49 protein-coding genes and 1 other RNA gene (2 of these 50 only partly in view) are annotated in these 56959 nt (G+C 73.2%); 28 read left to right on the plus strand and 22 right to left on the minus strand.

The features are described 5' to 3' along the window. From B073_RS0116120 to B073_RS40110, 5 genes are all read left to right on the plus strand, one after another. A protein-coding gene (locus tag B073_RS0116120; RefSeq protein ID WP_018539121.1) for an AbfB domain-containing protein crosses the window boundary here: on the plus strand, nt 1-5 show its 3' end. Its footprint begins 1585 nt before the window's first position; the window shows 5 of its 1590 coding nt (coding positions 1586-1590); the start codon falls outside the window, past its left edge; the stop codon is at nt 3-5. 59 nt (nt 6-64) lie between these two features. Further along, nucleotides 65-619, plus strand: a complete 555-nt coding sequence (locus B073_RS0116125; protein WP_018539122.1) for an RICIN domain-containing protein — start codon at nt 65-67, stop codon at nt 617-619. Nucleotides 620-737: 118 nt separating this feature from the next. Next, a complete protein-coding gene (locus B073_RS40105) occupies nt 738-1418 on the plus strand; it encodes an RICIN domain-containing protein (RefSeq protein WP_018539123.1) in 681 nt (226 codons plus the stop codon). A 46-nt stretch (nt 1419-1464) separates the two neighbouring features. Further along, nucleotides 1465-2568 (plus strand): hypothetical protein, encoded by a 1104-nt coding sequence (locus B073_RS0116135; protein WP_026247435.1) that lies wholly within the window; start codon nt 1465-1467, stop codon nt 2566-2568. Between the two features lie 195 nt (nt 2569-2763). Then, complete coding sequence (locus B073_RS40110; RefSeq protein WP_018539125.1) at nt 2764-6750, plus strand: hypothetical protein; 3987 nt, start codon at nt 2764-2766, stop codon at nt 6748-6750. Nucleotides 6751-7246: 496 nt separating this feature from the next. On the opposite strand, the gene B073_RS0116145 is transcribed toward B073_RS40110, so the two are convergent. Both B073_RS0116145 and rnpB read right to left on the minus strand, forming a co-directional pair. Then, nucleotides 7247-7471, minus strand: a complete 225-nt coding sequence (locus B073_RS0116145) for a hypothetical protein (RefSeq protein ID WP_018539126.1) — start codon at nt 7469-7471, stop codon at nt 7247-7249. A 464-nt stretch (nt 7472-7935) separates the two neighbouring features. Continuing rightward, nucleotides 7936-8336, minus strand: an RNA gene (gene rnpB, locus B073_RS42790) — RNase P RNA component class A. Nucleotides 8337-8426: 90 nt separating this feature from the next. Between rnpB and B073_RS0116150 the strand changes: the two genes are divergently transcribed. Together B073_RS0116150 and B073_RS0116155 are read left to right on the plus strand one after the other, a co-directional pair. Further along, nucleotides 8427-9233: a MerR family transcriptional regulator gene (locus B073_RS0116150; protein WP_018539127.1), complete on the plus strand. Its 807-nt coding sequence runs from the start codon at nt 8427-8429 to the stop codon at nt 9231-9233. Between the two features lie 14 nt (nt 9234-9247). After that, on the plus strand, nt 9248-9991 hold the full coding sequence (locus tag B073_RS0116155; protein WP_018539128.1) for a hypothetical protein: 744 nt from the start codon (nt 9248-9250) through the stop codon (nt 9989-9991). Here the strand turns inward: B073_RS0116155 and B073_RS0116160 are convergent. Then, the gene (locus tag B073_RS0116160) at nt 9978-11462 is read right to left on the minus strand and encodes an RNB domain-containing ribonuclease (RefSeq protein WP_026247436.1); all 1485 of its coding nucleotides are present in this window, start codon (nt 11460-11462) and stop codon (nt 9978-9980) included. The genes B073_RS0116155 and B073_RS0116160 overlap by 14 nt on opposite strands. Before the next feature lie 138 nt (nt 11463-11600). Here B073_RS0116160 and yaaA point away from each other — a divergent pair, with 138 nt between their 5' ends. Together yaaA and eda are read left to right on the plus strand one after the other, a co-directional pair. Then, nucleotides 11601-12425, plus strand: a complete 825-nt coding sequence (yaaA, locus tag B073_RS0116165) for a peroxide stress protein YaaA (protein WP_018539130.1) — start codon at nt 11601-11603, stop codon at nt 12423-12425. An 80-nt stretch (nt 12426-12505) separates the two neighbouring features. Next, the gene (gene eda / locus B073_RS0116170; RefSeq protein WP_018539131.1) at nt 12506-13174 is read left to right on the plus strand and encodes a bifunctional 4-hydroxy-2-oxoglutarate aldolase/2-dehydro-3-deoxy-phosphogluconate aldolase; all 669 of its coding nucleotides are present in this window, start codon (nt 12506-12508) and stop codon (nt 13172-13174) included. 35 nt (nt 13175-13209) lie between these two features. On the opposite strand, the gene B073_RS0116175 is transcribed toward eda, so the two are convergent. The 4 genes from B073_RS0116175 to B073_RS0116195 form a co-directional block, all read right to left on the minus strand. Continuing rightward, nucleotides 13210-14418: a bifunctional RNase H/acid phosphatase gene (locus B073_RS0116175; RefSeq protein WP_018539132.1), complete on the minus strand. Its 1209-nt coding sequence runs from the start codon at nt 14416-14418 to the stop codon at nt 13210-13212. Between the two features lie 3 nt (nt 14419-14421). After that, nucleotides 14422-15165, minus strand: coding sequence for a zinc ribbon domain-containing protein (locus B073_RS0116180; RefSeq protein ID WP_078508039.1), 744 nt, complete (start codon nt 15163-15165; stop codon nt 14422-14424). Then, nucleotides 15162-16049, minus strand: a complete 888-nt coding sequence (locus tag B073_RS0116190) for a Nif3-like dinuclear metal center hexameric protein (protein ID WP_018539134.1) — start codon at nt 16047-16049, stop codon at nt 15162-15164. The genes B073_RS0116180 and B073_RS0116190 overlap by 4 nt, the downstream gene beginning before the upstream one ends. 200 nt (nt 16050-16249) lie before the next feature. Beyond that, on the minus strand, nt 16250-17278 hold the full coding sequence (locus tag B073_RS0116195; protein ID WP_018539135.1) for an ABC transporter substrate-binding protein: 1029 nt from the start codon (nt 17276-17278) through the stop codon (nt 16250-16252). A gap of 233 nt (nt 17279-17511) precedes the next feature. Between B073_RS0116195 and B073_RS40115 the strand changes: the two genes are divergently transcribed. Both B073_RS40115 and B073_RS47155 read left to right on the plus strand, forming a co-directional pair. After that, nucleotides 17512-18963 (plus strand): hypothetical protein, encoded by a 1452-nt coding sequence (locus tag B073_RS40115; RefSeq protein WP_018539136.1) that lies wholly within the window; start codon nt 17512-17514, stop codon nt 18961-18963. Between the two features lie 8 nt (nt 18964-18971). Further along, the gene (locus B073_RS47155) at nt 18972-19139 is read left to right on the plus strand and encodes a hypothetical protein (protein WP_018539137.1); all 168 of its coding nucleotides are present in this window, start codon (nt 18972-18974) and stop codon (nt 19137-19139) included. Between the two features lie 94 nt (nt 19140-19233). Here the strand turns inward: B073_RS47155 and B073_RS0116210 are convergent, their stop codons facing one another. The 3 genes from B073_RS0116210 to B073_RS0116220 form a co-directional block, all read right to left on the minus strand. Continuing rightward, nucleotides 19234-20175, minus strand: coding sequence for a 3-oxoacyl-ACP reductase (locus tag B073_RS0116210; protein WP_018539138.1), 942 nt, complete (start codon nt 20173-20175; stop codon nt 19234-19236). Between the two features lie 21 nt (nt 20176-20196). After that, complete coding sequence (locus tag B073_RS0116215) at nt 20197-21273, minus strand: Zn-dependent alcohol dehydrogenase (protein WP_018539139.1); 1077 nt, start codon at nt 21271-21273, stop codon at nt 20197-20199. A gap of 86 nt (nt 21274-21359) precedes the next feature. Continuing rightward, nucleotides 21360-22274, minus strand: a complete 915-nt coding sequence (locus tag B073_RS0116220; RefSeq protein WP_018539140.1) for a MaoC/PaaZ C-terminal domain-containing protein — start codon at nt 22272-22274, stop codon at nt 21360-21362. Nucleotides 22275-22726: 452 nt separating this feature from the next. Here B073_RS0116220 and B073_RS0116225 point away from each other — a divergent pair, with 452 nt between their 5' ends. From B073_RS0116225 to B073_RS0116240, 4 genes are all read left to right on the plus strand, one after another. Further along, on the plus strand, nt 22727-23635 hold the full coding sequence (locus tag B073_RS0116225) for an ABC transporter ATP-binding protein (RefSeq protein WP_018539141.1): 909 nt from the start codon (nt 22727-22729) through the stop codon (nt 23633-23635). Beyond that, on the plus strand, nt 23635-24363 hold the full coding sequence (locus tag B073_RS0116230; RefSeq protein ID WP_018539142.1) for an ABC transporter permease: 729 nt from the start codon (nt 23635-23637) through the stop codon (nt 24361-24363). Before B073_RS0116225 ends, B073_RS0116230 begins: the two co-directional genes overlap by 1 nt. Before the next feature lie 117 nt (nt 24364-24480). After that, nucleotides 24481-25734 (plus strand): histidine kinase, encoded by a 1254-nt coding sequence (locus tag B073_RS0116235; RefSeq protein ID WP_018539143.1) that lies wholly within the window; start codon nt 24481-24483, stop codon nt 25732-25734. Then, the gene (locus B073_RS0116240; RefSeq protein ID WP_018539144.1) at nt 25731-26336 is read left to right on the plus strand and encodes a response regulator transcription factor; all 606 of its coding nucleotides are present in this window, start codon (nt 25731-25733) and stop codon (nt 26334-26336) included. The genes B073_RS0116235 and B073_RS0116240 overlap by 4 nt, the downstream gene beginning before the upstream one ends. Nucleotides 26337-26353: 17 nt before the next feature. On the opposite strand, the gene B073_RS0116245 is transcribed toward B073_RS0116240, so the two are convergent. From B073_RS0116245 to B073_RS0116255, 3 genes are all read right to left on the minus strand, one after another. After that, complete coding sequence (locus B073_RS0116245) at nt 26354-27799, minus strand: DHA2 family efflux MFS transporter permease subunit (protein WP_018539145.1); 1446 nt, start codon at nt 27797-27799, stop codon at nt 26354-26356. A 123-nt stretch (nt 27800-27922) separates the two neighbouring features. Next, entirely contained in the window at nt 27923-29116 is a 1194-nt protein-coding gene (locus B073_RS0116250; RefSeq protein ID WP_018539146.1) for a thiolase C-terminal domain-containing protein, read from the minus strand. 40 nt (nt 29117-29156) lie between these two features. Then, complete coding sequence (locus tag B073_RS0116255) at nt 29157-31430, minus strand: acyl-CoA dehydrogenase (protein ID WP_018539147.1); 2274 nt, start codon at nt 31428-31430, stop codon at nt 29157-29159. A gap of 408 nt (nt 31431-31838) precedes the next feature. Between B073_RS0116255 and B073_RS0116260 the strand changes: the two genes are divergently transcribed. The 4 genes from B073_RS0116260 (at nt 31839) to B073_RS0116275 (ending at nt 35616) form a co-directional block, all read left to right on the plus strand. Then, on the plus strand, nt 31839-32501 hold the full coding sequence (locus B073_RS0116260) for a class I SAM-dependent methyltransferase (RefSeq protein ID WP_018539148.1): 663 nt from the start codon (nt 31839-31841) through the stop codon (nt 32499-32501). Nucleotides 32502-32520: 19 nt separating this feature from the next. Further along, a complete protein-coding gene (locus tag B073_RS0116265) occupies nt 32521-33444 on the plus strand; it encodes an N-acetylmuramoyl-L-alanine amidase (RefSeq protein ID WP_018539149.1) in 924 nt (307 codons plus the stop codon). Nucleotides 33445-33630: 186 nt separating this feature from the next. Then, complete coding sequence (locus B073_RS0116270) at nt 33631-34434, plus strand: DUF5336 domain-containing protein (protein WP_018539150.1); 804 nt, start codon at nt 33631-33633, stop codon at nt 34432-34434. Between the two features lie 171 nt (nt 34435-34605). Then, entirely contained in the window at nt 34606-35616 is a 1011-nt protein-coding gene (locus B073_RS0116275; protein WP_018539151.1) for an LLM class F420-dependent oxidoreductase, read from the plus strand. Between the two features lie 268 nt (nt 35617-35884). Here the strand turns inward: B073_RS0116275 and B073_RS0116280 are convergent, their stop codons facing one another. From B073_RS0116280 to B073_RS0116300, 5 genes are all read right to left on the minus strand, one after another. Beyond that, nucleotides 35885-36685, minus strand: a complete 801-nt coding sequence (locus tag B073_RS0116280; protein WP_018539152.1) for a maleylpyruvate isomerase family mycothiol-dependent enzyme — start codon at nt 36683-36685, stop codon at nt 35885-35887. 331 nt (nt 36686-37016) lie between these two features. Further along, nucleotides 37017-37589, minus strand: a complete 573-nt coding sequence (locus B073_RS0116285; protein ID WP_018539153.1) for a hypothetical protein — start codon at nt 37587-37589, stop codon at nt 37017-37019. A 108-nt stretch (nt 37590-37697) separates the two neighbouring features. Further along, nucleotides 37698-38768, minus strand: coding sequence for a prenyltransferase (locus B073_RS0116290; protein WP_026247441.1), 1071 nt, complete (start codon nt 38766-38768; stop codon nt 37698-37700). After that, nucleotides 38765-39583, minus strand: coding sequence for a class I SAM-dependent methyltransferase (locus tag B073_RS0116295; protein ID WP_018539155.1), 819 nt, complete (start codon nt 39581-39583; stop codon nt 38765-38767). Before B073_RS0116295 ends, B073_RS0116290 begins: the two co-directional genes overlap by 4 nt. A gap of 77 nt (nt 39584-39660) precedes the next feature. Beyond that, nucleotides 39661-41022 (minus strand): glycosyltransferase family 4 protein, encoded by a 1362-nt coding sequence (locus tag B073_RS0116300; protein WP_026247442.1) that lies wholly within the window; start codon nt 41020-41022, stop codon nt 39661-39663. A gap of 240 nt (nt 41023-41262) precedes the next feature. Here B073_RS0116300 and B073_RS0116305 point away from each other — a divergent pair, with 240 nt between their 5' ends. Both B073_RS0116305 and B073_RS47160 read left to right on the plus strand, forming a co-directional pair. Then, nucleotides 41263-41892 carry a TetR family transcriptional regulator gene (locus tag B073_RS0116305; protein WP_018539157.1) on the plus strand — a complete coding sequence of 210 codons (630 nt, stop codon included), beginning with the start codon at nt 41263-41265 and terminating at the stop codon, nt 41890-41892. 1110 nt (nt 41893-43002) lie between these two features. After that, on the plus strand, nt 43003-44268 hold the full coding sequence (locus B073_RS47160) for a helix-turn-helix domain-containing protein (RefSeq protein ID WP_199788157.1): 1266 nt from the start codon (nt 43003-43005) through the stop codon (nt 44266-44268). 181 nt (nt 44269-44449) lie between these two features. On the opposite strand, the gene B073_RS0116315 is transcribed toward B073_RS47160, so the two are convergent. Both B073_RS0116315 and B073_RS0116320 read right to left on the minus strand, forming a co-directional pair. After that, a complete protein-coding gene (locus tag B073_RS0116315; protein ID WP_018539159.1) occupies nt 44450-44689 on the minus strand; it encodes a ferredoxin in 240 nt (79 codons plus the stop codon). Further along, entirely contained in the window at nt 44689-46140 is a 1452-nt protein-coding gene (locus B073_RS0116320; RefSeq protein ID WP_018539160.1) for an aldehyde dehydrogenase, read from the minus strand. Before B073_RS0116320 ends, B073_RS0116315 begins: the two co-directional genes overlap by 1 nt. A 237-nt stretch (nt 46141-46377) precedes the next feature. Here B073_RS0116320 and B073_RS0116325 point away from each other — a divergent pair, with 237 nt between their 5' ends. The 6 genes from B073_RS0116325 (at nt 46378) to B073_RS0116350 (ending at nt 53739) form a co-directional block, all read left to right on the plus strand. Further along, a complete protein-coding gene (locus tag B073_RS0116325) occupies nt 46378-47475 on the plus strand; it encodes an MBL fold metallo-hydrolase (protein ID WP_018539161.1) in 1098 nt (365 codons plus the stop codon). A 457-nt stretch (nt 47476-47932) separates the two neighbouring features. Further along, nucleotides 47933-49270, plus strand: a complete 1338-nt coding sequence (locus tag B073_RS0116330) for a prenyltransferase/squalene oxidase repeat-containing protein (RefSeq protein ID WP_018539162.1) — start codon at nt 47933-47935, stop codon at nt 49268-49270. Next, on the plus strand, nt 49267-49977 hold the full coding sequence (locus tag B073_RS0116335; protein ID WP_018539163.1) for an SCO2322 family protein: 711 nt from the start codon (nt 49267-49269) through the stop codon (nt 49975-49977). The genes B073_RS0116330 and B073_RS0116335 overlap by 4 nt, the downstream gene beginning before the upstream one ends. Continuing rightward, nucleotides 49974-51242, plus strand: coding sequence for a CbiQ family ECF transporter T component (locus B073_RS40120; protein WP_202487326.1), 1269 nt, complete (start codon nt 49974-49976; stop codon nt 51240-51242). The genes B073_RS0116335 and B073_RS40120 overlap by 4 nt, the downstream gene beginning before the upstream one ends. Beyond that, entirely contained in the window at nt 51239-52903 is a 1665-nt protein-coding gene (locus B073_RS0116345; protein WP_018539165.1) for an ABC transporter ATP-binding protein, read from the plus strand. The genes B073_RS40120 and B073_RS0116345 overlap by 4 nt, the downstream gene beginning before the upstream one ends. Continuing rightward, nucleotides 52852-53739, plus strand: a complete 888-nt coding sequence (locus B073_RS0116350) for an ECF transporter S component (RefSeq protein WP_078508040.1) — start codon at nt 52852-52854, stop codon at nt 53737-53739. Before B073_RS0116345 ends, B073_RS0116350 begins: the two co-directional genes overlap by 52 nt. 336 nt (nt 53740-54075) lie before the next feature. Here the strand turns inward: B073_RS0116350 and B073_RS0116355 are convergent, their stop codons facing one another. Then, nucleotides 54076-55245 (minus strand): steroid 3-ketoacyl-CoA thiolase, encoded by a 1170-nt coding sequence (locus B073_RS0116355; RefSeq protein ID WP_018539167.1) that lies wholly within the window; start codon nt 55243-55245, stop codon nt 54076-54078. Between the two features lie 281 nt (nt 55246-55526). Here B073_RS0116355 and B073_RS0116360 point away from each other — a divergent pair, with 281 nt between their 5' ends. Then, on the plus strand, nt 55527-56759 hold the full coding sequence (locus B073_RS0116360) for a cytochrome P450 (RefSeq protein WP_018539168.1): 1233 nt from the start codon (nt 55527-55529) through the stop codon (nt 56757-56759). Here the strand turns inward: B073_RS0116360 and B073_RS0116365 are convergent. After that, nucleotides 56731-56959, minus strand: partial view of a hypothetical protein gene (locus B073_RS0116365; protein WP_026247444.1) — the 3' portion only. 152 nt of this gene lie beyond the right edge of the window; the window shows 229 of its 381 coding nt (coding positions 153-381); its start codon lies beyond the right edge, outside the window; its stop codon occupies nt 56731-56733. The genes B073_RS0116360 and B073_RS0116365 overlap by 29 nt on opposite strands.

Below are 56959 nucleotides of genomic sequence, written 5' to 3' on the forward strand. Positions count from 1 at the left end.
GCTGACGCACCGCCCGGCGAACCCACTCCTCTCCTCAAGAAGCAAGAAGGACGGAACACCCCCCATGTCTCGGACAACCCGAGCCGCGCTGGCCATCGCCGCCGGCGTCACCGCGCTGGCCGGCAGCGTCACCACGGCACACGCGGACGAGGCCAAGCCCCGCGCCGCCGCCGTCCAGTCGACGGTCGTCCAGCTGCAGGCGGCCCACAGCGGACAGTGCCTCACCATCGCCGACGGCAGCTTCCGCAACGGCGCCAACGCGGTGCAGTCGAAGTGCGCCGACGGGGCGGACAACCAGCTCTTCGAACTGGTCTCCACCGGTTCGGCGACCTTCGAGGTACGGGCCAAGCACAGCGGCAAGTGCCTGGAAGTGGAGAACAGCGGCACCCAGGCCGGCGCCAACGTCCAGCAGTGGTGGTGCGTCGACGGCAGCCAGATGCGCTGGCGTCTGGTGATGGTCGACATCGTCAAGGAGCTCTACGAGCTGCGGCCCACGCACACGGACCTGCGCTGCCTGGACATCAAGGACGCCAGTCTCAAGGAAGGCGCCAACGCGCAGAGCTGGTACTGCAACGGCAGCAACGCCCAGCGCTGGCAGCTCAAGCCCGCCAAGGTCTGACCTCGCCCGCGTCCGCCGAGCCGGTCACCGCCCCTCGTGACCGGCTCGGCACCGCCGGGCAACGCCCCGCGCCCGCCCCTCCGGGCTCCCCACCCATCGAGAAGAAACGGACTTCCAGATGTCTCGGACCATCCGAGCCGCCCTGGCCATCGCCTGCAGCGTTGCCGCACTGACCGCCGGCGCGACCACCGCCTACGCGAGCGGAAGCGATTCCGCCAAGGACAGTGCCAAGGCCGCCCTTGCGGCGGCGTCCAAGGCGGCCGGCAAGGACTCCGCCGCGGACGCCGCCGCCAAGGCCGCCGAGGCCGCCCGCGAGGCCACCAACAGGGCCCGGACCGCCAAGGACGCCGCCTCGGACAAGGGCGACACCGTTCGGCTCCAGCTCCCGCACAGCGGCAAGTGCCTCGGCATCGACTCCGCCAGCAAGGACAACGGCGCGGCCGCACTGCAGTGGACGTGCAACGAAGGCCAGGCACAGCAGTGGCGCGCCATCCCCACCGTCGACTCCTCCTACGTGCTGCGCAACGAGTACAGCGGCAAGTGCCTGGAGGTGGAGAACAGCGGCACCCAGGCCGGTGCCCGTGTCCAGCAGTGGGGCTGCAGCGGCGGCGGTGCCCAGCTGCGCTGGCGGATGGTCCTCGTCGATCCCGTCAACAAGCTCTACCAGCTGCGCCCCATGCACACCCCGGATCGCTGCCTGGACATCGACCACGGCAAGCAGGACGACGGCGCCAAGGCCCAGCAGTGGTACTGCAACCAGACCGAGGCGCAGCTGTGGCGGGTTCTGCCGGTCAAGTGACCTCTCGATCAGCGCAATGGAATCCTCCGATCTCGAAAGGCCAACAGTGAGCCGTAAGTTGTGGGTCGCGCAGGCAGTGACGGCGGGCCTGCTGGCCGGTGGGGCCGCCGTCACGACGGTGACACCCGCCTGGGCCGACGCCCCGGTGCCCGCCGTCGTCTCGGCCGACCAGGCGGCGAAGCAGGACATGTCCGCCAGGGCCGCGGCGGCCGAGGAGGCGCGCAACTACGTCCACCGGCTGGCGATGTCGGGTATGCCTGCCGAGATCCGCGCCTCCGCGTGGAACGCGCTGCTCAACTCCCGTGGGGACGAGGCGATCGCGGAGTGGCTGGCGCCCGGCGGCGGCTACGACTACGCCAAGCAGCGGCTGCGGGACACCCGGGCCCGGAACAAGGCGTTCTGCGCACGGGTCGTCCAGACCCACACCGCCGAGTTCTCCCCGGCGGCACGCGCCGCGGCCGCCCGTGCGTTGAAGGGCACGGACGCGGACCGGGCTGCGTTCGTGCGGACCGGGTACGCCGAGGCGCTGCAGCGCGACCGGGCCAGCCGTGAGGCGGACGGCCAGCGCAAGCTGGAAGTCGCCAACAGGGACCGTGAGTACGTCCGTTCGGTCGCCGAGACCGACTCGGGCGAGCAGGTACGGGTGGCCGCCCAGTGGGCGCTGCGGCCCGGCGCGACCGACGCGGACATCGCGGAATTCTTCGGCTACGGCTGGGTGAACGGGGCGACCCTGGACCTGGAGAGCCGCCGGCTGCGGAACGCGGACGCGGAGCGGGTGCGGCACAACACCCTGTCCCGTCTGATCAAGCAGGCGGAGGAGGCCGAGGCCGCGGTGAACGGCGCGGTCGACGCGGCGAAGGCCAGGGCCGAGGCCGAACGTGCCTGGCAGGCGGTCGGCGAACACGCGGGCGCCGCGCAGAAGGCATGGCTGGCCGAGCAGGCCGCCGCCAAGACCCAGGCGGAGAACTGGAAGCACGTCGCCCAGCGCGCCAAGGAAGCCGCGGACGGGATCTGGAAGAGCATCGCCGACCCGGCCGAGTCCACCGGGGACGCCTGGGCCGAGGAACAGGCACAGGCGGTCGAGACCGCCCGCTTCTGGCAGGACATGTACGACCGCGCCCAGGCATCCGAGAGCCGCGTCAAGGGCTGACCTTCCCAGTCGTTCAGCCGGCGCGCGGCCGTGCGCGCCGGCTGATGCCCCCTGCCCTGCTCCCACATGCAGGCAGGGGATTTTTCTATACATCCAACTCATCCCAATTGGGGGTTTCTTTCCGTGAGGGGAAGATTCCGGCCGCGAGCCGGAAGACCACGCGGCGGCGGTCTCGCCGGGATAGCGCGCAAGACGGTGACCACGACCGTGGTCGTCGCACTGCTCGGCGGTATGACGAGCCAGGCAACGGCCGCGACCGCAGAGCACTTGCAGCGCGCCGAGAACAAGGCCGACTTCACCCAGGCGATGGCGAACCTGGACCGGCTGGCCTCCGCGCTGCCGAAGACGTCGGCCGCACCGGCCGCCGCGCCGCGCTCGGAGCTGGACCGGATCAGCGCGGAACGCGACCGCCAATACGTCGAGGACCTCGCGGAGTTCGGCGAGGAGGAGGAAGTCCGCGAGGCCGCGAAGAAGGCTCTGGAGAGCGACGACCCGAACGCGATCAAGGAGTTCCTGGAGCACGGCGAGGCCGACGCCCGCCAGCGCGCCAAGGACAAGAAGAACGGTACCGACGCCGAGAACCGCAAGAAGATCGAGGCGATGCGCGGCACCGGCGGGCCGACGTTCAACGCCGAGGTCGAACGCGTTCTGGGGCCGAAGGCGACCGCCAAGGACCGTGAGGACTTCCTGGCCTTCGGGGCGGAGATCGCCCGCCAGAAGGACCAGAAGGACGAGAAGAACGCCAAGGAGCGCGCGGCCGAACTCCGCAAGCGCGTGGAACTGCTGGCCGGCGCCGGCGGTCCCGAGGTGAAGAAGGCCGCCCAGGCCGCGCTGGACGCGGGCACCGACAAGGCGATCGAGGAGTTCCTGGAAAAGGGCTACCAGATCGCGGCGAAGAAGGACGCCGACGACCGGGCGGCCCAGGAGAAGGCCCAGAAGGAGGCCCAGGAGGCCGCGGAGAAACTGCGTGAGCTGGCCGAGAAGGCCCGGCGCGCGGCGGAGGCCCGTACCAAGCTGATCGGCTTCCACGGCGATGCGGTCAAGGCCCTCAAGGACGCGTCGAATGCGATGACGTCGGCGGCCCAGGCATCGCGTGAGGCCGACCGGATGCTCTCGGCGGACCGCGCCGGCAAGCGACTGTCCTCCTACGACGACGTCAAGGCCGAGGTCGAACGCCAGGTCGGGTACGCCGCCGAGGCGGCCAGGCGGGCCAAGGTCGCGGCGGGCCAGGCCAAGGTCGAGGCCGACGTCCTGGTGGAGACCGGGCTGACCTACGGCACGCAGTGGTCCGAGGTCGCCTCAGGCATCGCGGCCGCGTCGGACGCGGCGGCCAAGGCAGCCCGGACCGCGCAGCACGCCGTCGACGCCACCGCCGCCGACGCCGCGGCGCTGGACGGCAAGAACGCCGCCGAAGCACACGAGCAGCAGGCCAAGAAGTGGCGCGCCAACGCCGAGGAGCACGCCAAGGCTGCGGCCCAGCTGGCCGCGGCCGCGGACAACCAGGCCAAGGTCGCTGCCGACGCCGCCGCTCGGGCCAAGCAGGCCCGCCTCGACGCCGAGAAGGCCGAGCGGGAAGCCTGGGAGCACGCCAAGAAGACCCGCGAAGCCCGCGTCGAGGCCCAGCGCCAGGCCAAGATCGCCGCCGAGCAGCGCGCGATCGCCGAACGCGAACGCAACCTGGCCGCCCAGGCACGGGCCCGCGCCGAACGCGAACGCGACGCCGCCGCGGCGGCACGGGCGCGTGCGGAGGCCGAGGCCCGTACGGCGGCCGCGGCCCGCGCCGAGGCCCAGTCGGCCGCGGCCAGGGCTGCCTCGGCACGTGCCGGCGCCGCCGAGAAGGAAGGCATCGCCGCCAAGGCGGACGAGAAGGCCCGCGGCGAGGAGACCAACGCCCGCAACGCCCGCAACGCGGCGTTCAAGGCCGAGCAGAACCACCAGGCCAAGGAAGCGCGCGCCAAGGCCACCGAGGCGATGGCCGCTTCGGGCCGCGGCACCGCGGCCGCGGGCGAGGCCAGTGCCGCGGCAGAGGCAGCGCGCGCGGACGCCAACGCCGCGGGCGTGGCGGCCGGTCAGGCCCGCAGCGCCGCCGACACGGCGAGCGGTGCCGCGGTACGTGCCCGTTCCGCGGCCACCGAGGCCGCGGGCGCAGCCGCCCGTGCTCGGGCCGCGGCAGCCGAGGCCGGCGCACACGCCGCGCGTGCCAACGTCGCCGCCAACAACGCCGAAGCCGCCGCCGCGCGTGCCAACGCCGCCGCGAACAAGGCCGAGGCCGAGTACCGGGCAACCCACGCCGCGGCGCTGAAGGCCAACACCAAGGCAGCCGAGGCCACCGCCCAGGAAGCCCGCGCCGGCATCGCCGCACATGAGGCATCCCGCCTGGCCGAACAGGCCGCCGTCCACGCCAACCAGGCATTGCAGGCAGCCAACCGCACCAAGGAAGAAGCCGAAGGCGCGGTCCGCGAAGCGGCCATGGCCAGGCTCCAGTCCACCATCGCCGTCCAGGCATCCGGCGCCGCCCGGAACACCGCGGCCGGGATCGCCGATCCGGCCAACACCGCCATCGAGCTGACGGCCCCCTTCTCCGGCAAGGACGTCGACGCCGACTTCGCCGCCGAGGTCGCCAAGGCCGCCCAGGAGACCGGCCAGGAGCAGGTAGCCGCCGCCGAGGCCAAGGCCGCCGAAGCGGTCAAGGCCGCCGAGGCCGCCGAGGCCGCCGCCAAGCGGGCCAACGCGCAGGTCGCCCCGGCCTTCAAGGCCGCCGCCGAAGCCGCACGCTCCTCGGCCAACGCCGCACGTTCCGCGGCCGCGGCGATGAAGTCCGCGGCCGAAGCCGCCGTCGACGGCGCCAAGGCACGGGCCGCCGCGGCATCCGCCAACAAGGCCGACGCACAGGCCAAGGGCGACGCCGGCCTCGCCCGCCAGGCCGCCAACCAGGCCGCCGCGGACGCGGCAGCCGCACGCAAGGCAGCCAACGAGGCCGAAGCCGAGGCCGCCCGGGCCCGCAAGGCCGCCGCCGAGGCGGACCAGCACGCCGCCGCGGCCAACAGCGCCGCGAACCAGGCCGAACACGAAGCCAGCGTCGCCCAGGGCGCGGCAGCCCAGGCAGAGAAGGACGCCGCCGACGCGGACAAGCTGGCCGACTCCGCCGACAACCACGCCAAGTCCGCAGAGGCAGCGGCCAAGAACGCCAACAAGTACGCCAAGGAAGCGGACGAGGCGGCAAAGAAGGCCGAGGAATACGAGCGGGAACAGGAACGGAAGCGCCGGGCGGAAGCCGCCAAGCTGGATGGCAAGAATGGCGGCGCTCAGCTGGATGGGGCGGAGAAGCAGGACCTTGAAGACGAGGGTATCTCGCCTGAGGAGTACGAGAAGGCCCGCAAGGCCGCAGAAAAGTCGATCAAGGACTTCCTGCTCGAAAATGGCGGCAAAGTCCTTGAAGAGCTCCTCGGTCTCGACGACATCAAGAAGTGCTTCACCGAAGGAAATATCGAAAGCTGCTTCTGGACGCTGATCGGCGCTCTACCGTGGGGCAAAGCCCTCCAGGTAGTCAAGAAGCTTCCAGAAGTCTCCAAGGCTGTCTATCGCATTGCCACAGGCATCGGCAAATTCCTCGAAGAGTCCGCTGCGGCAAAGAAGGTGATCGGCAAGAGTCAGGAGTTCCTTGACAAGATCCGGAAGGGTGCTGGGGCCTGCGTATATAAGGCCAGTAGCTTCACGTCAAAAAAACCGGTTCTCACGACCGGCAACATACGCAAGCCAGTCAAGGGCATCCACGCGTACCATGCACTGGCGGGCCAGACTTCGGTTCTCGCCGTCAACGTCACGACCTGCCCGGTCTCGCCGAGCGGCTTCACCAACCTCGGAGGGGGGAGTTTCCAGTCTCCCGGGGGGCTGGTATACGGCACCGGGTCCGCTCATGGGCACCGCCTGACGCACGTGATGGAGCACGCAAAGCCGGATCCCTCGAAACCCGCGCATAGCGTTTTCAAGAACAACACGCAGAGCGATATCCTCTCACTTCTTGATGAGGGATGGGCTAAGCGAGGCACGCCGGACCCCAATGATCCAGCCAAGTACATCGTAGATATGGGCAAGGTTGTCGGCACGGGAGGCGAGAGGAAACTCCGGATCGTCGTAGCCCCCGGAACGAATAAGATCATCACCGCCTTTCCGCAGGCATAAAGGAAGGAGTTAGCATGACATGCTGTCCGAGATGCGGGCAGGGCTGGGTGGTGCTGTGCCGCCTGCCGGGGCAATCAGACCCTTTCCGCGTATGCGAAGAATGCGACACGGTATGGGCAGAGGGAGAGCCGACCAATGAGCCTCCTTTCATGATCCTCGAAGAATACCTGGCCAAGTTCGGCAAGCCGCCTCTCTGGTCCAATCTCGAGCGTCTAGAGGGTTAGACTTAACTTCCCCAGAATGGCCCGCCAGATCACTGGCGGGCCATTCTTTTCTGCAGAAATGCACTCTCACGACGCAGATATGATTCCCTTGAGGGATACTCACCAGATCTAGAATAATGGTGACCGGATAGCTGGTCAGTTGAGTGCGGGGATCCAGGGGCCACGGCGGCCGAAGAGCTGGGTGAAGGTGTCGAGGGTGTCCTGGCCGTTCTTCTTGGCGGGCTCGGGTAACTGCGCAGGGTGAGGAAGCGGCGGGTGCCGTTGAAGGTGCGTCAGCAGCCGGAGACGTTCAGCTGGATCTTGGCCATGCGGATGGCCTGTTCAGAGGCGTTGTTGTCGAACGGGACGTTCCAGGCGGTGGCGAACGCGGGACTTTGGCCGGAACGCCTGTCCCGCCCGACGAAGACGAACCGCCCCGGTCCGAGTTCGCTCAGACCAACCGTCGTCCTCCCGGACAGCAGCCGAAAACCAACCCCCGCAGGCTTCCAAGCGGCCACCTGCGCGCCATGATGGACCGCGCTGACACCGATTCATTGGTGTCGTGGATCTCAGTCACCCACCACATAGAGATCAGGGCGAACGCGATGGAGCGGGTCCCAGCTGATTCCTCTCCAGTCCGGGGCACCTGATCCGGGTTCGGATGTGCCACTCGCCGAGAACACCCTGAGATCCCGACCCGGTCGCCACCGAGGATGCACTCGCTGGAGAGGACTTCGGCCCTGGCAGGCACGTGTGGCTCCCATACGATCTGGTGGAGGTCCCCATGGGCTCCCACCCCACTGACCAGCTGCTCAGATGCCTCCAGCGGCCACCCACCTCTGGGATTTTTCAGGGACTTTCAGCTCTGGCGGAGGGACTTCCGAGGGACTTTAGGCTGTGTAAGGCGGCAAGCGCTGGAAAAGCCGGAAAGGGCCTCCGACACAGGTCAGAGGCCCTTTCCAGGATGAAGTCCCAGGTGGGGCGGACGAGTCGGCCTGTACGCCGGGTTTTGTCTCCGGGCGACCTTGCGGTCGGCCGGGAGGCGGCCATCCATCTAGGGCTGTCGTTGCCGGCAGCCTCGTGCGGTCTACCCGCGGACTCGGGCGGGCAGCCCTCGATCGTCCGCGCAGGGCCATCAGCCGATGGCCCCTCTTGACCTTGCTCCGGGTGGGGTTTACCTAGCTGCCCAGGTCACCCTGGGCACTGGTGGTCTCTTACACCACCGTTTCACCCTTACCGAGGACCGAGGTCCCCGGCGGTTTGCTTTCTGTGGCACTGTCCCGCGGGTCACCCCGGGTGGGTGTTACCCACCACCCTGCCCTGTGGAGCCCGGACGTTCCTCGGGGGGATCGATGATCCCCACGCGACCGCCCGGCCGGCTCGTCCGCCGTGCCGACCATGCTACCTGGCGGATTCCGTGGATCGATTCCGGCGGGTTGACCTTGCCGTTGCGTCAACGTTTTTACTGGCGGCATGCGCATCGGGGAACTGGCCGGGATGGCCGGTGTCAGCACGCGGACCGTTCGGCACTACCACCACCTGGGGCTGCTTCCGGAGCCGGAGCGGCGGGCGAACGGCTACCGGGAGTACGGGCTGCGCGACGCGGTGGCGCTGGCGCGGGTGCGGCGGCTGACGGAGCTGGGCCTCGGGCTGGAGGAGGTCCGGGACGTGCTGGCCGACGACGCCGGCCGGGAGCTGCGGGAGGTGCTGGCGGAGCTGGACGCGGACCTGGCGCGGCAGGAGGAGGCGCTGCGGGCCCGGCGGGCGCGGCTGGCGGAGCTGCTGCGGCGTACCGAGGAGCCGGGCGGGCTGCCGGAGGAGGGGCCGGTGTCGGAGCAACTGGCGGAGATCTTCGCGGAGATGGCGCGGACGTCGGCGGCGCTGCCCGGGCCAGAGCCGGCGATGGCGGCGCGGGAGCGGGAGATCCTGGCGCTGCTGGAGGCGTCGGGCGACGGGCGGGCGCGGGGGGCGATGGCGGCGGCGCTGCGGGAGATGTTCGCGGAGCCGGGCTCGATGGAGCGGGCGTATGCCGCGTACGGGTTGCTGGACGCGCTGGCGGGGGCGGAGGTGGACGATCCGCGGGTGGCCGAGGCCGCGCGGGCGATGGTGGAGTGCGTGCCCGAGGAGGTGGTGGCGGCGATCGCGGCCGGGGCCGGGGCGGTGGAGGGCTCGGGGCGCGGGGCCGAGGTCTGGGCGGAGCTGCTGGTGATGGAGCTGGCGCCGGCACAGGCGGAGGCGATGCGGAGGGCCATGCGGATGATCGCGGAGGGGGAGCGATGAGGGGACGGGGAGCGATGAGCGGGATACGCGGGCGCGGGTTCGGGGGGCGGGTGCGGCGGCTGCTTCGGCATGAAGGGCGGTGGCTGGCGAGTCTGGTGTGGTGGGTGGCGCGGCGGCGGGTCGGGGTGCCGGTGGGGGCGCGGGCGCTGCCGTATGCGGGCGCGCAGGCGGCGATGCTGTACGGGCTGGCGTTCGTGTTCGTGGTGGAGACGGTCGGGGTGAGCGTGCTGCTGCGGGACACACCGTGGCTGCACGCGGTGATGCTGGTGGTCGACGTCTACACCGTGCTGATGGTGCTGGGGAGCCAGGCCGCGGCGGTGACCCGGCCGCATGTGGTGGGGGCGGACGGGGTGGTGCTGCGCGACGGTGCCCGGATGACGGTGCGGATTCCGTTGGAGCGGATCGCGTCGGTGCGGTACGACCTGCGGTTCGGGCGGAGCGCGCGGGAGGCCGGGGCGAAGGACGGCGGGGCGCGGGACGACGGGACGCTGGAGCTGGCCGTCGGCGGGCAGACGTCGGTGACCTTGGAGCTGGCCGAACCGGTCGTCGCGGTGCGGCTGCTGGGCCGGCGGGAGACGGTGCGGACGGTGCGCTTCCATGCCGATGACGCGCGGGGCGCGGTACGCGCCGTACGGGAGGCCATGGAAGCGGTGAGTGTGGTGGGTGGGGTGGGTGGGGCGGAAGCGGTGACAGGCGTGGCGGGCGCCGATGGGGCAGCCGCACCGGTTACACCGGCCACACCTGTCACACCGGCGTGAAGAGCACCGGTTCGTGGCCCGGGTCGGCGGTGGTGAGGCGGACTCTGAGGTAGCCGCCGAGGGGTAGTGGGGGGCCGGCGGGGGTGGAGCGGACCGGGGCGATGACGGCCGGTTCGCGGAGGTGGACGGTGCCCCGGGTGGGGTCGTCCTGGTGGCGGTCGACGACCACGGCCTCGAAGGTCTCGCCGACGCGGTCGCGCAGCAGGGCCGCCTCGACGAGGTCGACGCAGGCCCGCTCGATCCGGTTGGCGCGCTGGGTGCCGGTCTCCATCTCGTGCGGGAGGGCGGGGAGGGCGGCGCGGACCCAGGCGGGCGGGGTGTGGCCGGCCGCGGCGGCCAGGCACAGCTCGGAGGTGTAGCGGTCGACGAGCCGGCGCAGCGGCGCGGTGGCGTGGGCGTAGGGGGCGGCGACCGCGGCGTGCAGCACGGTGCCGGCCGGTGGGGCGGTGCCGTCGAAGACGGTGTAGCCGGCGCCGCGGAGCAGGGCCGTGCACTCCTGGAGGAACGCGGCGTGGGCGGCGCGGTGCGGGTCGAGGGTGCGGATCAGCGCCGCGTACGAGGTGTGGTGGGGCCAGTCGACGCCGAGGGCCTGGGCGGTGCGGCGGAGCCGGGCGACCGAGCCGTCGGGGGCGGAGGGCAGGGTGCGCAGGATGCCGGTGCCGGCGGCGAGCATCAGCTCGGCCGCGGCCATGCCGGTGAGCAGGGAGATCTGGGCGTTCCAGGAGGCGGCCGGGAGCGGGGCGCGGTAGGCGAGGGTGTAGTGGCCGTCGCGTTCGACGATCTCCTGCTCGGGGACGGTGAGGGAGATCGCGCCGCGGGCCGTCTCCTGTTCCTCGCGCAGCCGCCCGATCTCGCGGAGCAGGGCGAGCGGCTCCTCGGCGGTGCCGTCGTCGAGGACGTGCTGGACGCCCGGGTAGTCCAGGCGGGCGCGGGAGCGGACCAGGGCGCGGTGGACGGTGGTGCCGGTCAGCGCGCCGTCGGCGTCCAGCTCGAACTGCCACAGGACGGCCGGGCGGTCCTGGTCGGGCAGCAGGCTGGCGGCGCCCTCGCTGAGGACGGTGGGGTGCAGCGGGATCCGCTCGTCGGGGAAGTAGAGGGTGGCCACCCGGTGGTGCGCCTCGGCGTCCAGGGCGCCGCCGGGGGTGACGAAGGAGGCGATGTCGGCGATGGCGTAGTGGACGCGATAGCCGCCCTCCCGGCGGCGGGCGAGGAACATCGCCTGGTCCAGATCGCGGGCGCCGGGCGGGTCGAGGGTGAAGAGGGGCAGGTCGGTGGCGTCGTACAGGGTGTGCTCGGTGGCCACCTCGCCGTCGCCGGCCGGGATGCGCGGGGCGCGGGCGGCGCTGTCCGCCTCGGCCTGGGCGGTGGGCGGGAAGTGGTCGGGGACGTCCAGCCGCACGCGCAGCTCGTGCAGGGCGGCCCGGAGGGGCGCCTCCGCTGCGTCGGTCACATGCATATGGCGACGGGGCATGGAACCGAGCGTATGGCCGCCGGGCGCTCCCGGCGCGGCGTGCGAGCGCCGGGCGGACGCCGCGCCGGGGTGGCCGGGCTTCTAAGCTTTCGGCGGGGCCGCACCCCCGTGCTCGTACCGCCGTGAAGGAGAAACACCGTGCTCGTGCTGTTGCCGCCGTCCGAGGGGAAGGCCGATCCGATCGAGGCGGGGCGAGGGGCCGCCACGCGGGGCGGTGGGCGACTGGATCTGGGGGCGCTGTCGTTGCCGGGGCTGACCGCGGCGCGGACGGAGGTGCTGGCGGAGCTGGTCGAGCTGTGCGCGGCCGACGCGGTCAAGGCCCGGGAGGTGCTGGGGCTGAGCGAGGGCCTGAAGGGCGAGGTGGCCAAGAACGCGGGGCTGCGCACCGCGGGTACCCGGCCGGCCGGGGAGATCTACACCGGGGTGCTCTACGACGCCCTCGGACTGGCGTCCCTGGACGCGGCGGCGCGGAAGCGGGCCGAGCGGTCGCTGCTGGTGTTCTCGGGGCTGTGGGGCGCCGTGCGGATCGACGACCGGATTCCGTCGTACCGCTGCTCGATGGGGGTGAAGCTGCCGGGGCTGGGCGCGCTGGGGGCGTACTGGCGGGGGCCGATGGCGGAGGTGCTGCCGGAGGCGGCCGGGACCGGGCTCCTGTTGGATCTGCGGTCGGCGGCGTATGCCACGGCGTGGAAGCCCAAGGGGGAAGTGGCGGAGCGGACCGCTACGGTGCGGGTGCTCCAGTCGAAGATCGTGAACGGGGTCGAGAAGCGGTCGGTGGTCAGCCACTTCAACAAGGCGACCAAGGGACGGCTGGTGCGGGACCTGCTGGTGGCCGGGGCCGAACCGGCGGACCCGGCGGAGCTGGTGGAGACGCTGCGCGGACTGGGTTACGCGGTCGAGGCGCAGGCTCCGGCGAAGGCCGGCAAGCCGTGGGCCCTGGATGTGATCGTCACGGAGCTGTAAAGGGCTCCCGACGGCCCCCGCATCCACCCCGTTGCAGCTCGTGCAACGGGCGTTGCGGAGGGTATTGCAACCGCCCCAGTATGGGCGGCGTGACTGACGCCGCCTCCTCCGCCGCCTCCGCCGCGCCCTTCCCCACCGTCCTCGGGCTCGCCCCGGTCGTCCCGGTCGTGGTGCTGCGGGACGCGGCGGACGCCGCGCCGCTCGCCCGGGCGCTGGTCGCCGGCGGGCTGCCGGCGATCGAGGTGACCCTGCGCACGCCCGCCGCGCTGGACGCGATCCGGGCCGTCGCCGAGGAGGTCCCGGACGCGGTGGTCGGCGCCGGGACCGTACTGGACCCGGCACAGGCCACGGCGGCCGGGGCGGCCGGCGCGCGGTTCCTGGTGAGCCCGGGGTGGTCGCCGCGGCTGCTGGGCGCGCTGCGGGACTCCGGGCTGCCGTTCCTGCCGGGCGTCTCGACGGCCTCGGAGGTGGTGACCCTGCTGGACGAGGGGATCACCGCGATGAAGTTCTTCCCGGCGGAAGCGGCGGGCGGCACCGCCTACCTCAGGTCACTGGCCGCCCCGCTCCCGCAGGCCCGCTTCTGCCCGACCGGTGGCATCGGCCCGGCCACGGCCCCCTCGTACCTGGCACTGCCCAACGTCGCCTGCGTGGGCGGCACCTGGATGCTGCCCGGGGACGCGCTGGCCGCCAAGGACTGGCCACGCATCGAGCGACTGGCGACCGAGGCGGCGGCGCTGGGCCGCGGCTGACACCCGGGGAGGGCCGGGGCCCTGGGGCCCCGCCCCTACCGCAGATGCGAAGTGTCGTTCAGCAGCCGCACCGACGCGTTCCCGTCCGCGTAGTACGCCACCGCGGACAGCGACGCCGCGGACAGCTCCATGCGGAACAGGGACTCCGGCGGAGCGCCCAGGGCCAGCCGCACCAGCGTCTTGATCGGGGTGACGTGGGTGACCAGGAGGACGGTCCGGCCCGCGTACCGGGCGATCAGCTTGTCGCGGGTGACCGCGACCCGGCGCGCCACCGCCGCGAAGGACTCGCCGCCCCCCGTGGGCGCCGCCTTGGCGGAGCGGAGCCAGGCGTCGAGATCGTCCGGGTGGCGTTCGCGGACCTCGGCGAAGGTCAGCCCCTCCCAGGCGCCGAAGTCGGTCTCGCGGAGCCCGTCCTCGACGCGGACGTCCAGGCCGAGCCGGGCGGCGATCGTCCCGGCGGTCTCCTGGCAGCGGCGCAGCGGCGAGCTGACCACGGCCTGGACGGTGCCGCGGGCGGCGAGCGCGGCGGCGGTCGCCTCGGCCTGGCGACGGCCGGCGGCCGACAGCTCCGGGTCGGTGCCCCCGCTGCCGGAGAAGCGCTTCTCCGGCGTCAGCGCCGTCTCGCCGTGCCGGAGCAGGACGAACGTCGCGGGGACGCCGAGGTCGGGCGCGCCCCAGCCGACCGGCGGCGCGGCCGCGCTCGGGCCGCTCTCCGCGGCCTCGGCCGCCTCGGCGGCGGCGTCCGCGGCGCGCGCCGCGGCGCTGCGGGCGGGTGCCGCGTCGGCCGGGCCGGCCAGCGCCGCCCGGGAGTCGCGCGGCTCCCACTGCTTGCCGCGCTTGCCCGCGTCCATCGCCTCGTTGGCGAGCCGGTCGGCGTGCTTGTTCCGGGAGCGCGGGATCCACTCGTAGGTGACCCGGCCGGGCGGGAAGACCGCGGCGGCCGCGGCGGCCAGCGGCTTCATGTCCGGGTGCTTGATCTTCCAGCGGCCGGACATCTGCTCGACGACGAGCTTGGAGTCCATCCGGACGTGGACGGCGGCCTCCGGGTCCAGGGCGTGCGCGGCGCGCAGCCCGGCCAGCAGGCCCTTGTATTCGGCGACGTTGTTGGTCGCCGTCCCGATGAACTCTGCGGCCTCGGCCAGCGCCTCGCCGCTCGCCGGGTCGAGGACCACCGCGCCGTAGCCGGCCGGCCCCGGGTTGCCCCGGGAACCGCCGTCCGCCTCGACGATCAGCTCACGCGCCACGGCCTACAGCCCCGAGTCGGGCGTGCGGACCAGGATGCGGCTGCAGTTCTCGCACCGGACGACGGCGTCGGCGGCGGCCCGGCGCACGTCGTTGAGCTCGGTGATGTCCAGCTCCAGCCGGCAGCCCTCGCAGCGGCGCTGGTAGAGGCGGGCGGCGCCGATGCCGCCCTGCTTCGCGCGGATGCGGTCGTAGAGCGTGACCAGCGCCTCGGGGATGTCGGCGACGGTGAGTTCGCGCTCCTTGGTGACCGTGGCGGCCTCGGCGTCGATCTCGGCGTTGGCGGCGTCCCGGCGGGCGGTGGCGTCGTCGACCTTGGCCTGGATGGCCTCGACCCGCTCGGTCAGCTCGCGGACCCGCTCCTGGGCGGTCTCGCGGCGCTCCATGACCTCCAGGACGACGTCCTCCAGGTCGCCCTGGCGCTTGGCCAGCGAGGCCAGTTCGCGCTGGAGGCTCTCCAGGTCCTTGGGGGAGGTCACGGCGCCGGAGTCGAGGCGCTTCTGGTCGCGGGCGGCGCGCTGGCGGACCTGGTCGACGTCCTGCTCCGCCTTGGTCTGCTCGCGGTTGGTGTCGCTCTCCTCGGTCTGCGCGGCGACGAGCAGATCGCGCTGCTGGGTGAGGTCGGCCTCCAGGGTCTGCAGCTCGGCCAGCTCGGGGAGGTTCTTGCGCCGGTGCGCGAGCTGGGTGAGGCGGACGTCGAGGTTCTGGACGTCCAGGAGGCGGATCTGGTCGGCGGGCGCGGCGTTCAGCGGGGGGCTCCTGTGGTGTGCGGGGTGTCAGCGGGGCTGGTGAGCGGGGCGGACGCCGCGTGGGCGGTCCAGGGGTCGGTGACCGTGCGGGAGACGTGCGTGCGCAGTCCCCAGCCGTGCCGGTCGGAGACCGCGTCGAGCTGGGCCGCGGCCTGCTCGCACCACGGCCATTCGGTGGCCCAGTGGGCCGCGTCCAGCAGCGCCGGCGGGCGGTTCCGTCCGGTGGTCTGGATGGCCTCGGAGGCCGGGTGGTGACGCAGGTCGGCGGTGAGGAACGCGTCCACGCCGGCCGCCCGTACGTCGTCGAAGAGGCTGTCGCCGGAGCCGCCGGAGACCGCCAGGGTGCGGATCTCGCGGTCCGGGTCGCCGGCCGCCCGGATGCCCTGCGCGGTGGCGGGCAGGCGGGCGGCGGCGTACGCGGTCAGCTCGGCCAGCGTCATCGGGTGCGGGAGCTCGCAGATCCGGCCCAGGCCGCGGCGGCCGGCCGGATCGCTCGGGTCCGGCACCAGGGGGCGCAAGATCCGCAGGTCCAGCGCGCCGGCCAGGGCGTCGGAGACGCCGGGGTCGGCGGTGTCGGCGTTGGTGTGCGCGACGTGCAGGGCGATGTCGTGCTTGATGAGCGTGTGCACGACCTTTCCCTTGAAGGTGGAGGCGGCGACCGTCGTCGTCCCCCGCAGGTAGAGCGGGTGATGGGTGACGAGCAGGTCGGCGCCGAGCCGCACGGCCTCGTCGGCGATCTCCTGGACCGGGTCGACGGCGAACAGCACCCGGCGGACCTCGGCGTCGGGGTCGCCGCAGACGGTGCCGACGGCGTCCCATCCTTCGGCCCGCTCGGGGGGCCAGAGGACGTCGAGCGCGGCGAGGACTTCAGACAGTGCGGGCACGGGGGGAAGGTTACCTCTCCCCCGCGCCCGCGCGCCGGGCCGCGGTGCGCGCGGGGCCCGTGGCCCGGCGCGCGCCGGGGATTTCCGGCCACCGGCCGCCGGCTGCGACGCGCGCCACCGGGCCGCCGCCGACGGCCACTTGAGGGAGACGCCCGCATCACGGGACCCCTGCTTCACGAGCCGACTGCTTGACGGGACGGCTACTTCACGAGGAAGGCCCGCAGATCGGCCAGGACGCTGTCGGCCGCGGTGACGCCGAGGCCGAGGTACCAGGTCTCGTCCTTCACGTTCCTGGCGTGGCCGTCCCTGACCGCCTTGAGGTTCTTCCACAGCGGGTTCTGCTCGGCGGTGTCGCGCTTGGTGGACTTGGGGTCGCCGTAGACGCCGGTGAAGATCCAGTCGGCGTCGGCCTGGTTGATGTTCTCCGGGCTGACCTCGGTGGCGAGGTCGTCGACCTGCTGGTTCTTCGGCCGGGGCAGGCCGACGTCCTTGAGGACGGTGCCGATGAAGGAGCGCTGGGCGTAGAGGCGGGTGAACTGGGGCATGTAGCGCAGCATCGTCACGGTCGGCTTCTCGGGGCCGAGGTCCTCGCCGAGCTTCTTCGCCTTGGCCTCGTAGTCGGCCAGTTCGCGCCGGGCCTCCGCGGTCTTGTCGAGGGCGGCGGCGTTGAGGAGGTAGTTCTGCTTCCAGGTGAAGCCGGGGCGGATCGAGAAGACGGTCGGGGCGATCTTGCTGAGCTGTCGGTACTGCTTCTCGGCGCGCAGCTTGCTGCCCAGGATGAGGTCGGGCTTCAGGGCGTCGACGGCCTCCAGGTTGAGGCCGTTGATGGTGCCGACGCTCTTGGGGTGGCCGGCGTTCTTCGCGAGGTAGTCCGGCAGGGCGGCGTCGCCCTCGGTGGGTGCGTAGCCGACCGGCTTGATGCCGAGCGAGACGACGTTGTCGAGCTCGCCGACGTCGAGGACGACCACGCGCTTCGGCGCGGACGGGATGGTGGTGGTGCCCATGGCGTGCCGGACGGTGCGCGGGAACGTGCCCGGCGCGGCGTCGGTGCCCATCTTCGCGGTCTCCTCGGCGGCCCTGCCGAAGTCCTTGCCGCCCTGGGCGACGGACTTCGAGCCCGCCCCGCGGTCGCTGCCGCCGTCCGCGCCGGGCGCCCCGCACCCGGCGAGCGCGACGGCTCCGGCGGCGGCGAGGACTATGGCGGCGGCGCCGCGGCGGCGAAGGGGCATCACGTCACTCCAGGTCGAAATGCGGGCGCCGCCGGGCAGCCGGGAGCCGCCCGGCCACCCGACGGCAACTTAGGTCCGCCTAACTTTAAACATCCTTGAAACTCGCAGCACACCCACCCCTCCCCAAACCGGCGAATCGGGCAACGGCCACCCTTATGCGTGAAGACCGGCAACTCTCGTTGATCGGCCGGAAATGCGAAAACTAACGTCCCTCCACTGGAGGTGGCACCCCCATGACGATCTGTGCCAGTGAGGACGCCGCGGCGCTCGACAGCCCGCACCGTGCGGCGCTGACCCTCGCCGCCGACGGCTCGTACGCCGCCCGGCTCGCGCGTCACGACGACGCCGCCGGGAGCTGGTACCCGGAGCGCTGGACGATCGGCGGCCCGGAGCCGTACGCGGTCCCGCTGCCAGGCAGCCAGCCGGAGGAGCCGGACAGCGCGCTGCTGCCGCTCACGGACGGCCGGGTGCTGATCGTCCGCCGGGTCGCCGACCGCTTCACCGTCTCCCTGCTCTCCCCCACCGGGCCCGGCACCCAGGAGGTACTGGTCGGCGCGGTGGCGGCGCCGGAGCTGACGCTGCTGCCGCCCGCCCCCGGCGGAAAGCTGGGCTACGCGCTGGCGCCCGGCGCCGGGACCACCGCGCTGTGGCGGGTGCACGGCGGGACGGCGGGGCCCGAGCGGATCGCCGTGGTGCCGGGCCGCTGCACCGGCGGGGTCTGGCTAGATCACGAGGGGCGGCTGCTGGCGGTGGACCGGGAGCTGGACGGCCGCACCAAGACCGTGGTGGTGGACCTGGCGCGCGGCGCGGAGGTCAGCCCGCTGCTGCAGATCACCGAGGAGAGCGACGACCGGCTGCTGCTGGCCGATCCCGACAGCGGGCTGCTGCTGGTCCGGTCGGACGCCCCCGGCCACGACCGGCTGGGCTGGGGCGTACTGGACAGCAGCCTCCCGGTGCGCTTCCCGGAGTGTCTGCGGGCGCCCGACATGGCGGTGACGCCGTTCGCGATCCAGCCGGGGCGGGCGCTGCTGCCGGAGAGCTGCGCGGTGGCGTTCCGGCTCGACGGCCCGGACGGCACCCGGCTCGGCGCGTGGCGGCCCTCGGAACGGCGGCTGCGGCAGTTCCCGGCCCCGGACGGCTGGCTGGCGGGCAGCGGCCGGTGGACGCCGGACGGCGCGCTGCTGCTGCCGTACGCGACGGAGGCGGTGCGGTGCGGGGTGGCGCGGATGGCCGTACCGCTGGGGCCGGCCGCGGAGGCGGAGCTTCCGGAGGCGGCGGCTTCGGAGGCAGCACTTCCGGAGGTGGCGGTTCCGCAGGTGGCGAAGGCAGTGGAGGCGGCGGAGGTGCCGGTTCCGGCCGGCCGGGGCCTCATGGGCGGCGGGGAGAATGTCCTGGAAGCGGGCGATAGCGACGTCGACTCCACAGCATCTCCACAACCGAACGCCCGCACCGAGGAACCGCTCATGCGTTCCCCGCATCCCCGGATGTGCAGGCCAGTTCCGCTGCAACAGGCGCCTCTCGCGGCCCGGGAGTCCCAGTGGAGTGCCGTTTCCCGCCCCGTTACTATTCCGGCGGGGGCTGTGCAGCCGGTTGACCCGGCCACCGACGGCACCGCGCGGGGTGTGCTCCGGCGGGAGCCGGGGGAGGTCCCGACGCGTACAGCTGTAAGCGATCTGACGGAGTGACTCTTTTCATGTCCGAAGCCCAAACCGACACGACCCAGGCGCGCCCGCAGGAGACAGCCGCCCAGGCCGCCGCGGCCGTAGGCTCCGGCAGGCACCGCGGCCCGGCCGCCTCCGAGGAGGCGGCCGGCGCCGCCCAGGGGCGGCACCGCCGCGACCAACGGGTCCAGGTCTCCTGAACCCGAACCGACCGGCACGCCGCAGGCCGTGGCCGCCGCACCGCGAACGCGGGCGGCGGCCACGGCCGTTGTGCGCACCGTCCGGCCGCGGGCGTCAGTCGTGCTTGAGGCCCAGCACCTCGGCGGCCGCGAACGTCTCGTGCGGTGGGCGCCCCGCGTAGTACGGGGTGAGCAGGCCGTCCAGCTCCTCGTAGCTGAAGACGTCCTGCGCGGTGTCGAACTTCGCGGCGATCCGCGGGCGTTCGGCGATCGCGACCATGCCGCCGTGGACGACCAGCAGCTGGCCGTTGATGCCGGAGGCGGCCGGCGAGGCGAGATAGCCGACCAGCGGCGCGACGTGCTCGGGCGCGAGCGGGTCGGGCCGGCCGTCCTCTGGGGCCGCGAGGCCGGCGAAGACGTCCTCGGTCATCCGGGTGCGGGCGCGCGGGCAGATCGCGTTGGCGGTCACGCCGTACTTGGCCAGCGCCAGCGCCGTGGACGTGGTCAGGCCGACGATGCCGCCCTTGGCCGCCGCGTAGTTGGGCTGGCCCGCCGAGCCGGCCAGGAACGCCTCGGAGGAGGTGTTGACGATCCGCCCGAAGACCGGGCTGCCGGCCTCCTTGGAGCGGGTGCGCCAGTGGGCCGCGGCGAAGTGCGTGGTGTTGAAGTGGCCCTTGAGGTGGACGCGAATCACCGAGTCCCACTCGTCCTCGGTCATCGAGAAGACCATCCGGTCCCGCAGGATGCCCGCGTTGTTGACCAGGATGTCCAGCCGGCCGTAGGTGTCGATGGCCAACTGCACGAGTTCACCGGCCTGTTGGTGGTCCGCGACGTCGCCGGTGTGGGCCACCGCCTGGCCGCCGGCGGCGCGGATCGCCTCGGCGGCCTCCTCCGCGGGGGCGGCCGAGGCGGCGCCGGACCCGTCCCTGCCCGACTGACCGAAGTCGTTGACGACGACCCGGGCGCCGAGGCGGGCCAGTTCCAGGGCCTCGGCCCGGCCCAGTCCGCGCCCGGCACCGGTGACGAGCGCGGTCAGGCCCTCCAGTGGCTGTGCCATGCGTGTCCTCTCCTGTGCCGGTCAGATCTCGATGCAGGTGCGCAGCGCGGTGCCCGAACGCATCTGGTCCAGGGCGTCGTTGACGCCGCCCAGCCGGACCCGGTGGGTGATCAGCCCTTCGAGGTCGATCCGGCCGGCCCGCCACAGGGCGATGGCCCGCTCGTAGGAGCGCAGCACGTCCCCTCCCCCGTACAGCGACGGCAGGATCCGCTTCTCGTCGAAGAACAGCTCGAACATGTTGACCTGGAAGATGTCGTCCATCGCGCCCGCGCCGACCACGCAGAGGGTGCCGCCGCGCCGGGTCGTCTCGTAGGCGGTGCGGGCGGTGGCGGACTTGCCGACGACCTCGAAGACATAGTCGAAGCCCTCGCCGCCGGTGATCCGGGCCTTGGCGTCGGCGAGTTCCTCGGGGGCGACGGCCTCGGTGGCGCCGAACCGGAGGGCGGCCTCGCGGCGGGTCGCCACCGGGTCGACGGCGACGATCTGGGCGGCGCCGCAGGCCCGGGCGCCCTGGATGACGGAGATGCCCACACCGCCGCAGCCGAGCACCGCCACCGACGACGCGGCCGCCACCTCGGCGGTGTTGAGGGCCGCGCCGAGCCCGGTGGTGACCCCGCAGCCGATCAGGGCGGCGATCTCGTAGGGGACGTCGTCCGGGATCGGGACGGCGCAGTTGGCGGCGACCACCACCTCCTCGGCGAAGGTGCCGGTGCCGGCGAAGCCGAAGACGTCGCCGCCGGGGCGCTTGAAGTTGGGGGTGCCGGCGTTCATGAACCCGGCCAGGCACAGGTGGGTCTGGCCGCGTTTGCAGGACGGGCAGTCGCCGCAGGCGGGCAGCCAGCACATCAGGACCCGGTCGCCGGGCCGCAGTCCGGTGACGCCGTCGCCGACGTCGAGGATCTCCCCGGCCCCCTCGTGCCCGGGGACGAACGGCGTGGGCTGCGGCAGCACCCCGTTCATCGCGGAGAGGTCGGAGTGGCACAGTCCGGTGGCCCGGATGCGGATCCTGACCCGGCCGGGACCGAACCCCACCGCCTCGACGTCGTCGAGCACCTCCAGCTTGTCCCGTCCCGTCTCCTGCTGAATGGCTGCGCGCATGCGACACCCGCTCCTCTCGTACGTACGACATGCTGGTCCGCCCCGGCCGGCCGTCGGGGGTGTCGCGGCCTGGCGGCCGCTCGTCCTCAATCGCCGGACGGGCTTGGTGTGCCGTGCTCGACCACCGTGTCCGCCAGCACCGGTGCCTCGTCCCGCTCGGCGGCGGTGACCGCGACCCGGATGCGGCCGCCCCCGCCTTCGTCGGTCTGCTCCCGCCACAGCCGGATCCGCAGCGTCTCCCCCGGGAACACCACGCCCGCGAACCGCGCGGTGTACGACCGCACCAGGGAGACGTCCCCGTCCAGCGCGGCGTCCACCACCGCCTTGAGCGTCATCCCGTACGAGCACAGGCCGTGCAGGATCGGCCGGTCGAAGCCGGCGAGCTTGGCGAACTCCGGGTCGGCGTGCAGCGGGTTCCAGTCGCCGGAGAGGCGGTAGAGCAGGGCCTGGTCGGCGCGGACGAGGCGTTCGGTGGTCAGGTCGGGGGCCCGGTCGGGCAGTTCGCCGCCGACCGAGGGGCCCCGCTCGCCGCCGAAGCCGCCCTCGCCGCGGACGAAGATCTGGGTGTCGCAGGTCCACAACGGCCCGTCGTCGTCGGCGACTTCGGAGCTCAGCACGATGACGGCGGCCTTGCCCTTGTCGTAGACGGCCGGGACGGTGGAGGTCTGGGTGGCGCGGCCGCGGACGGGCAGCGGGCGGTGCACGGTGACGGTCTGCCCGCCGTGCAGGACGGCCGCCAGGTCGACGTCGATGCCGGGGGCGGAGAGTCCGCCGGCCAGGGCCATCCCGCCGCCCGCGACGGTGGCGAAGCTGGGGAGCACGTGCAGTGCGCTCTCCAGGGTGTAGCGGAGTTCGTCCGGGTCGGTGGCGGCGTGCGGCCTCTCCGGGGTGGCCGCGCCGGCGCCGATGCCGAGGTGGTAGAGCTGAACGTCCTTGTGGTCCCAGGCGAGTTCGGTGGTCCGCGGCGGGGCTGCGGTGGCCTTGGCGGCGTCGATGGGCATGGGGGTGCTGCTCCTTCACCACGGTGTGAGACCCCGGCCCGGCCGTCCGCACCGTCGGCCGCGCCGGGGTCGTATCGGGTCGGCGGGCCCGCGCTCCTCGGCACTTCTAGAACGCGTTCTAGCCGATGGCAGTCATGTATAGCCGATCCGGGCGGGACCGGGAAGACCCCTGACGGCATGTCAGATGCGCGAGGGCGCGCGTTCCGGACGGCCAAGCCCGTCCTCCGTCGCGCCGGCCCATGACATTTGTCAGCGCCGTTCACCCACATTCGCCTCTGCCGCACGGCGGCGACGCTCCGTAGCGTCTTCGGCAGCGGATGACGGCGTCACCGCGCATCGCACGGCGCGAAGAGCGCGCCGACAGCATGGGGAGGCAGGCGGACGTGGCAGGGACGGCGAGCAGGGTGCGGGGGCCCGGTGCGGCACCGGGGGCGGGGCGGCCGGCCGCCGCGGTGGCGTTCAGCGGTGTCACCCGGAGTTACGGCGCGGTGCGCGCCGTGGACGGGCTGGAGCTGACCATCGCCCCGGGCGAGACCGTGGCCCTGCTCGGGCGGAACGGCGCGGGCAAGTCCACCACCGTCAACATGCTGCTCGGCCTGCTGCCGCCCAGCGGCGGCGAGGTGCGGCTGTTCGGCGACGCGCCGGAGACGGCGGTGCGGGCGGGCCGGGTCGGCGCGATGCTCCAGGACGGCAAACCGCTGCCCCGGGTCACCGTCCGCGAACTGGTCCAGTTCGTCGCCGCCACGTATCCCGACCCGATGGACGTCGGCGAAGCCCTGGAGCTGGCCGGGCTCGGCGAGCTGGCCGGGCGCCGGGTCGACCGGCTCTCGGGGGGACAGGCACAGCGCGTCCGCTTCGCGGTGGCGCTGGCCGGCGACCCCGAACTCCTGGTGCTGGACGAGCCCACGGCGGCGCTGGACGTGGAGGCCCGGCGGGCCTTCTGGAGCTCGCTGCGCGGCTTCGCCCGCCGCGGCCGCACCGTGCTGTTCTCCACCCACTATCTGGAGGAGGCCGACGAGCACGCCGACCGGATCGTGGTCCTCGACCGCGGCCGGGTGGCGGCCGACGGCAGCGGCACGGAGATCAAGCGGCGGGCCGGGAGCGCGACGGTCTGTCTCGACCTGGCCGGCGCGGCGACCGGGCCGCTGGCCGGACTGCCCGGGGTGTGCGCGGTGGAGGTCCACGGCGACCGCGCCCGGCTGCGCACCACGGACTCCGACGCGACGGTCCGCGCGCTGGCCGGTCTGGATCTGATCCGCGGCCTCGAAGTCGCCCCGGCCAGCCTGGAGGACGCGTTCCTCACCCTGACCACCACGACCACCGCGGCGCCCGCCGCCCGCCCCGTCAAGGAGACGGTGTGATGCTCGACTACGTCCGGCTGGAAGTCCGCCGCACCCTGCGCGACAAGACCTTCGCGATCTTCGGGATCGGGATGCCGGTGCTGATGTACGTGCTGTTCACCCACGTCGGCGCCGGCGCCGGGCCGGGGGCCGCGGACTGGAAGGTCTCCGCCATGGTCGGCCTCGCCGCGTACGGCGCCCTGGGGGCGGCGCTGGGCTCCGGCACCGGCGTCGCCGAGGACAAGAGCCTGGGCTGGCTGCGGCAGCTGCGGATCACCCCGCTGCCGCCGGCGCAGGTGGTGGCCGGTCGCGGGCTGACCGGCTCGGTGACGGTGCTGCCGGCCATCGGCGCGGTGCTCCTGGTGGGCGGGCTGCTCAACGGCGTCCGGATGGCGGCCTGGCAGTGGGCCGCGCTGGTCGTGCTGCTGTGGCTGGGCACCGTCCCATTCACCCTGCTCGGCATCGGCAACGGCTACCGCCTCTCGTCCCAGGCCACCGGGCTGGTCAACACCGGCTGCATGCTGGTGCTCTCGATCGTCGGCGGCCTGTGGTTCCCGATCGAGGCGTTCCCGGGCTGGCTGCGCACCCTGTCCTCCTGGACGCCCGCCTACCGCTTCGCCGACCTGGGACAGAGCGTCGCCCACGGCCAGGCACCGGGGCTGACCACGGTGGCGGTACTGGCCGCCTGGCTGGCACTCTTCGGCGGTTACGCGGTGTACGCCTACCGCCGGGCGGCCCGGACGCTGTGACGGCGGCACGGACCCTGTGACCGGCGGCGGAAAGCACCGAAGGCAGCAGAACGCGAAGGACCGCCGGCGCGCGAAGAGCGCGCGGAGCGGAGCGAACGGCATGAGGCGAGGAACGGCATGGCACGGATGAGATGGCGGCGGGAGCGCGGCGGAGCGCCCGGCGGCGGAGCGGAGCAGGGCCGCGCGGCGGGGGCGCGGCCGTGCGAGCAGGAGCCCAAGGGCCCCGGCCGGTACGCCTTCCTGCCCTGGCTGCTGATGGGGCTGGGCGCGTTCTCCAACATCATCCACGGCAAGTCCGGCAACCCCTGGCTGGCCGGCGCCGGCCTCCTCGTCTTCAACTCCCTCTATGTGACCGTGGTCTTCAGCGCGTTCAGCCCCCGGCTGCGCACCACCCGCTACCCGGTCTACGCCCTGGCCGCACTGGCCGCCGTCACCTACGCGGTCGCGCTCGGCTTCGGCGGCGAGTGGTTCCTGTTCTTCCCGCTGCTGTCGCTGGCCTCCGGTACGGTCCGCACGCTGCGCGGCAAGCCGCTCGCGCTCTGGCTGATCGCGCTCAGCGGGTCCGCCGGGTTCCTGTCCGGCTGGTACGACAAGAGCCCCTGGGGCTCGTTCGGCATCGGCTACGGCACGTTCCTGTCCGGGATGGTGACGGCCTCGGTGCTGAGCCTCTTCGACACCATCCAGGAACTGCGGGCCACCCGCCAGGAGCTGGCCCGCAACGCCGTGGAGAAGGAGCGACTGCGGTTCTCCCGGGACCTGCACGACCTGCTGGGCCACACCCTGTCCGTGGTGGTGGTGAAGGCCGAGGCGGTGCGCCGGCTGGCGCCCCGCAACCTCGACGCGGCGCTGGCCCAGGCCGCCGACATCGAGGCGGTGGGCCGGCAGGCGCTGACCGAGATCCGCGAGGCGGTCACCGGCTACCGCGAGGGCAGCCTGGCGACCGAGTTGGACCGGGCCCGTTCGGCACTGGGCGGCGCCGGCATCGAGCCGGTGGTGCGGCAGTCCGGGCCGCCGCTGCCGCCGCAGGCCGCCGCGCTGCTGGGCTGGGTGGTCCGCGAGGGCGTCACCAACGCCGTGCGGCACAGCGGCGCCGGCCGCTGCGAGATCGAGGTGCACGCGGACGACGACCGGGTGCGGCTGACGATCACGGACGACGGCCGCGGTCCCGTAAGCTCCGGAGCGTCCGGCGCACCGTCCGGCGCCGTCCCCGGACCGGTGGGCGGCACGGGCCTTGCGGGGCTGGCCGAGCGGCTGGCCGCGGCGGGCGGCACGCTGCGCAGCGGCCCCGACGGCCGGCGCGGCTTCCGGGTCACGGCCGAACTTCCGGTGGGCGCGGGCGATCTGGCGGATGCGGAGGAGTTGTCCAGGTGATCAGGCTCCTGCTGGCCGAGGACCAGCGGATGATGATGGGCGCGCTGGCGCTGCTGCTCGGCCTCGAGGACGACATGGAGGTGGTGGCGCAAGTGCCGGCGGGCGACCAGATCGTCGCGGCCGCCCTGGAGTCCCGTCCGGACGTCGCGCTCCTGGACATCGAACTACCCGGACGCAGCGGCCTGGACGCCGCCGCCGACCTGCGCGACCAGCTGCCGTCGTGCAAGGTGCTGATCGTGACGACGTTCGGGCGGCCCGGCTATCTGCGCCGCGCGATGGAGGCCGGGGCGTCCGGCTTCCTGGTGAAGGACGGGCCGGTGGAGGACCTGGCGGCGGCGATCCGCCGGGTGCTGGCCGGTGAACGGGTCATCGACCCCGGTCTGGCCGCCGCGGCCCTGAGCGCCGGGCCCAACCCGCTGACCCCGCGCGAACGCGATGTCCTCACCGCCGCCGTGGACGGCGCGACGGTCGCCGACATCGCCACCAAGCTGAGCCTGTCGCAGGCCACGGTCCGCAACTACCTCTCGGCCGCCATCGGCAAGACCGGCACCCGCAACCGCATGGAGGCGGTACGGGCGGCGCGGCGCAACGGCTGGCTGTAAGCCGGGGGCGCGGCCGCTCAGCCGTGGGCCGCGTCCGTCCGCCGGCGCGGCAGTGCCAGCAGCATCAGCGTGACGCTGCCCGCCAGCACCAGCGCCCCGACCAGGAACGCCAGACCGTAGCCGTCGGCCAGTCCGACCCGGCCGGGCTCCGCGGTGATCCGGGAGGCGGCGACGGTGGAGAGCACCGACAGGCCCAGCGCGCCGCCCATCTGCCGCGAGGTGTTGATCAGGCCGGAGACCAGCCCCTGGTCGGACGGGGCGGCGCCGGAGGTGGCGATGGCGGCGACCGGCGTCGCGGTCAGCCCGGCGCCCAGCGCCATCAGGACGCCCGGGCCGAGGATCGTCCCGAGGTAGGTCCCGTCGACCGTCATCGTGCTCTGCCACGCCATCCCGGCCAGCGAGATCACCGCACCGCCGACCGCCAGCGTCTTGGCGCCGAGGCGGCGCATCAGCAGGGGCGCGACCTTCGAACCCAGCACGATGGACAGCGAGTGCGGGATGAAGGAGAGACCGGCCTGCAGCGGCGTGTAGGAGAGGACGTTCTGCACGTACAGCGACAGGAAGTACCACATGGAGAACATCGCGGCGCCGGACAGCACCATCGCCGCGTTGGCCGACGAGACCGAGCGCAGCCGGAACAGCCCCAGCGGCATCAGCGGCGCCTTGGCCCGCGCCTCGACCGCGACGAACACCGCGACCACCACCAGACCGGCGGCCAGCGGCAGCAGCGCCGACGCCGAACCCCAACCGTGCGTCTCGGTCTGCACGATGCCGTACGCCACCAGCCCGAGCCCGGCGGTCACCAGCAGCGCACCGGGCACGTCCAGGCGCCGCGCGGCACCCTGCCGGCTCTCGGTCAGCCACAGCGCGGCACCCGCCAGCACCAGCGCGCCCACCGGCACGTTGATCAGCAGCACCCAGCGCCACGACAGGTACTCGGTGAGCACCCCGCCCACCAGGCCGCCCACCGCGCCGCCGCCCGCGCCGACCGCCGTCCACGTCGCGATGGCCCGCGTACGGGCCGGGCCGGCCGGGAACGACGTGGTCAGGATGGTGAGCGTGGCCGGGGAGAGCACCGCGGCGCCCACGCCCTGGACGGTGCGGGCGGCGATCAGCTGCCAGGGCTGCTGGGCGAGGCCGCCGGCGACGCTCGCGAGGGTGAAGAGTGCCAGCCCCACGAGGAAGACCCGCTTGCGGCCGAAGAGGTCGGCGGCCCGGCCACCGAGCAGCATGAATCCCGCGAAGGTGATCACATAGGCGTTGACGATCCATTGCAGGCCCAGCTCGGACAGGCCGAGCCCGGAACGCATCGCGGGCAGCGCCACGTTCACGACGGAGACGTCCAGCACGACGAGGAACTGTCCGGCGCAGACCAGCACCATCACCAGCCAGGCCGGTGCGGCCGTCCGCCGTGTGGACGCGGACAGCGTGGGGGAAGCGGCTATCGGGGGCATGCGGCCCATGCTCGCACCCGCCCCTCACCACCCGCATCGGGATATCGGTGCATCCACCATGCGCTCGGGTCCTAGGACGGGGGGCGTAGGGCGGGGTGGGGGCCGTCGCACGCCACCCCCGCCCCGTCGGCGTCACCTGCGGAGCAGGGTGACCACCGCGGCGCCGCCCAGGCCGATGTTGTGGGCGAGGCCGACGCGGGCGCCGGAGACCTGGCGGTCGCCGGCCGTGCCGCGGAGCTGCCAGACCAGCTCGGCCGCCTGGGCCAGGCCGGTGGCGCCCAGCGGATGCCCCTTGGAGATCAGCCCGCCGGACGGGTTGACCACCCAGCGGCCGCCGTAGGTCGTGGCGCCGTCGGCGACCAGCTTCCCCGACTCGCCCTCCGCGCACATCCCCAGCGCCTCGTACGTCAGCAGCTCGTTGATGGAGAAGCAGTCGTGCAGCTCGATCACGTCGACGTCCTCGATGCCCAGGCCGCCGGCCTCGTAGGCCAGGCGGGCCGCGGCCCGGCTCATCGGTGCGCCGACGACGTCGATGCAGGAGCCGGAGGCGAAGCTCTCCTCGGTGTCCGTGACCATGGCCTGCCCGGCGATCTCCACCGCGCGCCCCGCCAGGCCGTGTTCCCGGACGAAGCGCTCCGAGGCGACCACCGCCGCCGCGGCGCCGTCGGACGTCGGCGAGCACTGGAGCTTGGTGAGCGGGCGGTGGACGGTGCGCGCGGCGAGGATCTCCTCGACGGTGTACACGTCCTGGAACTGCGCGTAGGGGTTGTGCGCGGAGTGCCGGTGGTTCTTGGCGCCGACCATGGCCAGCTGCTCGGCCGTCGTACCGTGGCGCGCCATGTGCTCGCGGGCCGCGTTGCCGAAGATCTGGGCGGTGGGCGGGGTCGCCTCGAAGCCGTGGGCGGCGGCCATCACGCCGTAGTGGCGGGCGACCGGCGAGGTGGCGAAGGCGCCGCCCTCCGCGCCGGCCCCCAGCGCGCCGCGCTTCATCTTCTCGAAGCCAATCGCCAGCACGCAGTCGTTGAGGCCCGAGGCGACGAACTGGCGGGCCATCATCAACGCGGTGGAGCCGGTGGCGCAGTTGTTGTTGACGTTGTAGACGGGGACGCCGGTGAGCCCCAGTTCGTACACGGCGCGCTGGCCGGCCGTCGACGCCTGGTAGCAGTAGCCGACCGGCACCTGCTCGACCGCGTGGTAGCCGATGCCGGCGTCGGCGAGCGCCGCGCCGCCCGCCTCCTTCACCATGTCCCAGTACTGCCAGTCGCGGGTCTCCGGCTTCTCGAACCGGGTCGTCCCGACGCCGATGATGTATGCCGTGCCGGCCATGCGGATCCTCCTGGGCCAGGTGACGAATACGGACGCGAGGTCAGATGAGGGGGCGCGGTTCCGGGTCGCGGGGCAGGCCGAGGAGGCGTTCGGCGACGACGTTGAGCTGGACCTGGGTGGTGCCGCCGGCGATGGTCAGACAGCGCGACATCAGGAAGCCGTGCAGCGCACGGGCGCCGGGTCCCTCGCGGACCGCGCCGGCCGGGCCGAGGAGCTCCAGGGCCAGGTCGGCGACCTTCTGCTGGTGCGCGGTCTGCACCAGTTTGCGGATGCTGGCGCCGGCGCCCGGCTCCAGGCCCGACACCCGCTGGAGGGTGGTCCGCAGCCCGATGCAGGCGAGCGCGTGCGCCTCGGCGGCCAGCGCCCCGACCCGGGCCCGGACCGCGCCGTCCCCGTCGGCGGTGTGCGCGACGAGCGCCTCCAGGCCGGTGTCGAAGGCCAACTGGTCGGCCATGTGGACGCGTTCGTTGCCGAGGGTGGTGCGGGCGACCCGCCAGCCGTCGTCGACCGCGCCGACCACCGCGTCCACGGGCAGCAGTACGTCGTCGAAGTACACCTCGTTGAAGAGGGCGTCGCCGGTGATCTCCTTCAGCGGGCGGACGTCGATCCCCGGCGTCGACATGTCGACGACGAAGAAGCTCAGACCGCGGTGCTTGGGCGCGTCCGGGTCGGTGCGGGCGAGCAGGATGCCGTGGTCGGCGGTCTGCGCGGCCGAGGTCCACACCTTCTGGCCGTTGATCCGCCAGCCGCCGTCCGCGGTGCGCTGCGCGCGAGTACGCAGCGACGCCAGGTCCGAACCGGCCTCCGGCTCGGAGAAGAGCTGACACCACGTCATGTCGCCGCGGAGCGTCGGCGGCAGGTACCGCTCCTGCTGCGCGGCCGTGCCGTGTGCGAGGAGCGCGGGCACCACCCAGGTGGCGATGCCCAGTTCGCCGACCCGGACCCCGGCGGCGGCCATCTCCTGCTGGATGGCGAGCTGTTCGACGGGGCCCGCGCCCAGCCCGTACGGGGCGGGCAGATGCGGCGCGGCGTATCCGGTAGGGGCCAGTGCGCGGCGGGCGTCGGCGTCCGTGGCGGCGGCGTCCGTCGAGTCGTCACCGGCATGGGGAGCCGGGCCGCGGACCCGGTCGAGGGCGGCCCGCGCCCGTTCCCGGAACTCCTCGGCCTCGGCGGGGAGTTCGACCCGGAGGGCGCGGCGGGCACCGGATGCGGCATGGCGGGCGGCGCGCAGCCGGTGGGTGTCGGCGCCGCCGAGGAGCTGGCGGGCGGTGACCGCGCGGCGCAGGTGGAGGTGGGCGTCGTGCTCCCAGGTGAAGCCGATGCCGCCGAGGATCTGGATGCAGTCCTTGGCGCAGCCGGTGGCGGCGTCCAGGGCGGTCGCGGTGGCCAGCGCGGCGACCAGGCCGCGCACCTCGGGCGGTTCGCCGGCGGCCCGGGCCGCGTCCCAGACCAGGGCGCGGGCCTGCTCGCAGCGGACGAGCATGTCGGCACAGAGGTGTTTGACGCCCTGGAACTGGCCGATGGCGCGGCCGAACTGCTCGCGGACCGCGGCGTGTTCGGCGGCGGTGCGCAGCGCCCAGCCGGCGGTTCCGCAGCCCTCCGCGGCGAGCAGCACCCCGGCCAGGTCCCGGACCAGAGCGCCGTCGACCGCCAGCCGCCGGTCGCCCGGGACCGCCGTCCCGTCCGCGCGGATCTCCGCGGTCGGCCGGGTCGGGTCGGCGCTGTCCTGGACGCGGACGGCGAGGGCGGCGGCGTCCACCGCCAGCCACACGGCGCCCCCGGCGGCCTCCGCGGCCAGCACGAGCAGATCGGCGTCGCCGCCGGCCAGGACGGGCGGCGCGGTGCCGTCGAGGAGGTAGCCGTCGGCGCCTGCCACGGCGGTCAGGGAGCCGCTGTCGAGGGCGACGGCGGCGATCCGCTCGCCGGTGACCAGCGCCCGGACGAGGTGCCGGGGCGCGCCGCCGCGGTGCAGCAGTGCGGCGGCGAGGACGGTGGGCAGGTACGGGCCGGGGAGCGCGGCGCGGCCGAACTCCTCCAGGACGACGGCGAGATCGAGCAGGTCGCCGCCGCCTCCGCCGGCGGCCTCCGGGAGGTGGAGGCCGAGCAGGCCCTGGGCGGCGAGCCCGTCCCAGTGGGCGGGGCGGCCGGTCCGCGCGGGCGGCGCGTCGAGGAGCTTGCGGACGTCCTCGGGCGGGACGGCCCGTGCGACCCAGCCGCGCGCCGCCTCCGCGAGGTCACGATGGTCCTGCGTGATGCCGATGCCGGTGTCGGCCCCCGTACGGATGCCCGCGCCGGTGCCCGTAGCGATACCCATGACGGGCACAGTAGAACACGTTTCATTCTGACGGAAGGTCAGGTGCGGGGTGGGGTGAGGGCGGGTGCGGTGGACAGTCCCGACTGCGGTGGTCCGGAAACGGTCCGGTGAATTCCGTGCGGCCGGCCGCCCGTCCGAAATTCCGGGCGCGCGATGCTCGCGGCGGTTTATCGACGGGCGGTGCCATGCGGGAATTCACGGCCTCGGAACGGCGGGACGCCGCCCCGGCGGCCGGCACGGGCTCGCGCCACCGGCCGCGTGACGATCGGTCGCGGTAACAGCCGCGGTATCGGCCGGGGAAACCGTCGCGGAAACGGAAAAGCGAACCCCCGTTCAGATATCCCCCGGCCATACGGCACGATCCTTACGAACCACCATCCCTCGGCCCGGCCTACCAGGAGGACCCCCATGACCGCCCCCACCGCCCCGACCGCCGTCCCCCGGCCGGAGATCCTCGCCGCGTTCGAGGCGGCGAAGGGCTTCATGCCGGTGGACGAGGGGCTCGCCCTGTACGCGGCGGCCGGTGCGGCGGCCGCGCTGGGGCTGCCGCTGGTGGAGATCGGCAGCTACTGCGGCCGTTCCACACTGCTGCTGGCCGAGGCGGCGCGGGCCGCCGGCGTGCCGGTCGTCACCGTGGACCACCACCGGGGCAGCGAGGAGCAGCAGCCCGGCTGGGAGTACCACGATCCGGAGGTCGTCGATCCGGTCGTCGGCCGGATGGACACCCTGCCCGCCTTCCGCCGCACCCTGCACGCCGCCGGCCTGGAGGAGCACGTGATCGCCGTGGTGGGCCGCTCGCCGCTGGCCGCGGCGCTGTGGCGGGCGCCGGCCGGGCTGGTCTTCATCGACGGCGGGCACACCGACGAGCACGCCACCGCCGACTACGAGGGCTGGGCCCCGCGCGTCGCGGAGGGCGGGCTGCTGGTGATCCACGACGTCTTCCCGGACCCGGCGGACGGCGGCCAGGCCCCGTACCGCATCTACCGGCGGGCCCTGGAGTCCGGTGCGTTCACGGAGGTTTCGGTCCACCGTTCGCTGCGGGTCCTGCGGCGCACCGGGGCCGGAATCTGAGGCGGCTACCATCGCGCAGGTGTCGAACGGCAGTACTTTCCCCCCGCCCCGCCGCTCGCGCGGCACCCTGCTGATCGTGCTGGCGGTGGTGGTCGCCGTCGGGGTGGGCGGCTGGCTGGTCTGGTGGCCGCCGGGCGGCGGCCGCTCCCCCGCCGATGCCGCCGCCTCCGGTTCGCCGGCGCCGGGCGGCCCCGGCCCGGACGGCGGCGGGGAGCGCCGCGACGGCGCCACGGGCGGCCCGGACGGCCCGGCCCCGTCCCACGGCCCGGACAGCCTCCGGGGGAAGACCGTGCTGCTCGACCCCGGACACAACCCGCACAACCGCGACCACACCCGGGAGATCGCCCGGCTCGTGGACATCGGCAACGACCGCAAGGAGTGCGACACCACCGGCACCGCCACCGACGACGGCTACGCCGAGGCGTCGTTCACGCTGGACGTCGCCCGGCGGGCCCGGGCGCTGCTCCGGGCGGAGGGTGCCCGGGTCGCCCTCACCCAGGACGGGGACCGGCCGTACGGGCCGTGTGTGGACGGGCGGGCCGCGGCGGGCAACGAGGTGCACGCCGACGCGGCGGTCTCCGTCCACGCCGACGGCTCAGTGCCGGGCAACCGGGGCTTCCACGTCATCCTCCCGGCGCGGGTCACCGCGGGCGCGGCCGACACCTCCCGGATCGTCGGGCCGTCGCGGGAACTGGGCGTGCGGCTGGCCGACAGGTTCGCGACGGTCACCGGAAGCGCGCGTTCCAATTACCTCGGCCACGGAACCGGGCTGGACACCCGCTCCGATCTCGGCGGTCTCAACCTCTCGGCGGTACCGAAGGTGTTCATCGAGTGCGGCAATATGCGCGATCCGAAGGACGCCGCGCAATTGACCGATGCACAGTGGCGGGAAAAGGCGGCCCGGGGTATCACGGAGGGCATTACGGACTTCTTGACGCGCTGAACGCGCTTCCGGCCCGCCGAACGGACTTACGGCCGGGGTCGGACCGATACCCAAGCGGCCCACAGGATTCGAGGATAGGTTCCCTTTACGATGGGGGGCCATCGCCGTGCCTCGCACCGCGCCAGCGACAGCGTCGACGCCCTCGCGAAGTCGACCAGGAACACGAAACCGACAAAGGACCTTTACGTGAACATCCGCTCCCTCAGTCGAGGCGACGGCGTGGTGATCGGAGCAGCGGTGCTGCTGTTGATCGCCTCGTTCCTCAGCCTCTCCGCCTACGGCGACGTGAACGCCTGGCAATCGCTGCAGCTGCTGATGAGCGTCTACCTGGCCGGCGTCATCGCGGCCGCGCTGATCGTCACGGCGCGGGCCCTGCCGCACCCCCGCAAGGTCGCCGGGCTGGAACTCGGTCAGTTCGGGGTGGCGCTCTCCGTGTTCGCCGCCTGGACCGCGTTCTGGGCGATCATCGACAGCCGGGGCGCGGGCGCGGGCCTGATCCTCGGCCTGATCGCGGCACTGGCCCAGGCGGGCGCCGCGGTGGCCACCCCGCTCGTCCCGGCGCTGAAGGTGGCTCTGGTCGGCGCCCCTCGCCCGCAGGTCAGCAGCCCGTACGGCGCCGGCACCGGCACCCAGGGCTACGGCTACCCGGGCGCCCAGCAGCAGGGCGGCTACGGCTACCCCGGCGGGCAGCAGCCCGGCCAGGGCTACGGCGGCCAGCCGGCCGCGGCCGGGGACCCCGGGGCCACGGCCGGCGGTGCGACGGGCGCCGCCCCGGCGGCCGGCGGCCCGGCGGACTTCGCCCCGTTCTGGTTCGCGGTGCCGGTGCCCCGCCCGCTGTACGGCGAGGACGGCTCGCCGTCGCCGATCGCCGAACTGGCGCCCGGCACCTGGTACCTCGCGGTGGAGCAGCGCGGTGCCGCGCTGATCGCGCAGACCCAGGACGGCCGACGCGGCATCCTTCAGGACACCACCGGCATCCAGCGCGGCTGACGCCGCCGCCCCCGCGGTCCTGTCGCGGCCTCACGGGCCGGTCCGGCCCCTCGCCCCTGCGGGCGGGGGGCCGTTGCCATGTCCGCGGCAGCGCCGTACAGTGCGCGGACCCGCTGCTGACACCTCGTCAACCAGTGGGCCGGCAACCGGTCGTCGACGGAGGGCGGGCCCATGCGACTCGGTCTGGCACTCGGCTACTGGGGCCGCGGCCCCGACCCCCGGCACCTCGAACTCGCCCAAGAGGCCGAGCGGCTGGGCTACGACTCGGTGTGGACCGCGGAGGCGTGGGGCTCCGACGCGTTCACCGCGCTCACCTGGATCGCCGCGCACACCTCGCGCATCAAACTGGGCACCGGCATCGCCCAGATGGCCGCCCGCACGCCCACCGCCACCGCGATGCACGCGCTCACCCTGGACCATCTCTCCGGCGGGCGGGTGCTGCTGGGGCTGGGGCTGTCCGGGCCGCAGGTCGTGGAGGGCTGGTACGGGCGGCCGTTCCCCAAGAGCCCGCTGACCGCCACCCGGGAATACGTGGACGTGATCCGCCAAGTACTGGCCCGCAAGGGGCCGGTGACGGTGGACGGACGCTTCCACCCACACCCCTACCAGGGCCCGGACGGCACCGGCCTGGGCAAGCCGCTGAAGCCCATCACCCACCCGCTGCGGGCGGACCTGCCGATCCTGCTGGGCGCCGAGGGCCCCCGGAACATCGCCCAGACCACGCGGATCGCGGACGGCTGGCTGCCGCTGTACTGGTCGCCGTACCGCACCGAGGTCTACCGGGAGTCGCTGGCCCACGCCCCGGAGGGCTTTCTGGTCGCGCCCATGGCACGGGCCGTGGTCTGCGACGACGTCGCCGAGGGGCTGCTGCCGGTCAAGGCGATGCTCGGCTTCTACATCGGCGGGATGGGACACGCGGCCAGGAACTTCCACGCCGACCTGATGGCCCGGATGGGCTTCGAGGAGGAGGCCCGGCGGGTCCAGCGGCTCTTCCTCGAAGGCCGCAAGGAGGAGGCCGTACTGGCCGTCCCGGATGCCTTCGCCGACGAGATCTCGCTGGTGGGGCCGCGGGAGCGGATCGCCGAGCGGCTGGCGGCGTGGCGGGCGGGGCCGGTGACGGACCTGTTGGTGACGGCGACGGATGTGGGGACGTTGCGGGTGTTGGCGTCCCTGGGCCTTTAGCCGTTGCGCCTGGCGGCTCGGCCTCGTCGTACGTGGTCGGGTGCCCCGCCGTGGCCGCCTGACGGCGGGGTGTTGTCCGCTGCGCGGGGCTGTTGGGTGCGATATCCGCTGCGCGGGGCTGTCGGGTGCGGTGACGGGTCGGAGGGGCGGGGGTGTGCCGGACTGCTTCGCTTTACGTCCGGCACACCCCCGCCCCTCCGACCCGTCACCTCCCGTGGGTGGTCATGAAAGACGGGTGAGTGGGGGCTCAGGTCAGTGGTCCGGTGGGTCAGGCGAAGGAGGCGTAGGTCAGCCAGCGGTCGAAGAGGGAGCGGTCGCCCAGCACCTCGATTCCGTCATCGGCGGGACGTCGACGGTAGACGGCCAGGAGGAGGTCCGTGAGGGGGGCGCGGAGGGCGACGGCGGCCTTCTCGTGGGCGCGGCGGTGGGTGAAGTGTTCGCCGGTCAGGTCCAGGAGCCATTCGGCGTGCAGGGCGGGCGGGGTGTCGGTGGCGTGCAGGTGGAGGGTGCGGCCGGGGCCGAAGAGGTCCTCGGCGCGGTCGGCCCAGCGCTCCGCCACGGCGGGCGACGCGCACAGTTCGAGCCACTCGTCCAGGCAGTCGGCGGCGATCTCCGGCGGGACCTCGTAGGCGGCGCCGGTGGTGAGCGCGGCGTCGGCGCGGTGGATCACCGTCTCGTGGACCATCCGGCGGGCCCAGAAACCGGCCCGGTTGTCGCCCGCCCAGGACCACACGGGGGCGTCGGGGCCGGCCTCGCGGAGGGCCGCGACGGTGCGTTCGGCGCCCTCGGCCAGCCAGGCGTCGAACGCCTCGGGGGTGGCCTCGGCAGGGCCGCCGGCGCCCGCGACGGTCGTCGGGTCGATCATGGCGGTGGCGCGGGTGGCGACCAGTTCGCCGGCCCAGCGGTGTGCACCGCCGACGTGCCGGGCGAGGTCGGCCAGGGTCCAGTCGGGGCAGGTCGGCACCTTTGCCGTGAGGTCCCCGTGACGGACGATTTCCCTGAACTTCTCGGATTCCACGAGCAGTTGGGCGCAGTATTCCTCGTGAGCGAGGGAGCCTTGGAACGTCATGTGTCGCACAATAGTGCGACCCAGCTCGGTTCCACCAACCCGCACCAGCCCACCGACACCCGCCCCAACCGGCCTGGAATCCTCCCACCCACGGGAGGGGACGGGCCGGAGGGGCAGGGGTGTGCCGGACGTAAAGCGAAGCAGTCCGGCACACCCCTGCCCAGGAGGCCCGTCACCGCACCCGACAGCCCCGCGCAGCGGACAAGCAACGCCCGCGAAGCGGGCCGGTAAACGCGCCGTCAGGCGCAACGGCAAGCGCCGCCAGGCGCAAAACGGCGAACCCCCACGGCGGGAAAGCCGACAACGTGGGAAGCAAAGCCAAGCGCAGCGACTAGCCGCCCAATTGCGAGGCGCTCGGCACCTGGTCCTTCACCTCGGCGCCGTTCTTCTTTCCGACGTCCTTGACGTTGCCGATGACGTTCTGGAACTGGTTGACGTCGGCGGTGCCGGCCTCGCCCTTGCGGAGCTTGGTGCCGAGGTTCTTCAGGGAGTCGATGCCCCTGTCGAGCGGGGCCAGGGCCTTGGAGAGCGTCGGGTCGCCCTGGGCGTTGCGTACCGCGGCCTTGAGCCGGTTGTAGGTGAAGACCCCGGCCAGGCCCGCCTTGACCAGTGCGGTCTTGCGGTGCTTGGCGCCCTTCTGGAAGCCGCCGGCGCGGAACGGCTTGACGATCCACTGGTAGGTGGCGCCGGCCGCGAGCCCGGCGTTGGTCACGAAGCGGGTCTTGGCGAACTTCTGCTTCTCGGCGGAGCTGGTGGGGCTGGGCGAGGCGGAGGCGCCGCCCGCGTTCTTCTTCGAGCCGCCGCAGGCGACGGCGCCCAGGGCGAGGGTGCAGGCCAGCAGCAGCGCGACCGCGGCCCGGTGCAGGGCGGCGCGGTCGCGGCGGGGGGACGGCGGAAGGGGCACGGCGCGCCTCCGGCGGGCTCGGGTCGGCTGGGGGAACTCGTCCGCAGCCTGCCCCGCCCGCCGGAGGGCCGCCACCGGGAAACGGCCGGACGGGGGGCCGGAAGCGCCCTAGCGGCAGCAGTCCGGGGCCAGGCCGGTCGGCAGACGTTCGCCGCCGAAGACCGAGGTGGTGGCCTCGTCGCCGCCCAGCGCGGCCACCGCGAGCAGCAGTGAACCGGCCGTCCAGGACGTCTGCTCCTGTGGCCAGATCGCCTCGTCCTCGAAGACGTAGCCGGTCCAGTACATGCCGTTCTCGGCGCGCAGGTGCCGGATCCACTTCAGGATCTCGACGGCCCGGTCGGACTCCCCCATCGCCCAGAGCGTCAGCGCCAGTTCCGCGCTCTCGCCGCCGGTGACCCAGGGGTTGGGCACCACGCAGCGCACGCCCAGGCCGGGGACGACGAAGCGGTCCCAGTCCGCGTCGATCCGCTCCCGGGCCGCCGCGCCGCGCACCGCGCCGCCCAGCACCGGGTAGTACCAGTCCATGGAGTAGCGGGACTTGTCGAGGAACCGCTCGGGGTGGTGGCGTATCGCGTGGCCGAGGCGGCCGAGGGCCAGCTCCCAGTCGGGCTGCGGCTCCTCGTACTGCTCGGCCAGGGCCAGGGCGCAGCGCAGCGCCTGGTAGACGGAGGACGAGCCGGTCAGCAGCGCGTCGCGGACGGGGGTGCCGTCGTCCTCGCGCTTCCAGCCGATCTCGCCGCCGGGCTGCTGGAGTTCGAGGACGTACTCGATCGACGAGTGGACCGCGGGCCACATCCGGTCGAGGAAGGTCTCGTCGCCGGTGGACAGGTAGTGGTGCCAGGCGCCGACGGCGAGGTAGGCGCAGAAGTTGCTCTCCCGGCCGCGGTCGGTGGGGGCGTCCGGGTCGCCGTCGGCGTAGGCGGCGTACCAGGAGCCGTCCGGGTTCTGGTGCCGGACCAGCCAGTCGTAGGCGGCCTCGGCGCGCTCGTGCTCGCCGGCGGCGTCCAGCGCCATGGCGGCCTCGGTGTGGTCCCACGGGTCGAGGTGGTGGCCGCGGAACCACGGGATGGCGCCGTCCGTGCGCTGGGTCGCCAGGATGCCCGCGACGGTGCGGGCGGCCTGTTCGGCGGTGAGCACGCCGGGGAGGACGAGCCGTTCGGTACGCCCGGGACTCGTCACTTGGCGGCCCCGCGGGCGGCGGTGCGCTGGGCGGCGGACTTGGTGGTGCGCTTGGCGGCGGTCTTCCTCGGCTCCGGCACGGGCTCGGGCTCCGGCTCGGGAAGGTGCGGCTTGGTGGCGTAGGCGACGAAGCTCTTGCCGATGAGCGGGTTGAGGGCCTGCTCGGCGAGGCGGGTGGCCAGCGGCTTCTTCATGATGTCCCAGACCAGCAGCTTGTGGTACGCCTTCACCGGCAGCGCCCGGTCGTTGTCCACACCGAAGGCGCACTTCAGCCACCAGTAGGGGCTGTGCAGCCCGTGCGCGTGGTGGGTGCCGTACGGCTCCAGGCCGGCCTCGCGCATCTTGCCGAGGAGTTCGTCGCCGCGGTAGATGCGGATGTGGCCGCCCTCGACCTCGTGGTAGGCGTCGGAGAGCGCCCAGCAGACCTTCTCCGGGCCGTAGCGCGGCACGGTGACCGCGATCCGGCCGCCGGGGCGCAGCACCCGGACCATCTCGGCGAGCACGCCCTTGTCGTCGGGGATGTGCTCCATCACCTCGGAGATGATCACGACGTCGAAGCTCTCGTCGGGGAACGGCAGCGCCAGCGCGTCGCCCTCCATGGCGGTGGCGGAGGCGCCCGCCGGGGCCTCGCCGGCCTCCTTCATCGCGGCGAACCACCTGGCGACCTCGCGGATCTCCTCGCCGTTCCGGTCCAGGGCGACGACCTGCGCGCCGCGCCGGTAGCACTCGAAGGCGTGCCGGCCCGCGCCGCAGCCCAGGTCGAGCACGCGGTCGCCGGGGGCGAGCGGGAAACGGGAAAAGTCGACGGTCAGCACGGCGTTTACGCTTTCGTCCGGCGGTCAGGGTCGGGGGAGGTACGGCGTGGACTGCGGATGGGGCGGCATGGTGCGGGTCACCGGCGGCCGGCGACCGTCGCGGCGGTGGCGTGGCCGGCCTGGCGGGCGATGGCCTCGCGGTAGCGGTCGGCGGTGCCGAGGGCGGCCTGCCGCCAGGTGAAGCGGGCCAGCACCCGCTCCCGGCCGGCCGCGCCCAGCCGGCGGCGGAGCTGCTCGTCGCCCAGCAGCCGGAGCAGGCCGGCGGCGAGCGCCCCGGCGTCGCCCGGCGGCACCGCGAGGCAGGTCTCGCCGTCCGGCCCGGCCACCTCGGGGATGGCGCCGCCGGTGGTGGCCAGCAGCGGGGTGCCGGTGGCCATCGCCTCGGCCGCGGGCAGCGAGAAGCCCTCGTAGAGGGAGGGGACGCAGGCGATCTGGGCGCCGCGCACCAGGTCGACGAGTTCGGCGTCGGTGATGCCCTTGACGAACTCGATGGCGCCGGCCAGACCGAGCCGTTCGATGGCGGCGGCCACCGGCCCGTCGTCGGCCCGCTTGCCGACCACGACGAGATGCGCGTCGGGCTGCTCGGTGCGCACCTTGGCCAGCGCCTCGACGAGGTGGACCAGTCCCTTGAGGGGGACGTCCGCGCTGGAGGTGGTGACGATCCGGCCGGGCACCTCGGGGACGGACGGGTCCGGGGAGAAGAGGTCGGTGTCGGCGCCGATGGGGACGACGTGGATCCGGCCGGGGTGGACGCCGAGGTCGTCGACGATCTCCTGGCGGGAGGAGCCGGAGACGGTCAGGACCGACGGCAGCCGCCGGGCCACCCGCTTCTGCATGCGGGTGAAGCCGTACCAGCGGCGGACCGAGAGGCGGCGCTTCCAGTCCTGCGCGGCGGCCAGGTCGAGCCGCCGGTCGACGGTGATGGGGTGGTGGATCGTGGTGACCAGCGGCGCGCCGAGCGCGCCGGGGCCGCCGAGCAGGCCGTAGCCGAGGGTCTGGTTGTCGTGGACGACGTCGAACCGGCCGCGGTGGGCGGCGAGATGGCGCCGGGCGCGGAGGGAGAAGGTCAGTGGTTCGGGGAAGCCGCCGGTCCACATGGTGGCGACTTCGAGGCCGTCGATCCAGTCGCGGAACTCGTCGCGGCCGGGGGTGCGGAACGGGTCGGGCTGGCGGTAGAGGTCGAGGCTGGGCAGCTCGGTCAGCGTCACGCCCTCGTCGAGGACGGGGTAGGGCTGGGCGCCGATGACCTCGACGGTGTGGCCGAGGCGGGCCAGTTCGCGGGAGAGGTGGCGGACGTAGACGCCCTGTCCGCCGCAGAAGGGGTTCCCCTTGTACGTGAGCATGGCGATTCTCAGGGGACGCTCACCGCCCGTCGGGGCGGAGGCCGAGGGGGTCTCCGCCGGGCGGGGCGCGGCTGCCTGGACGGCCTCTGCGGTCACGCACGGCCCCCTTCTCACTGGACTTTCGCCGGAGCGTAACCGCTGGCGGTAATCTAGAACAAGTTTCAGAACTGCAAAGCTACTGATCAGTTCACCGAGTTTCGAATCTACCGGCCGGGAACGGAGCGAAAAGAGCCGCACCAGGTGATTCGCGCCACGGCACGGCCCCTGCCATGCTGTGCCGATCACGCACCACCGGCACTCGCCGCATCGCGGAGGGAAAGCCACGGAATGGGACACATGACTACGGAATCCAAGGCGGCCGGGCCGGCGCTTCCGGCGAGTCCTCCCCTGACGGAGCGCCAGGAGGCCCGGCGCCGCCGCATCCTGCACACCAGCGCCAGGCTGGCCGGCCGCGGCGGCTTCGACGCGGTCCAGATGCGCGAGGTCGCCGAGTCCTCCGGCGTCGCCCTCGGCACCCTCTACCGCTACTTCCCGTCCAAGGTGCACCTGCTCGTCGCCACCATGCAGGACCAGCTCCAGCACATGCACGAGACGCTGCGCAAGCGCCCCCCGTCGGAGGAGGACCCCGGCGCCCGGGTCGCCCAGACCCTGATGCGGGCCTTCCGCGCGCTACAGCGCGAACCGCACCTGGCGGACGCCATGGTGCGCGCACTGACCTTCGCCGACCGCTCCGTCAGCCCCGAGGTGGACACCGTCTCCCGGCTGACCACCGCGATCATCCTCGACGCGATGGGGCTGGACGGCCCGCCGACCCCGGAACAGCTCTCCGCGGTCCGCGTCATCGAGCACACCTGGCACTCGGCACTGATCACCTGGCTCTCCGGACGCGCCTCGATCGCCCAGGTGAAAATCGACATCGAAACGGTCTGCCGCCTGATCGATGTGACGGCTCCGGAGGGGCGTTAACCCTCCCCGCTTTCGTCGTCAGCTCCCCCCTCTCTCGCCGTTAACTCTCCCCGCTCTCGTCGTTAACTCTCCCCGCTTTCTGGGTAGTTGGCCCGCAAGGGGCCCTCCCGTCCCCTACGGGATCCCTCTCCCCACCCCTTACGGGCCCCGCCCCTCCACACCTTGCTCGAACCTGGCCGAGCCCCATTCCGGCCAGGCCCCGTAGAACGCTCACCGGGGCGGAGTCATCGCGCTACTCCCCAGGTGTCACCTGCCGCCCCTTTTCACGGCACAGGGCACACGGCTCCTTGCACGGAGGCAGCGGATCGCCGGGTGGCACGTAGATGACGCCCTCCCCCGTCGCCACCAACGGCGGTCGCAGCTCCGGCGGTCTCAACTTGGCCCGCTCGCTCACGACTTCGCGTTCCGTACGTGAGGGTGTCGACGCATCTCGATATTGCGGTCGATCACCGTCGTCCTGTCCCCGACGGAACGCGCCACCGCACGCTGCTCGGCCAGGGCGGCGCACACGTCGCACCCGGCGACCGGCTCGGGCTCCGGCATCGGAAACGGGTCCGGCAGGTGAACGGGACGACAGCTCCGGGGCATCAACTCACCTCCTCCACACCGTGAATCCAGCGCGGCCCAGCGTCGATGCCGTGCACGGCGAGCCACAGAGCACGGCGCCGCCCACACTGCAACCGTCGCTCCTTTCGCTGCCGTCGCTCCTCGGGAGTCAGGACGTACGGGCGGATCAGCGGTACGTCCTCACCACACAGCGCCCCCGAGTGCTTGGAGGGCACGCGGGGAGGAACGGGTGTCGCCGCGTCCTCGCACCCCGCTTCAGGTGATGCATCGGCGGACCGATGCCGCCCTCCTGCGGGCAGTAACACCCGCAACAGCAGTTCGAAGAGCCGCGCGCTATGTTGGCGCATGTCGTCAACCTCCTAGCGGTTGATGGCCATGCCCCCGGACCGACGCACATCGGTTGCGGGGGTCTTCCGTGCCCACCAACCTTCCGCCGTGGCGGTGCGGCCGTAAGCCCACGGTGGGTCACCCACCATGGATGTGCCGTCGGGTGACGGGACGTAGCATGGGCAGTAACCATCATTTGGCTACCCGGAGTTGGTCATGAGGCCATCAACTGCGATCCCGACAGAGGTACTGGCTCGGAGTGATGTCCGAGAAGCCATCGAGGCACACGACTTCGGCCAGCTCTTCTACCTCGTTCGAAAATGGGCCGGGATCAGCTACAACCGAATCGCGGAAGCGTGCGACATCAAGTCTTCCCGTATCAGCGAACTCGCGCGGGGCGAGGGGGCGATTACCACGCTGACGAAAATCGAGAAGGTAGCTGACGCCTTTCGCATCCCAGGATATTCACTAAGGCTCGCACCCAGACCCTGGGAATCGTCACCGGAAGCCGCTTGTGTATTTCCTGGCCACACTCCACCGCGACACGTCCCGATTTTTTCGGACGAAGCGAGAGGCGATAAATACGTCGAGGCGATTCGCGAAACCTCGCGCAGGCTAGTTGCTCTCGACAATGACCTCAACGGCCTTCCCATTGCAGCCACTGCGGCGCGGGCATTCAAGGCCGTGCATCGCCGCCTCGGCAGTGGCGAACCCGAGCCGAAGTACGAGCGAGACATTCAGGCCGCAGCTGCAGAATTGGCAGAGGTTGCAGGATGGGCTCTATTTGACGCGGAGGAATACGAAGCAGCGCACCGTTTCAATCAGCAAGCACTCTTCCTTGCGCGAATGTCGGGAGATCGGACCATCGAACTCCTGATTCTCCAAAATATGGGCATGCAGTCCGGGTGGCTGGGGCGGCCACGGGAAGAGATGGCCATTGCCCGATCCATCCTCGATCGAGGAAACTTGTCGCCGCGCGTTGAAGCCATCTTCAGAACGCGTGAGGCCAACGGCCTATTCGCATCGGGGCGAATGACGGAAGCCGCCAGAGAATTCGCTCGTGCGCGCGCCCTCATCGAAGAGGGCACGAGGAACAGCGACCCCTCCTGGGCCTGGTGGATCAGCATTAAAGAAATCAATGGCCATGAAGCTGCCGGCTTTCAGAATTCGGGCAATTGGAGCTCCGCCATCTCGCTGCTTCAGGAGAATCTGCACTGCCAAAACGGCCCACGAGTTGGGTATCAGAGCATGTCATCTGCAAGGCTCCTCGGTTCTTTCCTCGAAGAGAAGGCGTGGCTGGAAGCAGGGGAATTGCTGGAATCCATCATTCCCACTGTTTCCGAGATCGGTTCGGTGCGCACGCGGAATCTACTGAGGGGAACCGTCGCAATCGGGGAGAGGAAAGCGAAGATTCCTGAGAGCCTTCGGGACGCCCTCCACGGAGTAAGCGAGGCCATGCAGGAGGATCCGTACACGCTATGAGGCAGGAACGAACTGCCGTCGGCGCCCGAGCATGACACTGCGACGGCTGCGTTCTCCGGAGTCGGGACTGACAGCCCGACCCGGGCCCCCAGCCCCAACGGCCCCCTCCGGCGCGGAGGGTGGCGTCGGGACTGGGGGCGACCGCAGACAGCCACGGTCCCCGCCCGTCCCTCGCCTCCGCTCACTCCTCCGGTGGGAACACCGGCTCCCCGCTGTCCGCCGTGGTGATCGTGATCGCCTCCACCGGGCAGCTCTCGGCGGCCGCCAGGACGGTGTCCGCGGGCTCGGTCTCCGGCTCGACGGGGTGCGACTGCCGCGCCGCGTCCAGGCGGAACCGCTCCGGCGCGGTCCCGGCGCACAGTCCCGAGCCGATGCAGACGCCCCGGTCCACCGCCACCCGCCAGCGCTCCGGCTCCGCCATCAGGCACCCGCCGGCAGGTGGATCATCTTGTGCTCCAGGTATTCGGCGAACCCCTCGGGGCCGAACTCCCGCCCGATGCCGGAGTTCTTGTAGCCGCCGAACGGCCCCAGCATGTCGATGCTGAAGGTGTTCACCGAGTACGTCCCGGTGCGCACCCGCCGGGCGATGTCGATGCCGTGCTCGACGTCGGCCGTCCACACCGAGCCCGACAGCCCGTACTCGGAGTCGTCGGCGATCCGCACCGCCTCCTCCTCGTCCCCGTAGGGCAGCAGGCAGATCACCGGGCCGAAGATCTCCTCCCGGGCGATCCGCATACCGTTGTCGACGTCGCCGAAGAGCGTCGGCTCGACGTACCAGCCGGTCGGCTGCCCCGTCGGACGGCCGCCGCCCGCCAGCACCTTGGCGCCCTCCTGCTGCCCCAGCGCGATGTAGTCCAGCGAACGCTGCTGCTGGCGGCGGGCGACCAACGGCCCGAGTTCGGTGGCCGGATCCAGCGGGTCGCCGACGGTCAGCGCGCCCGCCGCCGCGGCGAACCGCTCGGCGATCTCGTCGTAACGGCTGCGCGGGGCGAGGATCCGGGTCTGCGCCACGCACGCCTGCCCGTTGATCATCCAGGCGAACGGCGCGATCCCGGCCACCGCCGCGTCCAGGTCCGCGTCCGGCAGGATCACCGCGGCGGACTTGCCGCCCAGCTCCAGCGTGACCCGGCTGAGGTTGCGGGCCGCGACCTCCATGACCCGCCTGCCGGCCGCCACCGACCCGGTGAACGAGACCTTGTCCACGCCCGGGTGGCCGACCAGGTACTCGCTGACCTCCCGGTCGGCCGGCAGGATCGACAGCACCCCCTCCGGCAGCCCGGCCTCGGTCACGATCTCCGCCAGCAGATATGCGTCCAGCGGCGTCTCCGGCGAGACCTTCAGCACCACCGAGCACCCGGCCAGCAGCGCCGGCGCGAGCTTGGCGGCGGCGGTGAACTGCGGGACGTTCCACGGCACCACGGCCGCGACCACGCCCACCGGCTCCCGGCGCACCAGCAGCGGTCCCAGCGCCCCGGCCCGGCGCTCCTCGAACGGGAAGTCCCGGGCCACCGTGAGCGCCGCGTCCCACACCATCATCGCGGCCAGCGACTGGACCATGACGCCCGAGGTGACCGGTGTCCCGTTCTGCGCGCCGATGACCCGGGCGAACTCCTCGCTGCGCACCGCGAAGGCGTCCTTGATCCGGCTCACCACCGCGATCCGCTCCGCCAGCGGGGCATCGGCCCACACACCGGACGCGAAGGAGGCGCGGGCCGCGGCCACCGCCCGGTCGACGTCGGCCCGCGCGGCGTGCGGGACGCGGCCGATGACCCGTTCGGTGTGTGGTGAGACGACCTCGATCGTGTCCGGTCCGGCCGGGTCGACCAACTCACCGCCTATGTAGAGCTTTCCGTGTTCGACGAGGTCGCTCATGCTGCCGCCTCCCGACGGTCTCGACGGATGACGCTCTCGACGGATGACGTTTCCGTCGGTTCGCACCTGACGAACTGTCAGGAGACGCCTCCGCAGAACTGATACCAGTTCTACTCCACGGAGTCCACGCCCAGCGGCCGAATGCCAACTCCCATGACGCCAAGGTGCGTTCAGCTGGCACTGAAACTCGTTCTAGTTATAGTTGAGGGCACAACGGCACCGGAGGGGGCGCGATCCATGGCACCGCAGGTGATCGACCACAGGGGCGGGGTGTGGAGCATCGCCGTCCCCATCCCCGACAACCCGCTCGGCCACACCCTCGTCCACCTCCTGGAGACCGACCGCGGCCCGGTCCTCGTCGACACCGGCTGGGACGACCCGGACTCCTGGGACGCCCTCACCGCCGGCATCACCGCCTGCGGCTTCGCCCCGGCCGAGCTCCACGGCGTGGTGATCACCCACCACCACCCCGACCACCACGGCCTGTCCGCCAAGGTGCGGGAGACCTCCGGCGCCTGGGTCGCCATGCACGCCGCGGACGCCGCGGTGGTCCGGCGCACCCGCGAGGCGGAGCCCGGCCGGTGGCTGGACCACCTGCTCGCCACGCTCACCGCGGCCGGGGCGCCGGACGACCACCTGGAGCCGCTGCGGGCCGCCCGCGCCGCCGGACGCGGCGGACGGGTGCCCGGCCGGCGGGCCGCACTGCCCGACCGCGCCATCGAACCGGGCGAGCTCCTGGACCTCCCCGGCCGCCGCCTCCGCGCGATCTGGACGCCGGGCCACACCCCCGGCCATGTCTGCCTCCACCTGGAGGAGGCCCACCCCGCCCTCGCAGACGGCCCCCGCGACGGCCCCCGCCCGGACGCCGCCCGCCCCGCCGGCTTCGGCCGGCTCTTCTCCGGCGACCACCTCCTCCCCGGCATCACCCCGCACATCGGCCTGTACGAGGACCCCGAGGACGTCGCCGCCGACCTGCCCGACCGGGGCGATCCGCTCGGCGACTACCTCGGCTCGCTCGAACGGATCGCCCGCCTCGCGCCGGCGGAGGTGCTGCCGGCCCACCAGCACGCGTTCCCGGACGCCGCGGGCCGCGTCCGGGAGTTGCTCGCCCACCACGAGGAGCGCCTGGCCGGCCTGCGCGCGCTGCTCCACGAGCCGCTCACCTCCTGGCAGCTCGCCACGTCGATGCAGTGGAACCGACCCTGGAACGACATCCCGCCGGCCTCCCGCACCATCGCGGTCTCCGAGGCCGAGGCGCACCTCCGCCACCTGGTCAAACGCGGCCAGGTCGAGACGGTGCCCGGCGCGGACCCGGTCCGGTACGTAGCCGTTTAGGCGGATTTGTTGGGTCGTTCCGGCCCCGTCTGCGGGCCGTGGCGGCGTCGGCCGCGGGCGTGACCGCGAGGCGGCGCGTTCCCCCTCCGGAGTTAAAGTGTGCGGGACAACTTCATCCCGTACCCGATCGGGGAAAGCCGGTGGAAATCCGGCGCTGGCCCTCCCCCAAGCTCTCGACTTCGTTCGAGCCCCGGGGGGCGCCCCCATCCGTGACTCCGGCCGCCCGGCGCGACCGGACCAGCCGGAGCACCCGGTAGGGCACGACAAGGCTCCCGCCACCGGAACCGCCGCCCCTGCGGACGGCCGGTGCGCGGCACCGTCGAGGTTTACGGAGCTGAGCCCGGTGCCACCGTGCCGCACGCCGCGCGTGCCGCGCGGGCGGTCGACCGAGCCCGGCTCTGCTTCGTAGCCCGCCGCGACTCCGACCGACCCGAGAGGCACCCACCCGATGGCCCGTATGGCCCCCACCGCTTCCCAGGCCGCCGCGCCGCAGCCGCACTCCGCCGCTCCCCGGGCGCGCCGCGCCGCCACGGCGCTGGCCGCCGCGGCGACCGCCGCCGTGCTGGCCGGTGCCGCGGCCCCCGTCGCGTACGCCGACGGCCCGGCGGCGCCGCAGCCCACGCAGCAGAAGCTGCCCAAGGGCCTGTACGGCACCAAGGACCCGCAGTACGACGGTGTGTGGCGGCAGTCGCTGGCGCTGGTGGCGCAGCACACGGTGGGGGTCCGCCCGGCGGCGTCCGCGGTGGACTGGCTGGCGGGGCAGCAGTGCGCCGACGGCGCGTTCGCCGCGTACCGGCCGGAGCCGGGCAAGGCGTGCGACGCGGCCACGATGCGGGACACCAACCAGACCGCCGCCGCGATCCAGGCGCTGACCGCGCTCGGCGGACACGGCGACGCGGTGCGCAAGGCCGTGACGTGGCTGAAGTCCGTCCAGCACGAGGACGGCGGCTGGAGCTCGATGCCCGGTGGCCAGGGCGGTGAGGCGAGCGACGCCAACTCCACCGCGGTGGTCATCGGCGCGCTCGCGGCGGCCGGTGAGAAACCGGAGTCGGTGACGGCGAAGGGCGGCAAGTCGCCGTACGACGCGCTGCTGTCGTTCCGGCTCGGGTGCGACGCGAAGGAGGCCGAGCGCGGGGCGTTCACCTTCCAGCTGAAGAACGCCGCGCCGAACGCCGACGCGACCGCGGCCGCGGTCACCGGGGCCCTGGGCAAGGGCTTCGTCGTGGCGCCGGCGGGCAAGGACGCGGACCGGCCGGTCAAGGCGCCGGACTGTGCGAAGGACGCGGTGCGGGGCAGCGGCGCGGACGCCCGGACGGCGGCCGCGGACGGCGGCGCGAGCTGGCTCGTCGGACAGCTGGACGCCGGCGGGCAGCATCTGCGGTCCGCGATGCCGGGCGCCGAGCAGCAGCCCGACGTGGGCAACACCGCGGACGCGGTGGTCGCGCTGGCGGCCGGCGGACACGGCACGGCCGCCCGGCAGCCGCTGGCGTGGCTGGAGAAGAACGCCGGGGCCTGGGCGAAGCAGAACGGCCCGGCCGCGTACGCCCAGCTGATCCTCGCCGCGCACGCCACCGGCGCCGACCCGCGGGCCTTCGGCGGCACCGACCTGGTGAGCGCGCTCGACGCCACCGGGCCCGCGCCGGCCGCGAGCGCCGCGCCGTCGCCGGCCGCGGACAAGGGCACTTCGGACGGCGGCGGCATCGGCCTGTGGTGGGTGATCGGTGTCGGGCTGGCCGTCGGCGCCGGCATCGGCTTCCTGATCAGCGGCCGCAACAAGAACAAGAACGCGCTGTGAACATACTGCGGCACGGTTGGACCCGGCGGGCCGTCGGCGGGCTGCTGCTGGCGGGGGCGGTGACGGGTCTCGGGGCCGGGCCCGCCCAGGCGCAGCAGTACCGCTACTGGTCCTTCTGGGACGGCGGCCCGAACACCGGCGGCAAGAGCGCCGCGTGGGGGTACGCCACGGAGGGGCCCGGCACCGCGCGGCCGGCCGACGGGGCCGTTGTCGGCTTCCGTTTCTCGGTGAGCGCGGACTCCGCCAAGGCGGCCGGCCCGCGCACCGCCCCGGACTTCGCCGCGCTCTGCGGTACGACCCCGGCCCGGTCCGGGGACAAGCGGGTCGGTGTGGTGATCGACTTCGGTTCCGCGGCGGACGCCCCGCCCGGTGAGCATCCGCCGGCCGGGCGCACCGGCTGTGCCCGGGTGCCCGCGGACGCCCCGGCCGGCGAGGCGCTGGCCGCGGTCGCCAAGCCGCTGCGCTACGACGCCGATGCGCTGCTGTGCGGGATCGCGGGCTATCCGCGGTCCGGGTGCGCGGAGCAGGTGGACGGGAGCGGGGCGCAGCCGACGGCAACGGCGACGGCAACGGCACGGCGCGGTGCCGGCGGTGCCGCGGGCGGGGACGACGGCGGGGGCCCGTCGGCCGGTGTGGTCGGCGGGATCGGGGCCGTGGTCGTACTGGGCGCGGCCGGCGTGTGGCAGGCGCGCCGGCGGCGCGGATGAGGGCCCCGCGCGCCACCCGCAGTACCGCGCTGCACGCGGGCGCCTGGTGGGTGTGGGCGCTCGGCCTGGCGACCGCGGCGTCCCGGACCACCAATCCGCTGCTGCTGGGGCTGCTGGCGGGGGTGGCCGGCTACGTCGTGGCGGCGCGCCGGACCGACGCGCCGTGGGCCCGGTCGTACGGCGCGTTCGTCAAGCTCGGGCTGGTGGTGCTGGGCGTCCGGCTGGTCTTCGCGTTCGTGCTGGGTTCGCCGATCCCCGGTACCCACACCCTGGTGACGCTGCCCGAACTCCCCCTTCCCGACTGGGCGAAGGGCGTCCGGGTGGGGGGCCGGGTGACGGCGGAGGGGATGGTCTTCGCGCTGTACGACGGGTTGAAGCTGGCCACCTTGCTGATCTGTGTGGGCGCCGCCAACGCGCTCGCCAATCCGGCCCGGTTGCTGAAGTCGCTGCCCGGTGCGCTGTACGAGGCGGGGGTGGCGGTGGTGGTCGCGATGACCTTTGCGCCGAACCTGGTGGCGGACGTACAGCGGCTGCGGGCGGCCCGGCGGCTGCGCGGCCGCCCGGACCGCGGTGTCGCGGCGCTGTTGCAGGTGGGGCTGCCGGTACTGGAGGGCGCGCTGGAGCGGTCGGTGGCGCTGGCCGCGGCCATGGACGCACGCGGCTACGGGCGGACGGCCCAGGTGCCGCCCGCCGTACGGCGGTTGACGTCGGTGCTGACCCTGGGCGGGCTGCTCGGGGTGTGCGCGGGGACGTACGGGCTGTTGGGCGATTCCGGGGGCGGCTACGGGCTGCCGCTGCTGGCGGTCGGTCTGGCGGCGGCGCTGGCCGGGCTGTGGCTGGGCGGCCGCCGGTCGGTGCGGACCCGCTACCGGCCCGAGGCGTGGGGCGTCCGGGCGTGGCTGGTGTCCGGTTCGGGGGTCGCGGTCGCGGCGCTGATGATCGCGGCGAACGGCTATGCGCCGGGGGCCCTGCATCCGCCGGCGGTGCCGCTGACCGCGCCGGTGCTGCCGCTGTGGCCGGCGCTGTCGCTGCTGGTGGGGTTGGTACCGGCGGTGGTTGCGCCGGCACCGGGGCCCACTCGGGGCGCAGCCCGCGGATCGGACCCGGCGGCCCGCTCGGCCACCGCTGTCCCTCCCCCTCGTACCTCCCGTACATCTCATCCCTCCCCTACGTCTCGTCCCGCCCGTACAGCTGACCCCTCCCGTACGTCTCAGCCCTCCCGCCCCTCCGATTCCGGCCCGTGCACGAAGGAGTCCGCCCAGTGATCCGCTTCGAGGAGGTCTCGGTCACCTATGGGGATGCCGCCGCGCCGGCCGTCCAGGGGGTCGACCTGACCGTGCCCGAGGGGGAGCTGTGCCTCCTCGTCGGCCCGTCCGGGGTCGGCAAGTCGACGCTGCTGAACGCCGTGTGCGGGCTGGTGCCGCACTTCACCGGCGGCACCCTGCGCGGCCGGGTCACCGTCGACGGGCGGGACACCCGCACCCATCCGCCGCGTGAACTGGCCGATGTGGTCGGGACGGTGGGCCAGGACCCGCTGGCGCACTTCGTCACCGACACCGTCGAGGACGAACTGGCCTACGGCATGGAGTCGCTGGGGCTCGCCCCGGACGTGATGCGCCGCCGGGTCGAGGAGACCCTGGACCTGCTGGGCCTGGCCGAGCTGCGGGACCGGGCCGTCCGCACGCTGTCCGGCGGGCAGATGCAGCGGGTGGCGATCGGTTCGGTGCTGACGACCCATCCCAAGGTCCTGGTGCTGGACGAGCCGACGTCGGCACTGGACCCGGCGGCCGCCGAGGAGGTGCTGGCGGTGCTGCAGCGGCTGGTGCACGACCTGGGGACGACGGTGCTGATGGCCGAACACCGGCTGGAGCGGGTGGTGCAGTACGCGGACCAGGTGATCCTGCTGCCGGGGCCCGGCGCGGCCCCGGTGATGGGCGATCCGGCCGGCATGATGGCCGCTTCGCCCGTACGGCCGCCGGTGGTCGAGCTGGGCCGGCTGGCCGGCTGGGCACCGCTGCCGCTGTCGGTGCGGGACGCCCGCCGGAAGGCGACCCCGCTGCGGGAGCGGCTGTCGGCGGTGGCCGCGCCGGCTCCCGGACCGGCGGCCGGGCCGGGAGCCGGACCCGGCGGCGGACCGGGAGCCGAACCGGGGGCGGGCGCGGAGCCGGTCGCCGCGGTCGTGGGTCTCGGCGTCCACCGGGACCGCACTCCGGTGCTGCACGGCGTCGGGCTGACCGTCCGGCCCGGTGAGACCGTCGCCCTGATGGGACGCAACGGTGCCGGCAAGTCCACGCTGCTGCGCACGCTGGTCGGGATGCATCCGCCGTCGGCGGGGTCGGTGCGGGTCGGGGGCGCCGCCCCGCACAAGGCCCGGCCGCGGGAGCTGCTGCGCCGGGTCGGGCTGGTGCCGCAGGAGCCGCGGGACCTGCTGTCGGCCGACACCGTGGCGGCGGAGTGCACCGCGGCGGACCGGGACGCGGACGCACCCGCCGGGAGCTGCCGCAAGCTCGTCGCGCGGCTGCTGCCCGGGGTGCCGGACGCGGCCCACCCGCGGGATCTGTCCGAGGGACAGCGGCTGGCGCTGGCACTGGCGGTCGTACTGACCGCCCGTCCGCCACTGCTGCTGCTCGACGAGCCCACCCGCGGCCTGGACTACGCGGCCAAGGCCCGGCTGGTCGAGGTGGTGCGGGGGCTGGCCGCCGAGGGTCAGGCGTGCGTGCTGGCCACCCACGATGTGGAGCTGGCCGCCGAACTCGCCCACCGAGTGGTGATCCTGGCGGACGGGGAGGTCGTCGCGGACGGTCCGACCGAGGACGTGGTGGTCTCCTCCCCGGCGTTCGCGCCGCAGGTCGCCAAGGTGCTGGCGCCGCTGCCGTGGCTGACCGTCGCGCAGGTGGCCCGTTCCCTGGAAGGGGCCTCGGCGTGACGGCGCCGGCCCGGCGGGTGCGTGCGGTGCGGCTCGGTCCGCGGTCGGTCGCCGCGCTGTGTCTGGTGTCGGCGAGCGGTGTGGTGGCCTTCGGCTGGCCGTTGCTGGCTGGTTCGGCCTCCGGGCTCGCGCATTCGCAGGACGCTCCGTGGCTGTTCGCCGCGCTGTTGCCGCTGCTGCTGGCGGTGGTGGTGGCCACCATCGCCGACAGCGGCCTGGATGCCAAGGCGATCGCGATGCTCGGGGTGCTGGCCGCGGCGGGCGCGGCGTTGCGGCCGCTGGGCGCGGGGACCGCGGGGATCGAGCCGATGTTCTTCCTGATGGTGCTGTCGGGGCGGGTGCTGGGGCCCGGTTTCGGTTTTGTGCTGGGGTCGGTGGCGATGTTCGCCTCGGCGCTGCTGACGGGCGGTGTCGGACCATGGATGCCGTTCCAGATGCTGTCGATGGGCTGGGTGTCGATGGGGGCGGGGCTACTGCCGGGGCCCGACCGGGTCCGGGGCCGGCGCGAGCTGCTCCTGCTGGCGGGGTACGGAGCGGTGGCGTCGGTCGGCTACGGCCTGGTGATGAACCTCCAGGGCTGGCCGTACATCGGCGGGCTGGCGTCCGGGGTGTCGTTCGTGCCGGGCGATCCACTCTCCGCCAACCTGACGCGCTATCTGGCGTACTGCCTGGCGACGTCTCTGGGGTGGGACCTGCCGCGGGCGGTGGTCACCGTCGTGCTCACGCTGACGCTCGGCGGCACGGTGCTGAAGGCGCTGCGGCGGGCGACGCGCCGGGCGGCGTTCGAGGCACCGGTGGCGTTCGTGGACCCGGCCGGGCCGGCGGGACGGTCCTGACGGACCCGCGCGGGAGCCGGGCGGCGCGGCCGGGATCACCGCCTGCACCACCGGCGGGGCGGCGGTACGGGCAGCGGTACGGGCGGCGACAGTACGGGTGACGGCGGGATGGGACGCGTGGTGCGGAGTGGTCTTCTTCATGGCTCCGACGCTACGGCGGCCCGGCCCGCCGCGGCATGCGGGTCGACCCCCAACTCCCTCGGGGTTTCCCCCAGTTCCACTCTCAGGGCCCGGCCGGGCGACCGTGCGCCGGGCGGCCGGGCGCCCCTCCGGCCGGGCAACCGTGCAACCGACCGGCCCCGGCAGGGGACGCCCCTCCGCCCGCCCCCGCCGACGCTACAGCCGCTGAATGATCGTCCCCGTCGCCAGCGCCCCGCCCGCGCACATGGTGATCAGGGCGAACTCCTTGTCCCGGCGCTCCAGTTCGTGCAGGGCCGTGGTGAGGAGGCGGGCGCCGGTGGCACCGACCGGGTGGCCCAGGGCGATGGCGCCGCCGTTGACGTTGACCTTCTCCAGGTCCTGGTCGAAGACCTGCGCCCAGGAGAGCACCACGGAGGCGAACGCCTCGTTGATCTCGACCAGGTCGATGTCCCTCAGCGACATCCCGGCCTTGCCCAGGACGGCCCGGGTGGCGTCGATCGGCCCGTCGAGGTGGAAGTGCGGGTCGGAGCCGACGAGCGCCTGGGCGACGATGCGGGCCCGGGGCCGCAGCCGGAGGGCGCGGGCCATCTTCTTGGAGGCCCACAGCAGGGCGGCGGCGCCGTCGGAGATCTGCGAGGAGTTGCCGGCGGTGTGGACGGCGGTGGGCATCACCGGCTTGAGGCCGGCGAGGGCCTCCATGTCGGTGTCGCGCAGGCCCTCGTCGCGGTCGACCAGCCGCCACATGCCCTGGCCGGCGGCCTGTTCGTCCTCGGTGGTGGGGACCTGGACGGCGAAGGTCTCCCGTTTGAAACGCTCCTCGGCCCAGGCGGTGGCGGCCCGCTCCTGGGAGAGCAGGCCGAGCGTGTCGACGTTCTCGCGGGTCAGTCCCCGGTGGCGGGCGATCCGCTCGGCGGCCTCGAACTGGTTGGGCAGATCGACGTTCCACTCGTCGGGCCAGGGTTTGCCGGGGCCGTGCTTGGAGCCGCTGCCGAGCGGGACGCGGGACATCGCCTCGACGCCGCAGCCGATACCGATGTCGATGACACCGCCCGCGATCATGTTGGCGACCATGTGGTTGGCCTGCTGGGAGGAGCCGCACTGGCAGTCCACGGTGGTGGCGGCGGTCTCGTAGGGCAGGCCCATGGTGAGCCAGGCGTTGCGGGCGGGGTTCATGGACTGCTCGCCGGCGTGGGTGACGGTGCCGCCGACGATCTGTTCCACGCAGTCGGGCTGGATGCCGGTGCGGGCGAGGAGTTCGCGGTACGTCTCACCCAGGAGGTAGGCGGGGTGGAGGTTGGCGAGCGCGCCCTGGCGCCGGCCGATGGGGGTGCGTACTGCTTCGACGATGACGGGTTCCGCGGCCATGACTCAACTCGTCCTCTCCTCGCGTCCGCGGGCGTCCCGGCGCCCACGGAGGGAAGAACTAGTACGCGTTCTAGTTCCGCGAACAGTCTCTTGAGCGGTTCGGTGCGGCGCAAGAGGGCTGCAGGCCACTTGTGCACAAGTGGCGTTGCCATGACCCTTGCCACTTGTAGAACTCGTTACTACCTTCACCGCGACCTGCATCTGATGGGCCGTCAGCCAAGCTGTTGGCCGGACGACGGTGCCGTCAGGGCGTCCCACGTCAGCTGGACCAGGAGTCGCCGATGCACTGCCCCGCGCTGCCCGAAGGGTTCGACTTCACCGACCCCGACGTCTACCAGTCCCGGGTCCCGCTCCCGGAGTTCGCCCGGCTGCGCCGGACCGCGCCGGTGTGGTGGAACGCCCAGCCACACGGCATCGCCGGCTTCGACGACGACGGCTACTGGGTCGTCACCCGCCATCCGGACGTCAAGGAGGTCTCCACCAAACCGGAGGTGTTCTCGGCCAATCTCAACACCTCGATCATCCGGTTCAATCCGACCATCTCCCGGGACCAGATCGAGGTCCAGAAGCTGATCATGCTGAACATGGACCCGCCGGAGCACACCCGGGTCCGCCAGATCGTCCAGCGCGGCTTCACCCCGCGGGCCATCCGCGCCCTGGAGGAGGCACTGCGCCGGCGCGCCGGGCACATCGTCGAGGAGGCCCGGCACAAGGGCTCCGGCGACTTCGTCACCGACGTCGCCTGCGAACTCCCCCTCCAGGCGATCGCCGAGCTCATCGGCGTCCCGCAGGAGGACCGGGCCCGGATCTTCGAGTGGTCGAACAAGATGATCGCCTACGACGACCCGGAACTGGCCATCACCGAGGAGGTCGGCACCAACGCGGCCATGGAGCTGATCTCGTACGCGATGAACCTCGCCGTGGCCCGCAAGGAGTGCCCGGCCAAGGACATCGTCAGCCGGCTGGTGGCGGCCGAGCACGAGGGGAACCTCGGCTCCGACGAGTTCGGGTTCTTCGTGCTGCTGCTGGCGGTGGCCGGCAACGAGACCACCCGCAACGCCATCACCCACGGCATGCACGCCTTCCTCACCCACCCCGACCAGTGGGAGCTCTACAAGCGCGAGCGCCCGGCGACCGCCGCCGAGGAGATCGTGCGGTGGGCGACCCCGGTGGTCTCCTTCCAGCGCACCGCCACCCAGGACACCGAGTTGGGCGGCGCGCACATCAGGAAGGGCCAGCGGGTCGGGATCTTCTACTCCTCCGCCAACCACGACCCTTCAGTCTTCGACCGGCCCGACGTCTTCGACATCACCCGCGATCCCAACCCCCATCTGGGCTTCGGCGGCGGCGGTCCGCACTTCTGCCTGGGCAAGTCCCTGGCCGTGCTGGAGATCGACCTGATCTTCAACGCCCTCGCGGACGCCGTGCCCGGCATCTCGCTGGCCGGTGACCCACGCCGGCTGCGCTCCGCCTGGCTCAACGGGGTCAAGGAACTCCAGGTGCGCTACCGCTGAGGGTGAGTACCGCCAGGGTGAGCACCTCGACGGCGCCGACGCCGAGCAATGCGGCCACCATGCGGCGCCGCAGCCTGCGGTAGACGTCCTCGTACTCGGTCCGCAGGGCGGCACTGCGGACCGCGACGCGCTCGCAGTAGGAACGGGACTGCGCGCGCTGCTCCCGGCAGTACTGGCGGACGACGTCCGCACGCTGGGAC

This window comes from Streptomyces sp. MspMP-M5 (assembly GCF_000373585.1).
Taxonomy (GTDB): Bacteria; Actinomycetota; Actinomycetes; order Streptomycetales; family Streptomycetaceae; genus Streptomyces.

What these genes read in the sequence shown, in the direction of transcription:
- B073_RS0116220 (WP_018539140.1), bottom strand. Translation starts at nt 22,274, where the DNA reads ATGCCCATCGACGCCGCCAAGGCCACCGCAGCCCCGCCGCGGACCACC.
- B073_RS0116355 (WP_018539167.1), bottom strand. Translation starts at nt 55,245, where the DNA reads ATGGCCGCGGAACCCGTCATCGTCGAAGCAGTACGCACCCCCATCGGC.
- B073_RS0116210 (WP_018539138.1), bottom strand. Translation starts at nt 20,175, where the DNA reads ATGGCACAGCCACTGGAGGGCCTGACCGCGCTCGTCACCGGTGCCGGG.
- B073_RS0116230 (WP_018539142.1), top strand. Translation starts at nt 23,635, where the DNA reads ATGCTCGACTACGTCCGGCTGGAAGTCCGCCGCACCCTGCGCGACAAG.
- B073_RS47160 (WP_199788157.1), top strand. Translation starts at nt 43,003, where the DNA reads ATGAGGCCATCAACTGCGATCCCGACAGAGGTACTGGCTCGGAGTGAT.
- B073_RS0116320 (WP_018539160.1), bottom strand. Translation starts at nt 46,140, where the DNA reads ATGAGCGACCTCGTCGAACACGGAAAGCTCTACATAGGCGGTGAGTTG.
- B073_RS0116330 (WP_018539162.1), top strand. Translation starts at nt 47,933, where the DNA reads ATGGCCCCCACCGCTTCCCAGGCCGCCGCGCCGCAGCCGCACTCCGCC.
- B073_RS0116255 (WP_018539147.1), bottom strand. Translation starts at nt 31,430, where the DNA reads ATGGGTATCGCTACGGGCACCGGCGCGGGCATCCGTACGGGGGCCGAC.
- B073_RS0116250 (WP_018539146.1), bottom strand. Translation starts at nt 29,116, where the DNA reads ATGGCCGGCACGGCATACATCATCGGCGTCGGGACGACCCGGTTCGAG.
- B073_RS0116360 (WP_018539168.1), top strand. Translation starts at nt 55,527, where the DNA reads ATGCACTGCCCCGCGCTGCCCGAAGGGTTCGACTTCACCGACCCCGAC.
- B073_RS0116260 (WP_018539148.1), top strand. Translation starts at nt 31,839, where the DNA reads ATGACCGCCCCCACCGCCCCGACCGCCGTCCCCCGGCCGGAGATCCTC.
- B073_RS47155 (WP_018539137.1), top strand. Translation starts at nt 18,972, where the DNA reads ATGTCCGAAGCCCAAACCGACACGACCCAGGCGCGCCCGCAGGAGACA.
- B073_RS0116195 (WP_018539135.1), bottom strand. Translation starts at nt 17,278, where the DNA reads ATGCCCCTTCGCCGCCGCGGCGCCGCCGCCATAGTCCTCGCCGCCGCC.
- B073_RS0116245 (WP_018539145.1), bottom strand. Translation starts at nt 27,799, where the DNA reads ATGGGCCGCATGCCCCCGATAGCCGCTTCCCCCACGCTGTCCGCGTCC.
- B073_RS0116160 (WP_026247436.1), bottom strand. Translation starts at nt 11,462, where the DNA reads ATGCCCCGTCGCCATATGCATGTGACCGACGCAGCGGAGGCGCCCCTC.
- B073_RS0116325 (WP_018539161.1), top strand. Translation starts at nt 46,378, where the DNA reads ATGGCACCGCAGGTGATCGACCACAGGGGCGGGGTGTGGAGCATCGCC.
- B073_RS0116235 (WP_018539143.1), top strand. Translation starts at nt 24,481, where the DNA reads ATGGCACGGATGAGATGGCGGCGGGAGCGCGGCGGAGCGCCCGGCGGC.
- B073_RS0116155 (WP_018539128.1), top strand. Translation starts at nt 9,248, where the DNA reads ATGAGCGGGATACGCGGGCGCGGGTTCGGGGGGCGGGTGCGGCGGCTG.
- B073_RS0116150 (WP_018539127.1), top strand. Translation starts at nt 8,427, where the DNA reads ATGCGCATCGGGGAACTGGCCGGGATGGCCGGTGTCAGCACGCGGACC.
- B073_RS40115 (WP_018539136.1), top strand. Translation starts at nt 17,512, where the DNA reads ATGACGATCTGTGCCAGTGAGGACGCCGCGGCGCTCGACAGCCCGCAC.
- B073_RS40105 (WP_018539123.1), top strand. Translation starts at nt 738, where the DNA reads ATGTCTCGGACCATCCGAGCCGCCCTGGCCATCGCCTGCAGCGTTGCC.
- B073_RS0116280 (WP_018539152.1), bottom strand. Translation starts at nt 36,685, where the DNA reads ATGACGTTCCAAGGCTCCCTCGCTCACGAGGAATACTGCGCCCAACTG.
- B073_RS0116215 (WP_018539139.1), bottom strand. Translation starts at nt 21,273, where the DNA reads ATGCGCGCAGCCATTCAGCAGGAGACGGGACGGGACAAGCTGGAGGTG.
- B073_RS40120 (WP_202487326.1), top strand. Translation starts at nt 49,974, where the DNA reads ATGAGGGCCCCGCGCGCCACCCGCAGTACCGCGCTGCACGCGGGCGCC.
- B073_RS0116125 (WP_018539122.1), top strand. Translation starts at nt 65, where the DNA reads ATGTCTCGGACAACCCGAGCCGCGCTGGCCATCGCCGCCGGCGTCACC.
- B073_RS0116275 (WP_018539151.1), top strand. Translation starts at nt 34,606, where the DNA reads ATGCGACTCGGTCTGGCACTCGGCTACTGGGGCCGCGGCCCCGACCCC.
- B073_RS0116315 (WP_018539159.1), bottom strand. Translation starts at nt 44,689, where the DNA reads ATGGCGGAGCCGGAGCGCTGGCGGGTGGCGGTGGACCGGGGCGTCTGC.
- B073_RS0116305 (WP_018539157.1), top strand. Translation starts at nt 41,263, where the DNA reads ATGACTACGGAATCCAAGGCGGCCGGGCCGGCGCTTCCGGCGAGTCCT.
- eda (WP_018539131.1), top strand. Translation starts at nt 12,506, where the DNA reads ATGGGCGGCGTGACTGACGCCGCCTCCTCCGCCGCCTCCGCCGCGCCC.